Source organism: Chromobacterium sp. IRSSSOUMB001, assembly GCF_023507765.1.
Taxonomy (GTDB): domain Bacteria; phylum Pseudomonadota; class Gammaproteobacteria; order Burkholderiales; family Chromobacteriaceae; genus Chromobacterium; species Chromobacterium haemolyticum.
The window spans coordinates 1-57,671 of the sequence record NZ_JALCYU010000022.1 but is presented as its reverse complement, the minus strand read 5'-3'; the positions used below and the strand labels follow the sequence as shown (position 1 = coordinate 57,671).

Below are 57,671 nucleotides of genomic sequence, written 5' to 3'. Positions count from 1 at the left end.
CTAGCTCAGCGACAACAGGGACACAACCCGGTAGCGGCTGACGCCGATCAGGGCCGGCACCAACTCATAGAAGTTGCGATATCCATCCGGCTGATTCAGACGGGCGTTGAAGTCGGAAACGAACTGACTAGCCCAGCTCTGTTCATTCATATGCGACAACTGCTCGATGGAGTGTTGCGCCTCTGCGATCGCGCCATTGATGGCCGCTCGGGTTTGCTGCAGTTGACCGATGGAGCGCACCACGCTTTGCAAAGCCTGACGTACTTGGGCGTGATCGTTTACCTTCCAGCGCTCCGGCTGAAAAGCCTCGGCCTCGGGCTGCAGCTTAAGCCGCTGCGGAATGCCGCCGGGGAAACGGATGCCCCCGCCGCGCACGGACATGCGCTCACTGAGCGCTCCCCATTGCGATTCCGGCACGCTGAACGCCAATTGCCCGTCTTCATTCATCTCAGCGCGCACGCCGCTGGCGGCGAGACCGCGATTGAAGCGGCGCAGAATATCTTCTTCGCCGGACGCTCCGCCCACTTGCACCGAGGCCGGGGCTACGCCGGACTCTCCGGTGGAGAACACCAGGGTTTCCACTTGCCCGCCGGACAAGGCCGCCAGTTCCAAGCCTTTGACGGTGAAGCTCTGGCGCGCGTCGGCGGCTAGATGGAAACGCAACTGTCCATCCAGGCTGCCGCCGCTAACGGTCTGGCGCTTGCACCACTGTTCGTTGAGTTGCTCCAACTGGCGCTGCAGATCGCCTTGATTCAGCTGGCGCTGAGTCAGTTCGCGGCTTAGCCCGGACTTAACGCCTTCCAGCTGATCGATCAGACCATCGACAAAGGACAATGCCTGCTGCGCCGAGGTCAGTTGCTCGTTGAGCTGAGCGCTATAGCGCCACCCCGAGGCCGGCGCGCCGCGCACTTGCGCGGCCGGTTGCGCCTGCGACGCAGGCGCGCGTTCAATCACGCTGGCGGCGGCGACCGCGCCGGCGTCCTTGCCCCAGCGTTTGCCGCTTTGTTTGACGTTGACGGAGGAAATCGGGGTGTTCATGCCGCTCTCGATCAAATCACGTCAAACAGAGACAACTGGCTGACGCGGCCATAGGCTTTTTGGCTGGCTTGCAACGCCATGGTGTAGCCGTTCATTTGAATGAAGGCGTCGGCGTAGTCCAGGCTGCCCAATTTGGTCATGGTCTGCTTATTGGAAAGGCTGACGTTATCGTGATTGAGAGCCAGCGTTTTCATGATGTTCTGCGTGCCACCCAATTGAGCGATCTTACTGGAGATGCCTTCCAGCGCCTTGTCGCTGGCGTTCATCGCGCTGCGGATGTCGGCGGCGACGGTCGGATCCTTATTGTCCAGCGCGGGGTCTTCCAGCCGGCCTATGGTTTTGTCCAGCTGATTGAGGATGTCGGCCATGTTTTCCAGGGTGACGTTGGAAGCCTGGGTAATGCCGTCGCCCACCACCACTTGCTGCTTATCCGTGTTGCCGGTGAAGCTGTAGCGACTGCCCGCCGGCTGAGCCGCGTCATAAGCAAGGGCGGCCACCGCCGGCTTGGAGCCGGAGAACATGTAGCGGCCTTCGGCGTCCTTGGTGTTGGCGGAGTAGAACAGGCTTTCGCGCAGGCTGCGCAGCGGCGTCGCCATCGCCTTGAGGTCGTCCACCGGCGGGTTGTTGGCGGCCGCGGTCAGCAGGTCCTTGGCGTCGCGGATGTCCAGGCTGATGCTATCCAGGATGGATTCGTTCTTGGACAGCGCGGAACTGAGCGCGCCGATGTTTTGCTGGTACTGGTCCAGCGCGGCTTCTTCGCGCTGCAAACGCAACAGGCGCACGCTGGCGATGGGGTCGTCCGACGGCGCCAACAGCCGATCGCCGCTGGACATGCGCTGCAGCAACTCGGCCAGCGCGGAGTTGCTGGTCTGCATCGCCAATTGCATGGTGGACAGGTATTGATTGCTGGAAACGCGCATGCTGTCTTCCTTACAAGATGGACAAGGTGCTTTCGAACAGCTGGTTCGCCACGCTGATCACCTTCATATTGGCCTGGTACATTTTCTGGAACTCCAGCAGGTTCATCGCCTCTTCATCGCGATTGACGCCGCTAGTGTTGTGCCAACTCTTTTCCGCTTCGGCGCGAATCACCTTGGCGCTTTCCAGACCGGATTTGTTCTGTTTGCTGCTAACCGCCAACTTGCCCACCATTTGCGAGTAAGCGTCTCCGATGGTGACTGCGCCGACGCCGGGCATGGTGATCTTTTGCTGTTGCAGTCCAATGACCGCCAGCAAGTTGCTATTGTCGCCGGGCTTGGCCGGATCGCCGGAGAAGCCTAATTCGGCGGAGGTGATGCCGCTGGTTTTCAGAATGCCGTTGACGCCGGAAGCGTCGTAGACGAACAACGGCTTGCCCGGTTGGCCGTTGCTGTCGTAGCCCAGCGCCAACTGGTCGTTGATGCGCTGAGCCACTTCGCTGGCCAGGGTCTTCACCTGGGCGCGCATCGGACGCACCGTCTGAAGCTCGTATTGATTCAGCCCGCCCAACTGGCCGCCGAGACCGTCGCCGGCCAGCGTGTATTTGTCCTTGGAGAAGTTCAGCGTCAGCACTTGGCTGCCGTCCGGCTGACTGGTATTGCTCAACGTAGCCGCCTGGGTGTCCGCCACCAGCGGCAGACCGGTCTTAAGGCTGACGTTTTTGCCGCCGTCCGGCTGCGACACCACTCGCACTTCCACCAGGGTGGACAATGCGTCTATCTGCCGGTCGCGCTCATCCTCCAAACCGGAGGTATTGGTGCCGACGGCCTTGCCGGCCGCGATCTTGGCGTTGAGATCGGCGATATTGGACGTTGAACTGTTGATCTGGGTGACCGTGGCGGAGCGTTGCTCGGCGATGGCCGCCAGTTGCGAGCCGAACACTTTGTCCAGGTTGTTGAAACGCTGCGCCAGCGCTTCGGCGCTGCGGATCACCGGATCGCGCATCGCGTCGCCGGACAGACTGGCGGCGCTGAGCGCCTGGAAGAACTGATCAAAGCCGGCGGACAGGCTGCTGCCGTCGCGGCCCATCACTTGCTCCAACTGGCCGAAGTAGGGATTCTGCGCCACCAGCTCGCCCTGGCTGGACGCCGCCTGCCACAGCTGCAGGTTTTTGAAGTCGTCGTTGAAGCGGCGCACCGCGTTGACCACCACGCCGGAGCCGGCGCTGTATGGGTCGCCGCTGCCGGGCATCAGCGCGGTCAAGACCACGCCCTGACGCGAGTAGCCCGGGGTCATCTGGTTGGCGATGTTCTGGCTGACGGCGTTCAGCGCGGCCTGGGAGGCGACGGCGCCGGTCAGCGCGTTGTCTATCATGCGCATGGCGGTTCTTACCTTTTATTCAGCGGCAGCAGGGGCGGCGCGAAAGCGGCCAGGCCCTGCGCGTCCGGCAGCGGGCCGGGGGTCTGTTTATCGCTTGCGACCGGCGCGTCGACGTTCTTAAGGTGAATATTGCCATCCTGATCCGGCAACAACTGGCGCAGGATGGCGTTGGCCACGCCGAACACCCGCTGCTTGGCCAACTGGTCCGCCACCGCGCCGTCGGCGAAATCCATCATGTCGCCGTTGATGGAATTGGCGAAGATGCTGTCTTCGCCGGCGATTTCGCGCGTGGTCTTGCGGATCTGCTTGAACATCTCGCGGACAAATTGGGCCTCGAACTGCTCCGCCGCGGCGCCGGCCTTGCGGCGGTACTCCGGCGAAGCCGGCTGCACCGCCGGCTCGTCCTTGGCGTCGGCCGGCATCGCCAGCGTGGCGTGTATGTTTTGGCTTTCCATCAGATCACCACCAGTTCGCCGTCGATCGCGCCGGCCTGATCCAGCGCCTGCAGTATCGCCATGATGTCGTCCGGCGTAGCGCCGGTGCTGTTCACGGTGTCGATGATGGCACGCAGGCTGGCGCCGGCCGGCCACTGGAACATGCGGCCGGAGCCTTGGTCCACGTTGACGGTGGAATTGGGGACGGTCGTGGTCTGGCCGTTGCTGAATGGTCCGGGCTGGCTGACGCTGGGGTTTTCCGAGATCACCACGCGCAGGCTGCCGTGGGACACTGCCGCCGGACGCACGGTGACGCCCTGGCTGATCACCACGGTGCCGGTACGCGAGTTGAACACCACTCGCGGCACTTCGCTGCCCACGCCGACGTTCACTCGTTCCAGCCGCGCGACGAAGGCGACGCGCTCGGTGGGATCCAGCGGCGCGCGCACCTGGATGGTGGTGGCGTTGCGCGTGCTGGCCACCCGGCCAAAGCTGGCGTTGATAGCCTTGACGATATTGGTGGCGGTTTCGAAATTAGGCCGGCGCAGGCTGAGACGCACGCTGTCGCCTTCTTCGAAATCGCTGGGAATTTCGCGCTCGATCGACGCGCCGTTGGGGACGCGGCCGGAGGTGGGCGTGTTGACGGTGACGCTGGAACCGCTCTTGCCCTGGGCGGACACGCCGCCCACCACCACATTGCCCTGGGCCAAGGCGTAGATTTCACCGTTGGCCGCCTTCAGTTGGGTGAGCAGCAAGGTGCCGCCGCGCAGGCTCTTGGCGTCGCCTAGCGAGGATACGGTGACGTCTATGGTCTGGCCGCGCCCATAGCCCGGCGGCAGGCTGGCGCTAACCATCACCGCCGCCACGTTCTTGACCTTGGTATCGGTACGTTCCGGCATTTTCAGGCCGAACTGCTTGAGCATATTGGCCACGGATTGGCCGGAGAATTTGACCTGGGAGTTGTCGCCGGTGCCGTCCAGACCCACCACGATGCCGTAGCCGATCAACTGGTTTTCGCGGATACCCTCCACCGTCACCAGATTGCGCAAGGGCTGCGCCGTCGCCAGCGTCGCCGCCAGCAGCAGCGTCCATCCCGTTATTTGCTTGATAAAACCGTGCATGATCCGCCCTGAATGATTCTGTGATTGCGCATACTCGACCCGAGGGCCGCATACGCGAACGGCGGACGCCTGTCAGCGCCCGCCTGTTGTCCCGCCCGGACTCCTCGCCGCCCCGCCGCTCAGAACGGCATCAGCGGGCTGGCGAAGAACTTCATCAACCAGCCAGGCTCGTTGGCGTCCGACAAGGCTCCGCGCCCGGAATAGCTGATGCGGGCGTTGGCGATGCGCAGCGAGGACACGCGGTTGTCGGTGTCTATGTCTTCCACCCGCACATAGCCGGCCAGACGCAGGAATTCCTCGCCCTGGTTCAGCACCAGCTGCTTTTCGCCCTTCACCTCCAGCAGACCGTTGCCCAGCACCTTGTGCACGACTACGGTCAGTGCGCCGGACAACATGTTCTGCTGGGTGGAAGTGGACGAGCCGTTGAAGTCGCGGCCGGCGTCCACGCCCACTTGCGCGCGGAAGGTGGTATTGCCCAGCAGCGACGGCGCGATGTTGGCGCCGGATTTCTTGCCGAAGCTGGTGCCGGCCTTCTTGCTGGCTTGAGTGGTTTCTTCCAACACCACGGTCAGCACGTCGCCGGGACGGAAAGCCCGGCTGTCCGAAGTCAGCGATTGCGCGCCCGCCACGGTAAACACGCCGCCGCCCTTGCCGCGCTGCGGCTGCTGCAGCAGTTCCGGCAAAGCGAATTCCTGCGTGGTCTGCGGCGGAATCGGCTGCGCGCAGCCGGCCAGCAGCAACGCGGACAAACTCAGGGCCAGCAGCTTCATCGTGCCGACTGTGCCAGGTACTGCATCATATTGTCGGCGGCGCTCAACACCTTGGTGTTCATCTCGTAAGTGCGCTGCGCGGCGATCATGTCCACCATTTCCTCCACCACTTGGACGTTGGAGCCCTCCAGCGAACCCTGCTTGAGCTTGCCCAAGGAGCCGGAGCCCGGCGCGTCGGTGGTGGCTTCGCCGCTGGCGGCTGTTTTCTGGAACAGGTTGTCGCCCAGCGCCAACAAGCCGGCCGGATTGACGAAGCTGGCCAGTTCGATCTGGCCGGCCGTTTCCAATGTGCTGCCGCTGCCGCGGGTGTAGCTGACCGCTCCGGTTTCGCTGATGGTCACCGAGGAGGCATCGGCCGGGATGGTGATGGACGGCTCCAGCGGCAGGCCCTGCGGAGTGACGATGGCGCCCTGGTCGTTGCGCTGCAGTTGGCCGGCGCGGGTGTAGCCGGTTTCGCCGTTGCTCATTTTCACTTGCAAAAAGCCCTGACCGACGATGGCCAGATCCAAGGACTGATTGGTAGTAGTCAGCGTGCCCGAGGTAAACACTTTCTGAGTGCCCACCAAGCGGGTACCGTTACCCAACTGCACGCCCAGCGGCGCAGTGTTGTCTTGGTCGGTCTTGCCGCCCGGCTGACGGTCCACTTGGTAGAACAGGTCCTCGAACACCATGCGGTCGCGCTTGAAGCCGACGGTGTTGACGTTGGCGAGGTTGTTGGCGATGGCGGTCAGACGCGCGTCCTGCGCCTGGATGCCGGTCTTGCTCACCCACATTGCTGGATTCATGTTTCGATTCCCCGATGGTTTGCGCCGTCGGCCTTGGCCGCGACGCTGTTATTGGAATGCCGGATCAGGCGCGCACCAGACGGTTGCCCGCCTCCACCATGTCGCTGGCGGAGTTGAACAAGCGCATCTGCATTTCAAAATTGCGGTTCAGCGTCATGGTGGCCACCATCTCCTCCACCGCGGACACATTGCTGCGCTCCAGATGCTCGCCCTGCACCTTGACGGTATCGTCGGCGGCCAGCACGCCGCCCTGGCGGCTGACCACCAGGCCGTTGGCGTCCTTGGCGATGTCCTGCGGCAGCGGCTTGACCAGCTTGAGCTTGTCTATGGGCAGCATTTCGCTTTCGCCGGCTGCCAATACCGAGATCACGCCGTCGCTGCCCACATGCAACTTGACGTAGTCCGGCGGCAAAGTGATCTGCCCGCCGTCGCCCAGCACCGGATGGCCGTTGACGCTCAACTTGCCGTCCACGTCCGCCACCATGGCGCCGGCGCGGGTGTAGGCCTCGTTGCCGTCCGGCCCCTGCACGGCGAAAAAGCCCTCGCCCTTCACCGCCACGTCCAGATCGCGTCCGGTCTCCACCACCGCGCCGCTGCGCACATCCACCGCATTGGCGCCGTTCTGGCTCAGGTGACGGGCGTCGTAGCCGTAGCCGGGCACCGTCTGACTAGTGCTGACGCCGATGTCGGCGCGGAAACCGCCGGTTTCGGCGTTGGCGATGTTGTTGGCGTGAATCTGCTGCGCCTTGAGCATGCGGTCGGCGCCGCTCATCGCGGTGTAGATCAGTGCGTCCATTTATCCTTGCTCCGCCTTACACCGCCTGCATCAGCGCCTGGATGGTTTGGTTTTCGGTGGAAATCACCTTGGTGTTGGCCTGGTAATTGCGTTGCGCGGTCATCAGGTCCACCAGTTCGGAGGTCATGTCCACATTGGACTGCTCCAGGGTGAAGGCCAGCAAATTGCCGGACAGGCCTGCGCCCGGACGCGAGTACACCGCGGTGCCGGAGCCGGCGGTTTCCACCCAGCTGGTTTGCGAGGTGGCTTGCAGCGCGGATTCGTTAGGGAAGTTGGCGATGGCCAAGGTGCCCACTACCTGCTTCTGGCCATTGCTGTAAGCCGCCACCACGTCGCCGTTGTCGTTCAGGCTGGTGCCGGTCATCGAGCCGGACGCGTAGCCGTTGCTGGCGTTCAGGGTCTGGCTGCTTTCGCCGGCAAACTGGGTGGTGCCGGTGTAATCGAGGTTCACAGCCAGCGGGGATGCGCCGGGAGGCGTGCCCAGGTTCAGCGCCACCGGCGCGGTGGGGCTGGTCAGCTTGCCGTCGGTGTCGAATGTGAGCGTTGCGGTGGTGGGCTGATCCTTGCCGTCCAGCGTATAGTGCACGGTGATGGTGTTCGGCCCGGTCTTGCAAAAGTACTGGGTCAGGTTGAGCTTGTTGCCCAAGGAATCGTAAACCGTGGACACCGCCGAGCTGTTGAAGGTGTTCTGCGACTTGTCGAACGGCACGGTCTGCACACTCCAACCGGCCGACATATTACCGACGTATTGCAGCTTGTCGCTGGCCTTGGCCGGTATGTTGCCGTTGGGGATCTTGATGTCGCCAAAGGCGCCCAGCGCGTTGCCGTCAGCCTTGCCGTAGCCCTGCACGCGACGGTTGAATCCGTCCACCAGGTAACCATCCTTGTCCGCGGTGAAGATGCCGACTCGCGAATAAGCCATGCCGCCGTTCAGGTCGCGGCTGACGAAGAAGCCGCGGCCGTCGATGGCGGCGTCCAACGGGCGGCCGGTGCGCACGGTGTTGCCGTTGCGCGCCATGTTTTGACTGTGGCCGACCACTTCCACTCCCATCGGCTGCGCGCCGGCGTAGGCCGCGGAAAAACTGGTGCGGCTGGACTTGAAGCCGTAGGTGCCGGTGTTGGCGATGTTGTTACTGATATTGCCCAGTTGGTTGTTGACGGCGTTGATGCCGGACAAAGCAATGTCGAAACTCATGGTCGCTCCAAAGTTTTAGGTGTCTTGAATCAGCGCTTCAGGCCTGGGTCTTGCCCAGCAAACGAGTAATGGCGGAAGCGGGGAATTCGCCCAGGCCGGCCAGCGTCAGCGTAGGCTCGCCGCCGTTGATGGGCAGGCGCACGCCGGACACGGTAGCCTGCATTTCAAGCCCGGCCTTGGACTTGGACGCAGTGCGCACTTCCAGCTTGTAATCACCTTCCACCAGGCCGTGCTTGCTTGGGTCCACGTTGAAATCGAATTCGCCGGCCGGGCGTTTGCCCAGCTCGATCACGGTCTCCTTGCCGCCGGCGTCGGTCAGCACCAGCGACACCTGCTGCTCTTCGCCGGACAGGGTCACGCGGCCGGACAAGGCGTCCTTGCCGCTCAGGTGCGCCTGATCAGCCTGCACCAGCACCTGGCGCCCCACTTGCGAGCCCAGCGACACGCCCTGCAGCTCGCGCAACATCAGCGCGTTGCCCTGCAATTGCTTGAGCATGTCGGCGGAGCTCTTCATTTGGCTCATCTGCGCCAGTTGGCTGACGAATTGCGAAGCGTCGGTGGGGTCCAGCGGGTTCTGGTTCTGAATCTGAGCCAGCAGCAGCTTCATGAACATATCGTCCATGCCGGGGTTTTGCCCGGCGGCCGGCGCCACGCCCGGAGGATTGGCGCCATTGGAGGCGGCGGATTGGCTCTGCTGTCCGTTTTGCGCGGCGTTCACGCTCATGCGTTGTCTCCCAGTTTCAGCAGATCCTGCTGCATGCCCTTGACTCGGGCCAGCACTTCCACATTGGTCTGGAACGCGCGCGAGGCCGACAGCATGTCGGTCATCTCCTCCACCGCGTTCACATTGGAATAGAAAACATTGCCGTCGGCGTCGGCCAGCGGATTGCCCGGCTCGTGCGCCTTGCGCACCGGCTCCTGGTTCTGCACCACGTCCAACACCCCCACGCTGGCGCCTCGCCAGCCGTCGAAGCCGTCGCCGCCGCGGTACTGAGTGGCGAACACCGGCTTGCGGGAACGATATGCGGCCTGCTCGCTGCCGGCGGCGGTGTCTGCGTTGGCCAGGTTGCTGGCCACCGTGTTGAGACGCACCGTCTGCGCCGTCATGGCGGAGCCGGCGATGCGGGAAATATCGCGAAAGGACATGGCTTACTGACCTGCTATCACTTTGGCCAGCCCGCGGAACTTCATGTTCAGGAAGGCGAGGCTGGTCTGGAATTCGGAAACGTTCTGCGCGAACTCGGCCTGCTCCACGCCCAGCTCCACGGTATTGCCGTCGCGCGCGGGATGGTTGGGCAGCCGGTATTGCAATTCACCGGACGGCGAATCCAGCGGAAACGCCGCGTCGTCCGCCGAAGCGGCCAAGGCTGTTTTGAAGTCGATGTCTCGCGCCTGATAGCCGGGCGTGTTCTCGTTGGCGATGTTGGACGCCAGAATGCGGGTACGCTCCGCCCTTAACTGCAAGGCAGCAGGGTGGACGCTCAATGCCTTATCAAGGTGGAAACCCATTGCCTAGACCCATGCGGTTCTCTACCATGTTTAAACATCGGCTATCTAATTCACATTAAATGGCCGCTCGATTGAAAAGCGATACTAATAACCGCACCCTCTCGCGTATACGGGATAATTACCAAGTCATCTTTAATGGGAATTTTCACACCCTATCGGCATCAAGCCGCGCCGCTATTGGCTGCGCTGCTCATTCTGTCCAGCGTTCCGGCGCTGGCAACCCCCTATCCGGCCGCCGCCGCAGTGGAGCAGACCGCGCGCGCGCTGCTGCTGAAAAAACTGGAAAAAGCCGGCCTGGAAGCGGCCCGCGTCAACATCAAAGCGCTGCCGCCGCGCGGCTTCAACGCCCCGCCCTGCCCCGAACCGGTGCGCGTCGCCGCGCTGGATGAACGCGCGCCCAGCCGCATGCGGCTGCAGGCGCGCTGCGACGCCGCCGGCTGGGACGCGGAATTCATCGTCCGCGCAGACATCAGCGCCCGCGTGGCGGTGGCGGCGCGCGACATCCCGGCGCGCAGCCTGCTGGACGCAGGCGATTTAGAATGGCAGGAGCGCCCGGTGCTGGACCCTGCCGACATGGTAGGCGCCAAGACCAAGCTGGAGGGCTTAAGCAACCGCACCGCGCTGCGCCAGGGCCAGCCGCTGCGGCTCAAGGCGCTGGAAGCCAGCCTGCTGGTCAAGCGCGGCGAGGAAGTGCGCATCGTGGCGCGCCATAGCGGCATCGAGGTAGTCGCCGCCGGCGAGGCGCTGGGCAACGGCCGCCAGGGCGAAATCATCCGCGTGCGCAACAGCGCCACCGGCAAGGTGATCCGCGCCCGCGCCAGCCAGCCGGGCGAGGTCAACCCGGTGGACTAAATACGCAAAAAGCCCCAAACAGGGGCTTTTTCTTGCGAGGGCGAACACCCCTGGAAACGGCTTACGATCTTGCAGGAATCGTCAGCCCGCGCCGCACCGCCGGCCGCGCCAGAAAGGCTTCCAGTACGCGCGTTACCTGCGGGAAGTCCGCAATCGACACCAATGCTCCGGCCTCGTAAAAACCAATCAGATTGCGCACCCAGGGGAAGATGGCGATGTCGGCGATGCCGTACTCCTCGCCCATCACCCACTGGCGGCCGCTCAAGCGTTGATCCAGCACCGCCAGCAGGCGGCGTGCCTCGTTCACGTAACGGTCGCGCGGGCGTTTGTCTTCGTAATCCTTGCCGGCGAACTTATGGAAGAAGCCCACCTGACCGAACATCGGACCAATGCCGCCCATCTGGAACATCAGCCACTGTATGGCCTCGTAGCGCGCGGCGGGATCGGACGGCAACAGCCGGCCGCTTTTCTCCGCCAGATACAACAGGATGGCGCCGGATTCGAACAAGGCCAGCGGCTTGCCGCCTGGGCCGGACGGATCGAGAATGGCGGGAATCTTGTTATTGGGGTTCAGCGACAGGAATTCCGGCGACAACTGATCGTTGCTGTCGGAGCTGACCAGATGCGCCTCGTACGGCAGGCCGGTTTCTTCCAGCATGATGGACGCCTTGACCCCGTTGGGCGTGGTCAGCGAATACAGTTGGATGCGATCCGGATATTGCGCGGGCCATTTACGGGTAATGGGAAAGGCGGATAAATCACTCATAAGCGCTCCATGAGTTTGCGGGTGGGTTGCGCGACCATGATAAGCCCGGTTTTTGCATTTGTCTTAAATCAGCCGCCAATCAAAGGCGAGATGTTATTGACGTAATAGCTGGATACACTGTTAAGCCGTGCCCATGGCCAACGCCGCCCAGCAATAAGACATTCATTCAAAAATAAATTTCCCTTCTAAATGATGTGGAATGTATTAGTTTGAAATGAGGTTGGCGTGCTCCACTGGCACTCCTGGATGGCAATTACAATGGAGGCAGCCATGCCCTTTTTTTCCGGAAAACTCAAGGAACAGCTCAACGAGCTGACCGGCCAATTGGACGGCCTGCGCGGCATGCTGTCCGCCATCGACCGCTCGATGGCGATGATACAGTTCACTCCCGACGGCATCGTCACCAACGTCAATGAAAACTTTCTACGCACCATGGGCTACCGGCGCGAAGAAGTCATCGGCAAGCATCACCGCATCTTCTGCGATAAAAACCATGTTTCCAGCGCCGCCTACGCCGAGTTCTGGCAAAAACTGAAGCGCGGCGAGCCGGTCAACGGCCGCTTCAGCCGCTACGCCAAGAACGGCGATGAAATCTGGCTGGAAGCCAGTTACACCCCGGTACTGTCCAGCGACGGCCAGGTCTGCGGCGTGGTCAAGGTGGCGTCCGACATCTCCGAGCAAGTGCATCAGGAGCAGAGCGATCAGGCCATCCGCCTGGCGATCAGCCGCTCGATGGCGCAGATCGAATTCGATCTGGACGGCAATATCCAGGACGCCAACGAAAACTTCCTCAACACCTTCGGTTATACCCTGGCCGAAATCCGCGGCAAGCATCACCGCATGCTCTGCGACACCGACTACGCCGCCAGCCCAGACTACGCGGAGTTCTGGCGCCAGTTGCGCCAGGGCAAGTTTTTCCAGGGCCAGTTCAAGCGCCTGAGCAAGAACGGGCAAACCATCTGGCTGGAAGCCACCTACAACCCAGTGTACGACCTGAACGGCAAGCCGGTGCGGGTGGTCAAGTTCGCCCAGGACATCAGCCGCCGGGTGCAGCAATTGCAGACCCAGGCGGAAAACGCCCAGTCGGCGGTGGAAGTCTCGGTCAATACCGAGCAGCTGTCGGTCAAGGGCAGCGCGGTGCTGGAACAGGCCGCCAGCGAAATCACCAAGGTGGCGTCCAGCGTGGAAAGCTCCTCCATCATCATCACCAAGCTGGGCGACAGCTCCGGTCAGATCGGCACCATCATCAGCACCATCAGCGAGATCGCCGACCAGACCAATCTGCTTGCGCTCAACGCGGCGATCGAGGCGGCTCGCGCAGGCGAGATGGGCCGCGGCTTCGCGGTGGTGGCCGATGAGGTGCGCAAGCTGGCCGAACGCACCAGCCAGTCCACCGGCGAGATTTCCGGCATCGTGCGCAGCATCCAGGAAGACTCCAAGTCCGCCATCTCTTCGATGCAGCAGGTGCGCGGCCTGGCCGACACCAGTTTGCAACTGTCCGAGCAGGCGCGCGACTCCATCGCCGAGATCCGCGCCGGCGCCAAGGAAGTGGTGCAAGTGGTGCGCGACGTGTCGGAGCTATTGCAGCAACGCGCTTGAACCACGTCGGCGGGCTAGGAAAGCCTTGATCCAAATCATGTCCGCGCCGGCCCCGGCGCGGCGATACTGAGACGCCCACACCTTTCCCGAGTCCGTGATGAAACACCCCCACCCCGCGGCGATGCTGGCTCAGGCGCCGCATCGCGCCGCCTTCCTGCCCGGCATGCTGTTCGCCATTCTGCTGCTGGCCGCCTGGAGCGCCGAACTCGCCAGCCGCTTGCTCGGCGTCCACGCCGCGCTGGCGGTGCCCTCTTCGCTTGCCCACGGTTTCCTGATGCTGTTCGGTTTCTTCCCACTGTTCATGACCGGCTTTCTATTCACAGCCGGCCCGCGCTGGCTGGGCGTGGAACCGCCTAGCCGCCTCATCTTTGTCGGCGTGCCGGCGTTGATGGTGACCGGACTGCTGCTGTGGCTGGCCGGACTATGGCTGGGCATCGCCTGGACGCTGACCGGCCACGCGCTGTACACCCTGGGTTTCAGCGGGCTAACGCTGACTTTCGCCTGCCTGCTGCTGGCTAGCCCGCAGCCGGACCGCCGTCACGCCTGCGCGGTGCTGGCCGCCCTGCTCTGCGGCGTGCTGGCGCTGCTGGCCGGCACTTACTGGCTGATCTTTCAGGATGGCCAAGCCTGGCTGTGGATGCGCAACCTTGCCTTGTGGGGCTTTCTATTGCCCGTGTTCCTGACCGTCTGCCACCGCATGCTGCCGTTCTTCTCAGCCAACGCGCTGCCCCAGTATCAGCCCTGGCGGCCGGGCTGGCTGCTGGCCGCCATGCTAACCGGCTCGCTGGGCCATGGCCTGCTGGACGGTTTCAGCCTACCCAGTTGGCCGCTGGACGCGGCGCTGGCCATACTGTTCGCCTATGTCAGCTGGCGCTGGCGGCTGGCGGCCGCGCTGCGGGTGCGGCTGCTGGGCATGCTGCACCTGGCTTTCGCCTGGCTGCCAATCGGTTTCGGCCTGTACGCGCTCAACGGCTGGCTGGCTTCCCCGCGTCTGGCGCTGGCGGCGCTGCACGCCGTCACCGTAGGCTTCTTCCTGACCATGATGATCGCCTTTGTGTCGCGAGTGACGCTGGGTCACTCCGGCCAGCCTTTGCAAGCCGGCCCCGGCTTGTGGCGACTCTACCTGGCCGCACACTGGCTGGCGCTGACTCGGGTAGCCACGGAAATGCTGCCCGGCGTCTGGTCCGGCTGGCTGTATGGGGCGGCGGCCATGGGCTGGCTGCTGACGCTGGCGGCCTGGGGCCGCGCTTTCATGCCCAGCTACTGGCGACGGCGAGCCGACGGCAAACCGGGTTGATCCTCTGAACTAGCCTTGTCCGCGCCGACGCAAATACTCCGGCACTTCATCGGCCGGCATCGGCCAGCCCAGCAGATAGCCTTGTACATAATCCACGCCCAGGCGCAGCATCAACTGCAAATCCGTCTCTTCTCCGATGCCTTCCGCCACAACTTGGATATTGCGATCCTTGGCCAGCCGGATGGTGGACTCGAGGATCTCTCTCGCCACGCTATCGCCGGCGGCGCCGGCCACCAGCGCGCGGTCTATCTTGATCGCGCTTACCGGCAGCTCGCGCAGGTATTCCAAACCGTTGTAACCGCAGCCCACATCATCCAAGGAAACGCGAAAGCCGGCCATTCGCAGCCGTATCACGTTTTCCAGTGCCTGATAGATGTTTTTGAGCCGCTGGGTTTCAGTCAGCTCCAGCGTCAGCAAGGCCGGCGCCATGCCCAATTCTTCCGCCGCCTCAGCCAGGCTGGACGGTAGTTCAGGGTTACAGAACTGGCTGGCGGTGAGGTTGATCGAGACCCTCAAACCGGACAAGGCCACTTGTCCGCTCCAACGGCGATAATCCTCCGCCGCGGAGCGGAAGATGGCAAAGAACAAGTCCTCGTCCAGGCCGTAATGCTCAAGGCCGGGCAAGAACGCAGACGGCTCCAGCAGGCCCAACTCGGGATGATGCCAGCGCGCTAGCGCCTCCACTCCCATGACTCTCAACAAACCCGGATCCGCCTGCGGCTGATACCAGGGCAGGATTTCTCCACGCCGCAGCGCCCGCTCCAACTCCTGCCGGTCAAACCTCGACGTAGCGCCGTCCCACGCCGGCCGTCGCGCCACCGTCTGCCACAACTTGCATAGCTGTTCCATGGACAAAGGCGTGTTCAAACTGCCTATCACCGGCAGATTGTGAAACGCCGCCACGCGATAAGCACCCATCAGCATGTCCTTGGACAGCGAACTGTTGAACACGATGGGCGGCACCGCTTGCAAGCCGGCCAGATGGCGCAGCAGCAGGATGCCGTCCATCCCCGGCATGTTGAGATCGCTGATCATCAAATCATAGCGATGCCGCTTAAGCTGTTCGAGCGCGCCGGCGCCGTCGCACGCCTCATCGATGCGCTCGATTCCCACTTGACGTAAAGCCTGGCTCAGGGCGCAGCGCTGCACATCGTGATCATCCACGATCAAGACCCGCATCGGCGCCGGGCCAGGTTTGGTGCTTATAGATTCCATGGCATGTTCTCTGTCCCAGTTGGAGCGCTATTCTCCTCAGCCGGCTCAAACTAAAGAAATAGGAAGATGCTGAATTTGCCGTGAAATTTTCAGACATCGATTTTTTACTATTATCAAAAGCGCATCAAACTTTGCCGCATGGCGCTGCGCTTTTGTTCTATATCACCATTGGGGGCCACCGAGGCGAAACTTCATCCCAATCAATCAAATAGCGCGGCAAACAACAAATTTCGCCTGGATTGACCCGAATTGAATGATCGCCACCGACGCCGCCGGCGGACCGCTATGCCGATCCGCCTCCCGCGCCGTTTTCCGGCAAAGTCAAGCAGGAGATCCGGCAATGAGAAGCAACCTTCCCGTGGATGGCACCGAGGTGTTCTTGCTACCCCACCGCCCCATCGTCACCAAGACCGATCTAAAAGGCCAGATCACTTACGCCAATCGCGCCTTCATCGACATCAGCGGTTTCAGCGAAGAAGAACTGATTGGGCAGCCGCACAATATCGTGCGTCACCCGGACATGCCGCAAGCCGCCTTCGACGACCTTTGGAGCACCATCAAGTCGGGCCGCCCATGGAAGGGACTGGTCAAGAATCGCACCAAGCAAGGGCATTTCTACTGGGTGGAAGCCTACGTCACGCCGATCTGCGAAGGCGGCCGGCCGGTGGGTTATATGTCGGTGCGCAGCGCGCCGTCCAAACAGCAGACCGCCGACGCCGAACAACTTTACGCCCGTGTCCGCGAGCGCCGCCAAGCGTTTCCGGAAACCCGTCACGCCGCCCCGCCGGCAACGGCCTGGCTTTTACTGTGCGCGCAATTGCCCGCTACGGCGCTGATCCTGGGCGGCGCGGCTAGCGACGGCGCCTTGCGCCTGACGCTGCTGGCGCTGGCGGCGACATGGGCCTTGACCGCCTCTTATGTGGCCGGGCGCTGGTTGGCGCGGCCGATAGACGCGGCGCGGCGCGCGCTGATGCGGTTGGCCGAGGGCGACTTCAGCGCCCAGATACCGGCCTCCGGCCCGCGCGAACCCCGCGCAGTGCTGGAGGAGATGGAAACCCTGCGCATCCATTTGCGCGCCATTCTCGCCGACGTCGTCGCCGGCGCGGAGGATGTCAGCGAGGCCGCCACCGCCACCCACGCCGAAGCCGAATCGTTGAACATCCGCGGCGAAACCACCTTGGAGGGCATCACCCGTGTGGCGGCCGCCTTGCAGCAGCTGTCCGTTTCGGTCAACGAGATTTCGCAGTCCACCCGCACCGGCGCCGAGTTCGCAGACCAGGCGACCGAACTGGCCAGCCAGGGCGAAGCCCAGATGAGCGACACCCGTCAGGCGGCTCAGGCGGTGGTCAGCGAGGTGTCCTGCACCCGCGACATCATCATCAAGCTGGAGCAATCGGTGGAATCGATCAATACCGTCACCGGCGTGATCAAGGACATCGCCAACCAAACCAATCTATTGGCCTTGAACGCGGCGATAGAAGCGGCGCGCGCCGGCGAGCAAGGCCGCGGTTTCGCCGTGGTGGCCGACGAAGTTCGCAAACTGGCGGAACGCACCGCCGGCAACACGCTGGAGATCGAACAATCGGTGTCCTTCCTGCGCGAACGCTCGCAGGAGGCGCTGGAGGAGGTGAAGGCGGCGGTGAACAAAGTCCACACCGCGGAGGAAACCATACAAGCGGCCGCCCAAGGGCTGGAAGCAATCCGCAACGCCAACGAAAAAGTGGCGGAATCCTCCTCCAGCGTGGCCAATATGCTGCGGCAGCAGTCGTCCGCCTCCACCGAGGTGGCCCAAAGCATGGAAACCATGAGCACGCTGACCGAACAGAACAGCCACAGCATCGCCGCCACCCTGCAGGTGGCGCAGAAGCTGCACACCACCGCCAGCGATCTGCGTCGCCTGGTCAGCCAATTCGAAAAACATATGTGACCGGCATCAACCATGCGACCGAATGGCATGTTTACGGAAAATTTCCATGCAAACAAGTTTTATTACACAAACCGTGAAAAATTAAGGAACTACTTGATACCCATTCTTTCATAACCGTTATTCGTCGCGACTCTATTGCACTGCACCATGACACCCGTCGCGACGAAGACGGCGCAGGCAGGCGGCCCATGCCGCCCGCCCGCGCTCCCTAAAAGCCTGTTCAAAGTTTCGTGAGCAAGAGCGAGACAAGGCCTTGTAACTGAAAAAACGGAATGCACATTAGGGTATATGAACATTCTAAATCGACTTTCAACGCCGCATCGCCAAAGCGCAGCGGACGTTGAACAGGTCCTAAACCGTAGTCCAAACAAAACAAGGAGGTGATCGTCCAGTAAAACCGCGCCCAACGCGACGCACCGCCGCTAGAGCGGCGTCGAGTCCGGCGCAGGAACCGCCCGGCCGCAAGCCCGGCCTTCCATTCAGAGCCGCACACATGATCCAGCCAACGCCGCAACGCGGCCTCCGGGCAAAATCAACGGCTCTCAGATGCAGTGTCTCGTTCGGCGAGGCTCCTATGCAAACACAGGTCACTGATCTGACGACGTCGAGAGACGCCCAAGGTTAGGACAGGCTTTATCGGATTAAGGTATAGCCCAAAGTGACTTCCCGCATGCAGTCGGGATACGTTGCATAGTGCCAAAACTTAGACGCGGAGATAGCTTTTCTGCACTCTCTCTTCTGGTTTCCGCCCCCATTGTGACAACTGTTTGTGGTTATAAAACAGCTAACGGGGAATACCTCAAAATGTCTTTTGCAAGCATTACTCTGCCTACCGCTCAGGCAAACGAAGTCAATCTGAAAGAAACCGTCGCCTCCTACATGAGCGACTCGCTGATCACCCTCAGCCGCGACATGAAAGTCAGCGAAGCGCGCGAGCACATGCTCAAACAGCTACGCGACGAAGACATTCCCGCCCAGATTTTCGTCATCGACGGCAGCCGCTTCCTGCATGGTCAGCTATCGGTCAAGCGCCTGCTGACCGAAACGGACCTGACTCTGCCGGTTTCCGCGCTGATGGGCCCCACCTCCTTTGTCGTCGAGCCTAATCAACAGCGCCGCGACATCGTGCCAGAACTGATAGACAAGGGCGTGGATCTCGCACCGGTTGTCAGCGGCGGCAAACTGCTGGGCGCCCTGTACGAAAAGGAAATCGCCGCACTGATCCGCGACGAAGGCACCGACGACGCTCAACGCCAAGGCGCCAGCCTGCCGCTGGAAACCTCCTATCTGGAAAGCTCCCCGTGGAGCCTGTGGAAAAAGCGCCTGCCCTGGCTGCTGCTGCTGTTCTTCGCGGAAGCCTACACCAGCACTATCCTGAAAGTGTTTGAAGAGCAGCTGGAAGCCGCCATCGCGCTGGCCTTCTTCATTCCGCTGCTGATCGGCACCGGCGGCAACAGCGGCACTCAGATCACCTCCACCCTGGTGCGCGCGATGGCGATGGGCGAAGTCAGCCTGCGCAACATCGGCACGGTATTGCGCAAAGAGGTGACCACATCCTTCATGATTGCGCTGGCCATCGGCGTGGTGGCCTGGATACGGGCCTGGATGCTGGGCGTGGGCGACGAAGTGGCCTTGGTGGTGTGTCTGACGCTGATCGCCATCACCATCTGGAGCGCCATCGTGTCCTCCATCATCCCAATGCTGCTGAAGAAAATGCGCATCGACCCGGCCGTGGTGTCGGCCCCCTTCATCGCCACCTTCATCGACGGCACCGGTCTGGTGATTTACTTCAACATCGCCATGCTGGTGATTTCCGACCTGGCCTAAGCGCCCCCTTTCCGGCGCGCCATCGCGCGCCGCCGCAAGCCGCGCCCGCCAAGCCCATCCCTGGATGCGGACTTGCCGGGCGCGCGCCACATGTGCATGGGACTTTTGAACAGGCGCTTAGGCCAGTTTGTCCTCTTCTTGGTTTTTATCACGCCGCCGCCAAGTTGTTTTCAGCGACCCGCCATGCTAATGTCCTGATAAATTTAAATAATCAAGGCATACGCCGGCACCTCCTTTCATAGCAACGCCACTTAAACGGCCTCTTTCATGACCCATTCAAACCGTAAACGCTTCGCCGCCGCGCTGGCGCTGGCTGCCGCGCTGCCGCTGACGGCCCACGCCGAAACCTTCGACCTGGGCGCCATCCTCAAGGACGGCATCAAGAAAGCTCTGCAAAAAGACCCCGCCGGGGACGGAGCCGCCGCCCCAATGGCTCCCGGCATCTACGACGGCTCCGACAAACAGTTCGAGCGCACGCTGACCATCCGCCCCAACGGCAAGTTTGAACTGGAAGTCATGCAAAAAGGCAAACCCGGCCAACTGCGCTCCGGCTCCGGCAGCGGACAGTTACAGGCCAACGGCGGGCAGTGGCGCTATAGCGAAGGCATCTGCACGATGAACATCCTGCCCCAGACCTCCGCGGTGCAAGTGCAGATGGACCGGTGCGCCAGCGCCTTCGGCGACGTGCCCTTCGACGGCGTTTATCGTCTGGCCAAGGCGGCCGGCGGCGCCCAAGCCGGCGCCGGCAAGAACAAGGCCCTGGCGGCGCAGCTGAGCTGCCACAATCTCAATCTGAGTGACAACGGCGTCGCCAAACTGCTGGCCGCCGCCACCGGCTCAACGCCCAACCAGGTATGGGAACATGAGCTGGCCTTGCCCAGCGGCTATGACTACGGCGATTTGCCGATTCGCTCTGCGCAGTTGTCCGAGGCGGACGGCGGCTTCCTGGCCTTGTTCGTGGACGGCGACGCCGCCGCCATCAAGAGCGCGATCAAGAAAACCCAGCGCAAAAGCAGCAGCGCGGCGATGTTGAGCAAGGTGGGGGAAAGCTATCCCTTCCCGGGAAAACCCAACGGCCTGCCCTATGTGCTGTGCCGGAGCAAGGCGGTTCAACACGGGCTGTATTGACGCTTGCTCCAAACGACAATGGCCCCGGCAAACGCCGGGGCCATTGTCGTCAATCAACCCGTCTAAAGCTCAACCGCAAGCGCCTACGTGACCGCAGGCGGTGCAAAACTCGCAGCCATCCTTCTTGATCAAGGCGTGATTGCCGCACTCCGGGCAGGGCTTGCCCGGCACCTGTTTCAAGGCGGCGCTGGCTTCCGGACTGAACAAATCGCTCTGCTCCGGCACCATCACCCCCATCTCTTCCAGCGGCACGCCTTCCTCGGTCAACACTCCCAGCATCGCGTAGCGGTGGATGATCAACTGCGCCAGATAGGCAACGGTGGACGGCCAGCTCTGCGACTTCTCCGCCCCGGGAATGCGGGCGAAGAAATCGCCCTGCGGCTCAGCGTAGCTCAGCAGCTTGCGCAGCTTGAGACCGATCCAGGCCGGATCTATCACCCGCATGTCCAGGCTCAGCATCTTGCACAAGCCGTCCAGCTCTCGCGGATAAGCGCCGGCCAGCCACATCGAATACGGCCGGCGCTGGCCGTTGGGCAGCACCAGTTCTTTAATGAAGAGCACGAAGTCGTCGCCGGTTTGCGGGTTGCTGACGTCCACCGACCAGCTCATGGTGCCGTCGGTTCCGGATTTAGGCTCCTTGCGCGCGAACAGCGCGTCCATCACCGGCGTCGGCTCGTTTTGATCCGCCGGCAACGCCCCTAGTTGCTCAACGCGGTGGCGCACCACCTTGCCCAGGGCCGCCGAGGCCGAGGTGGCGTAAACGGTGCGCTCGCCCAGATCGAACACATAGCGTTTGTCGCCGTTGGTGTGCGACAGCGCGTCCAGCTTGGCGGCCAGCCAGCCGTGGTCGCGGCAGCGCATGTCCATGGACAGGGTCTTGGCCACCGCGCCCAGCCCGCGCTGTTCCTCTGTAGCGTTGACCCAGCATTCAAACGGCGACACTCGACCGTTCTCCACATGACCCACCACCACGGCGAAGTCTCCGGCGTCCCCTTCCACCATGAAGGTCCAGGACGGGTTGCCTTCCTTCAGCTTGGGCCGGTTAGGCCACTTCAAGCTGGACAAGGCCGGCGTCGGCGCGGTGTTGAGCACCACGCGGCGGTCCGGATCGCCGTCGCCGCTGCCGGACAAGTCCTGCGGCGTGGCGGCGCTGGGCTTGGCCGGCTCCACCGACAACACCGACCCCAGCACGCTGTTGGGCCGGTAGGTGGTAATCCCTTTCAGTCCAGCGCGCCAGGCTTCCAGATACAGGCTTTCGAAATCGTCGAACGGATAATCGCCCGGCACGTTCACCGTCTTGGAGATGGCGGTGTCGATATAGGGCGCCACCGCCGCCACCATGCGCATATGGTCCAGCGCGCTCATTTCCAGCGCGGAGACGAAGTAGTCCGGCAGGGCGTTGGTGTCCCCGCCCTGCATCCGGTAGACGCGGTAGGCGTGGTCTTCCACCAGATATTCCTGCTGGCTGCCGTCGGCCATGCGCTTCTTGCGGGTGTAGAACCAGGAGAACGGCGGCTCAATGCCGTTGGAGGCGTTGTCTGCGAAGGCCAGCGAAATGGTTCCGGTGGGCGCGATGGACAAGAGGTGCGAGTTGCGAATGCCGTGCTTGCGGATGCGCGCCTTGATCGCCTCCGGCAAACGGCTGGCGCAATGCGGCGCGGCCAGGTAGGCGTCGGCGTCGAACAGCGGGAAACCGCCCTTCTCGATGGCGAGATCCACGGAGGCGTCGTAGGCGGCGTCGCGCATCGCCTCGGAAATGCGGCTGGCGAAGCGGCGGCCCTCCTCGCTGTCATAGCGTATCTTCAGCATGATCAGCGCGTCGCCCAGGCCGGTGAAGCCCAGGCCGACGCGGCGCTTGGCCTGGGCCTCGCGCTGCTGCTCCTCCAGCGGCCACACGGTCAAGTCCAGTACATTGTCCAGCATGCGCACCGACATGCGCACCACTTTCTCGAAGCTCTTGAAATCAAAGCTGGGCTTATCGCCAAACGGCTGGCGCACATGGCGGCACAAATTGATGGAGCCCAGGTCGCAGCAGCCGTAATCCGGCAGCGGCTGCTCGCCGCAGGGGTTGGTGGATTCAATCACCTCGCAATAGGACAGATTGTTGTCCTGGTTGATGCGGGTCATGAACAGCACGCCCGGCTCGGCGTGGTCGTAGGTGGAGGCCATGATCTGCCGCCACAGTTCACGCGCCGGCACGGCGCGGTAGACCCACAGGCCGTCCTCGCGCTGGTAGCTGCCGGGGAAGGCGTCGGACGAGGGCTCCACCGCGTGGGTCAATTCCCAGGCGGCGTCCGCTTCCACGGCGCGCATGAAGTCGTCGGACACGCCCACCGAGATGTTGAAATTGCGCAAATCGCCCTGGTCCTTGGCGTGGATGAATTCCTCCACGTCCGGGTGAGAAATATCCAGCACCCCCATCTGCGCGCCGCGACGCGCGCCGGCGGACTCCACCGTCTCGCAGCTGCGGTCGAACACCCGCATATAGGACACCGGGCCGGACGCGCGGCTGTTGGTGCCCTTGACCCGCGCGCCCTTGGGGCGGATGCGCGAGAAGTTGTAGCCGACGCCGCCGCCGCGGCGCATGGTTTCCGCGGCCTGCAGCAGCGCCTCGTAAATGCCCACCTTGCCGTTTTCGGTTTCGGACACTGAATCGCCCACCGGCTGCACAAAGCAATTGATCAAGGTGGCGCGCAAATCGGTGCCGGCGGCGGAATTGATGCGACCGCCGGGAATAAAGCCGTTTTCCAGCGCTTGATAGAATAGCGGCTCGAAACGCGCCGGGTCGCTTTCCAGCGCCGCCAGCGCCTTGGCCACGCGCAGGCGCACTTCGCTCACGCTCTGTTCGCCGTTCTTGGCGTATTTTTCCAGCAATACCTCGCGGGAGATATCCTGCTCGGTCATGGCGGCGATGTTTTCCTGCTTCATGGTTCCCGGTTCCTCTTGAATTGCGGCCTGCGGCGGCCAGGGCGGCCCCCTTCCAGCATGCAATGGACCATGTGGGCCGCAAAAGGTTTCGACACGTCCAATACGCAATATCTGGAAAAGAAAAACGGCGTATTACACTATATGTAGTTACGCCGTTCGTTGACACATATCAAGCGCTATTCCACCTCGCCGCCGTTTTTCCCTATTGTCATGGGCAAAAACACGACGCGCGGCCGTCGCCTCACGGCGTCTTCAGTTTCACCTCCAGCGGCACGCCGTCGCGGCCGGCGGAGACCTTGACCGGCTCGCCCAACTGGATACGTTCCTGCAGCGCCGGATCGGTCTTGACCATCGCCGCGCGCGCATTGGCGGCGCGTTGCTTGGCCAATTGCTGCAGGCTGGCGTCGGTGATGTTCTGCGCGGCGATCAACTCGTCCCGCAGCAGCTTGCCCAAGGCCGCTCCGGACGGTCCGCCCGGCTTCAGCGTGTGGCCCAGCAGCTTGAAGCGGCCGATCTGCTTGCCGTACACCGATTTCACCGCGGACAGGATTTCGCCGTCCTGCATGTCCGGCTGCGGCAGCGGCTCGCCGGCGCCCAGCTGATGACCGGCGGCGGCGAAGATCGCCAGATCGGTTTGCGCGCGCGCCATCTCCTTGCGGTCCGCGTTGGCATTGTAGCCGCCGCTGATCGACAGCATCAGCTTGGGTCGCTTCACCATCAGCCCGGCCACTTTGACCAGCTTCTCGCGCTCCGGCGGCGTCACATTGGCCTCGCCGGCCACGAAGCGGATATCGTCGAAGCCCTCGCCGCCCAGCAAGGCGCCCAGCGCGCGGAACGGCGCGGTCACCACCTTGGTCACCACGTTGACGATGGCTTTCCAGATGATCTTGCCGTAGCTGAACTGCGGATCGTCCAGGCTACCGGCCACCGGCAAGTCCAGATCGATGCGTTTATCGCTGTCCTCCAAAATAGCCACCGCCAGCCGCAACGGCAGCCGCGGGCCCTTGTACTCGCTGTCCGGCAGCTCGTCGCCCAGTTGCAGGGAATCAATCACCACTCGGTTCTCGCCCTTGAGCTGGCGTTGCTCCAGCAGGTAGCGCAGATCCACCGACAAGCGGCCGTCCTTGACCTGCCAGCCGGCGAAGTTCATCGAATACGGGTTCAGCGTGCCCATGGATATATTGCGGAAGGCCAGCGTGATGTCGGTGTTGTCGGTGGGCGCCAGCGGCGACAGCGCGCCGCGCACCTTGACGTCGCCAAACTGGTCCACATCGCCGTCCAGCGTGATGTTGCCGCGCCGATTGGCGCGGGTGGACAGGTTCTGGATGGAGCCTCGCAGATTGTGCATATCGGTGGCGAAGTCCGGTTTCATGCCGTGGTCGGCGAACTGCACCCGGCCGCCCTGCACGTGAATGGACTTGACCTCCACCAACGGCAGCGGCCCCGGCTTAGCCTTGGGCGCGGCCGGCTTGGCGCCCCCTTGGCCGGCAAACAGCCGGGCCACGTTGAGCTCGCGTTTCTCGTCCAGCACTAGTCGCCCCGCCGGCGCTTGCAGCCGCACATCGTTAATCGCCACTTTCAGCGGCATGCCTTGGGCGCTGAGGCCGCGTACTTGCAGGTCGCGCCAGCCCAGCAAGGGCAATTTCTCGCCCGGCTCGTACACCGCCAGCCGCGCCACGCCGGCTGAGCCACCGACACGCCAGCCGCGCACGCCGACATCCAAGTTCAAATCCGCCGACAGCGCGCCGCCGCCGAAACGCAGCGGCGTGCCGCTCAAGGCGTACGGCGCCAGCGGCGCCAGTTGCACCCCGTCGGCGCGCAGCTTGCCCTTGAGTGCGCCGGCGGCGGCGTCGATATCGGCCTTGGCCGCCAGCTTGCCGCCATTGAGCTTGCCGGCCAGGTCCACCGCCAGCTTTTGGCCGTCGCCCACCTCCACGGTGCCGCCCAGGCCGGACAAGGCCGCATTCACCGGCTTGGCCAGGCTGCGGTCGGTCCAGCTCAGCTGGCTGTCCCGCAACTCCATTTCCGGGTAGGAGAATTTCCAGGCCGGCGCCGTCTCCCCCTGGGCGCGCGCCGCAGCGGGGGTCGGTTTGGAACGGCCGGCGGACTCGAACAAGCGGGCCAGATTGATCTGGCCGGCGCGGTCGCGCTCCACCTTGGCCTCAAGGCCGCTCAGCGTCAGCTTGCCCGGCTCGATGCGGCGGCCTTGTTGCAACAACTGGCTGGACGCCAGTTCCGCGCTGGCCAGGCTCAAAACCGGTTCCGCGCCTTGCGCGCCCAGCTTAAGCTCGTCCAGCCGCGCCAGCATGCCCGTCAGCGCGAAGCCATGGTCCGGCGACAAGGCGAAGCGGCCAGACAACAGCGGCAGCTTGGCCTCCAGCGCCAGCGGCTGGCGGAAACCCTGATCAGCGTAACTCACGCGCCAGTTGCGCAGCTTGATCGCCTCGATGTTCACCAACCACGGCAGCGGCGCTTCCGCCGGCTGAGGCTTGGCGACGGCCGGCGCGGCCGGAATCGCCTTCTGCCAATCCACCGTTCCGTCGCTGTCGCGCCCGGCCATCGCCAGCCCCTGGTCCAGCTCGATGGACTGCACTTTCAACATTGAACGCGCCAAGTCCAGCGCGCCGCCTTCGACGCGGACTTCCGGAATCGTCAGTTCGCTGCGGCCGCCCGGCGCTTTCAACGCGAAACGCAGCAGGCTGGCGCGGAACGGCGACACCGTCAGCTCCGGCGTTTTGCCGGACATCTCAAAATGGTAGCGCGCCGACACCGACAAGCGCCCTTCCGGCGCGGCGGTGTTGAAATGCGGCTGCACATAAGGCCAGATCGAGGCCAGCGGTAGCTCCGCCATCTGCGCCTCGCCGTCGGACTTCAGCGGCTGCAGATTGATGCTGCCCTTCCAGTTGAAGCGGGTGCCGTCGGTCAAAGCCGCCTGCATCGTGTAACTGCCGTTTTCCGGCAGCGTGGACAGGTCCACCAGCGATAGATTGAGCGGCACCATGGTAAAGCGCTCGTCGCCGCCCAGCCGGTCCGACAACTGCGCCTGGCCGTTGCGGATGTTCAAGGCCTTAATCAACAGCCGCGGCAGCTTGTCCGATCCGCCTTCGGGCTTGGCCGGCCCGGCGGCGTCGGCGACGAAACTGGCCCAGTTCCACTGACCGGCGCGGTTGCGCGCCAAGGCCAGTCGCGGTTCATCCAGAGAAAACTCCTGCGCCTGCCAGCGGCCGATCAACAGCATGGACGGGTCCAGGTTCAGATACGCCCGCTTCACCGCGAACAGAGGCCGGCCGTCGCCCTCGCTCAGCTTGAGATCCCTCACCTCCAGAGACATGTCCCAAGGCGTGATCTTCACCTCGCCCATGCTCAGCGTGCGGCCTATGCTCTGCGCCCATTTGGCGGCCGCGTCGCTGATCATGCCCGGCGCCAGCCAGCCCAGGAATCCCCAGAGCAAGCCCAGCAACACAATGGGGACCGCCGCCCAGCGCAGCCAGCGGCGGCGCGGTCTCGGCAATGGCGAGTTGGAATCTGAAGCGGGTTTTATCTGTTCGGTATCGTTTTCCATATCGTCTAATTCTAATACTCATAAAGAGGTCTTAACAGTCCCCGTGGCAGATTTCCCTGTTGCCGCAAACCAACAGCTGGCCGACATTCAGTCAATAATCATTGCGAATGTCCACGCGCCGGTACTAGCATGCATTCGTTCAAAATATTGAACATTTCGAACCAAGAACGATCAATCCCATTCAAAACGGCATTGGCCGTTTTATCAAATCAGAGAGGAGCACCCGGATTGCCGATCCATCAATGGGCCCGATTCCAGCCCCGTCCCGCCTGCCCGCGCAGCCCCGGCTGCCGCACACTGGACCGTAGATTATTTTTAGTACAAGCGCAGCGGCCGCATACCTTGCGGCACGACGCCCAGCGCGACAGCAGCTCGGGCGCGCACACATGACAACAGAGGGTTTATGAATAACGCAGAACAAATCAACAAATGGTTGGACGACAATCGCATCACCGAAGTGGAATGCCTGATCCCGGACATGACCGGGCTCGCCCGCGGCAAAATCGTGCCGCGCCATAAATACAATCCGGCCGAAGGCCTGCGCCTGCCGGAAGCAGTGCTCTCCATGACCGTGACCGGGGACTACCCGGACCAGGACTTCACCTCCATCGCAGATCCCGACATGCGGCTGATTCCGGACGCCAGCACCCTGCGCCCGGTGCCGTGGAACCTGGAACCCACCGCCCAGATCATCCACGACTGCGCCTTCTTCGACGGCCGCCCGGTGGACCTGGCGCCGCGCAACGTGCTCAAGCGCATCCTCAAACTGTACGAAGACGAAGGCCTCAAGGCCGTGGTGGCGCCGGAAATGGAGTTCTATCTGGTGGAAATCCAGCCGGACGAAGACATCCCGCTGCGCCCGCCGGTAGGCCGCACCAAACGCACCGAAGCGGGCATGCAGAGTTTCTCCATCGACGCCGTCAACGAATACGACGGCATCTTCGACGTAATGTACGACTGGTGCGAGGCCCAGGGCCTGGCGCTGGACACCCTGATCCACGAAATGGGCACCGCCCAGATGGAAATCAATCTGGACCACGGCGACCCGCTGGCGCTGGCGGACCAGGTCTTCCTGTTCAAGCGCACCGTGCGCGAAGTGGCGATCCGCAACAATATGTACGCCACCTTCATGGCCAAGCCTATGCAGGGCCAGCCCGGCAGCGCCATGCACCTGCACCAGAGCGTGGTGGACAAGGACAGCGGAAAAAACATCTTCAGCCTGAAGGACGGCCAGCCCTCGCAGAAATTCTTCCATTTCATCGGCGGTCTGCAAAACTATCTACCGCCGGCCATGCCCTTCTTCGCGCCCTATGTGAACTCCTACCGCCGGCTGAGCCGCTACACCTCGGCGCCGATCAACTTGTCCTGGGGCTACGACAACCGCACCTGCGGCCTGCGCGTGCCGCACTCGGACCCTCAGGCGCGGCGGGTGGAAAACCGTCTGGCCGGCGTCGACGTCAACCCCTATCTGGCCATCGCCGCCAGCCTGGCTTGCGGTTACCTGGGCATGAAACAGGGCTTGATGCCGTCCGAACCGCTGACCGGCAGCGCCTACGAGCAGCCTCACCAACTTCCGCGCCACCTGGACGACGCCATCGACATGCTGCTCAAGTGCGAACCGCTGACCAATCTGTTCGGCGAACACTTCATCCGCACCTACAGCGCCATCAAGGAAGCCGAGTACCGGGAGTACTTCGACGTGATCAGCCCGTGGGAGCGTCGCTTCCTGCTGCTGCACGTTTGATCGGCGCTTAGCACGCTTCTTAGAGCCTGTTCTAAAGTCTCGCGAGCAAAGGCGAGACAAGGCGAAAACCGCTGAGAAAGCGGAATGGTCAAATGGTACATGAGCATTTCGAAGCGGCACTCACCGTGTCACGCCTCACGAAGCGCAGCAGATTATGAACAGACTCTTAGGCGCAGAACGCTCGCCGCCGGCCTCTCTTCCAGGCTGGCGGCTTTTCCGCCCCGGCGTCATCAAACTGTGCATTGACAATCCCCAGCCCAGAATATTCAATATGGTTAACCTAGGCCGATAGAGCATTCCATGCACCCAAGCCACCAGCCAGACCCCGTCCGCCCAGCGCCTCGCGCCGGGCTGAGCCTGAGCGAAGCCCTGCGCCAGGTTCAGCGCGACGCCTCCCCCGACAACGACCGCGACTACTGTCGCGCCTTGCACGACTTCGTGCGCGGCCATGTGCGCTTCGGCTTCACCAGCCAGTTTGAAACCGTCACGCCGGAGCGCACGCTGGCCTTGGGACGCGGCCATTGCAACGCTCAGGGCGACTTGCTGCGCGCGCTGCTGACCACCGCCGGCATCCCGGCGCGGCTGCGCTTCGTGCGGCTGGACAAGCGCATCCTCCGCCACGCCGTGCCCGCCCCGGTCTACCTGTGCCTGCCGGAACACCTGTTCCACGGCCTGGTACAAGCGCGGCTGGACGGCCGATGGCTTCACAGCGACAGCTATCTGTTCGATCCCGACGGCTTCGAGCGTCAATACGCGCGCCTGCTCGCCTCCGGCCTGCCGCGCGGCTACGGCCTGCGCCTGGGCGCGGACTACCGTTGGAACGCGGACGCCGACAGTTTCTCCCAAGCCAGCGCCGACGATCTTCACGACGACGACCCGGTCTACGACAGCCTGGCCATCGCGCTGCAGGAAGAAGCCGGCAACAACACCCTGCTGGGTCTGCATTTCAACCAATGGCTGAAACTGGCGCCGCCGCCGCTGCGCCGCCGCGGCGAGCGCTATCTGAACAGCCGGCTGCATCCCGCCGGATAAACGCCGGTGGGCTGTACAAGCCGCCAACACCGCCTCTATGATGAGGCCCTTCCCTAACAATCAGAACCGCGCCATGATCCGTCGCCTGACTCCCCTGGTGCTCGCCGCCCTGCTCGCCCTGCCCGCCGCCAGCCAGGCGGACGGCCGCTACGACTACCGTCGGTCCCACCCGCCGCGCCAAAGCAGCGAGCACCTGAGCGACAGCGATTTCAACGCCTATAACATCGTTTGCCACCAAGCCGGCCAGGTCGTTGTCAACATCCCCGCCGCCAAGAACATTACCCTGCTGCGCGAGGACGACGATGTCCGAGAAATCCGCTACTTCCCCGGCAGCGACATCCTGAACGAGCAAAAACTGCTGGTACCGCGCAGCCTGGCCTGCCAGCTGCGCCGCAACTGAAGCCGGCCACAAGCGGCGTTCAAGCCCCCGGCTTGCTCGCCCATGTGGCGATGAAGGCCGGCAGATAGCCGTCGATGACGAAGCGCGGATTCGGCTGCATCTCCTCGTGGAAACCCGCCAACAAAAAGCCGGCCTCCAACTGGCCGCCTATCAGCTCGGCCAGGCTATGGCCGAACACCAACGCCTCGCCGCCGGCCCGCTTGGCCTCCAGCGTTTCCGGCTCCAGATCGCGCAGATCGGAATACGGCGCCGGATATCGCGGCCGGATCAGGCCCTGGCGCGCAAGCTCAGGATCGCGGTCGCCGATGAAGGCCGCCGGATTGAAAAAGCTGCTGAGCAAGCGTCCGCCCGGGCGCAACACCCGGAAGCACTCGCGCCACACCGGACGCACGTCCGGCACGTAGAGATTGGAAATCGGGTGGAACACGCAGTCGAAGCCGGCGTCGGCGAAGCGCGACAGGTCGCGCATATCGCCCCGTTCCGTCGCCAGCGTCAGCCCTTCGCGCCGCGCCACCAGCCGGTCGCGCTCCAATTGCTGCTCGGAGGCGTCGAACACCGTGACCACCGCCCCAGCCGCCGCCAATAACGGACCCTGCTGACCGCCGCCGCTGGCCAGGCACAGAATACGCCAGCCAGCCGCCTGATCCAGCCAGCCGGCCGGCAGCGGGCCAGGCGTCAGCCGCGCCTGATGATCGCCCGCGCGCGCGGCGGCGATGGCGGCGGCGTCCACCGGCTGCGACCACGGGCCGGCCTGCTCGGCCAGGCGGTCCCAGGCGGCCTGGTTATGTGAAAAAACATTGAGGGATGCATGTACCGGCATGGGGAGTCCTGTTCTGTTCAGAGAGAAGGAGACACCCAGCCAAAGCCGCGTCCATAGCGAAACGGACGGCCCCGCGAAGGGGCAAAGACGAAGCGGACGACAAAACGAAACGGCAATGCGGCAAACGGCCCAGGCTGGGCAAACGAGTGACGGGCATTACAGCTTCATTCCGGCGCGCTCCTATCGGGAAAGGGGAAGACTCGCGTCCGCAAACGGACGGGCGCCGGCATGGCCGGCGCAGCCGCCATTCTACGCCAGATCAAATTTAAATGACATAGCAATTCCGTAAACCAGGCCATTCAAGCTTTTCGCTCCCCCACTCCTCGGAGACATGATGAAAGCTTGCCTGGCACTCTGCGCCGCGCTGCTGGCCGCCCCCGCGCTCGCCGCCTATCCCGACGACCTCAAGCTGACTACCTGGAACGCCATGCTGCTGCCGCAGTCGCTCTATCCCAACTACGGCCAGGAACAACGCGCGCGTCTGATCGCCGCCGCGCCCATCCTGCAGCAGCAGGATGTGGCGGTGTTTCAGGAGCTTCAGGACAACAGCAGTTCCGAAGCGCTGCTGCAAGGCCTGAAAACGCGCTTCCCGCACCAAACCCCGGTGATAGGCCGCAGCCAAAGCGGCTGGGACGGCACCGAAGGCTGGGACGGCGCCAGGCCGGAAGACGGCGGCGTCGCCATCGTCAGCCGCTGGCCCATCGTGGAAAAGCGGCAGTATTTGTTCCGCAACGCCGGCTGCAGCTGGGATCAATACGCGCTCAAGGGCTTCGCCTACGCCAAGCTGCAAGTGGGCGGCCAGTACTATCACGTGCTGGGCACTCATCTTCAATCGGAGGACAGCGGCTGCAAAGACCACGCCGCCGTGCGCCAGGCCCAGCTGCGCGAAATTGCCGACTGGCTGCGCGCGCGGCGGCTGCCCAAGGACGAAATGGTATTGATTGCCGGCGATATGAACGTGGACCGCCGCAAGCCGGCGGAATACCGCGCGATGCTGGACATCCTGCAAGCCAATGAGCCCCGCTACGCCGGCGTCAGCGACAGCTTCGACACCGCGCGCAACGGTCTGGCGCTGGAACGCTACGGCGCGCGCGGCGGCGACGTACCGGAGTACCTGGACTACGTCCTGACGCTGAAGGCCCACCGCCAGCCGGCGGCCTGGCACAATCTGGCGCTGGACGCGCCGTCGCCGCAGTGGACGGTGCAATCCGTCGGCAAGCACACCTACGCCTATACCGACTACAGCGACCACTACCCGGTGCAGGCCTTCGCCTGGGCCGACGCCGCCACGCCCACCCAGTCATTTACCGACCAGGCCGGCAGCTACCGCCAAGTGGGCTTGCAAAACCTGGGCAACGGCCAATGGCTGCAAAGCGCCGCCGCCAACGACGGCTGGCTGAAGACCGGCCCCGGCAACGCCTCCGCCGCCCGCTTCAATCTATCCAACAACTTCGCCATGCGCGACAACGGCTGCCTGCGCTCCGGCGACTATCTGCGGGTGGAGCGGGCGGACCGGCCCGGCTGGTTCTGGACCTGGTGGGGCGGCCTGGACGCCAATCAATACGCCTATTACACCAAGCAAGGCCCGCTCAATGCCTCCTCGGAGCTGCGCTTGCAGATCCAGGATCGGCCGGACGGCTGCCTGCGGGACGGCGATATTATCAGCTTCAAGGACTGGGCGAGGCAGAACGACTACTACTTGACCGCCTGGAACGGCGGCGCCCACGATGGACAACTGTATTTATGGCAGCCCAATATCGGCCCGCGAGAACGCTTCCGCGTCAGCATCACGCGCCAGCCGCAGCGGCAGGATTGGAAGGCGCAGTTGCTTTATAAAAACAGCAAGCGCTGATTGAGAACCACGGATAGCGGGCGGCTCGCGCCGCCCGCTTTTCACTGCTTACCAGGCCAGGAACAGCAAGGACGCACCCAGCAGCAGGCACAAGGGGGAATAGAAACGAGTGTCGTTGCGGGCGAAGCGGCTATCACGCACGCTCTTGAACAAGCCCACGTAGCGGAATTCGCCGATGCCGCGCAACAGCAATGCGGCCGCCAGCGCCAGCAAGCCCCAGCGCACGGTCTCCATTTGCCAGAAGCGGGTCAGATGACCATGCAGCGCAACCGCCACTGCCGACAAGGCCAGCATGCCGGCCACCGCGAAAGTGCCGCCGCGGGAAGGCTGGAACAAGGGCTTGCCGTCCACCTCGGGCACCGCCGCGCCCATTCCAACGGTGCCGCCCAGGGCCCAGTAGCAATGGATCAGACTGATAATCAGAAAAACAGTAATCAAAAACAGGCTCAGCATAAGCAGGTTCCCTTTCTAATTAAATGTTTATCGGAAGTTCAACCTCCCTTTGATTATAACACAATCCCATCTGCATTGATTTTCAGCCAAAAAACGGCAACGCCCGGCAAACTCGCGCCCATCTCACTGATGGCGCGCTGAGTGAATTCTGCAAGCCGCGATCCGGCTTTTTGACGACAGTAGCGGGGTCAAATCACTCCATGCCTTCCACTTGAAAGCCGACCCCATGCCAAACATCGCCGCCCACAGCGCCACTCGCCCTCTCGCCGCTCCCGCAGCCTTGCCGACTGCCCGCGCCGCCGCCGCTCAGCCACAATTAGGCCTGGGCCGATGCTTGACCAGCGCCTCGAATCGCTGCGCCGCCGCGCCGGACCGCCCGCAAACCACGCAAGGACCCGTGCCGCAGCAAGCCCGTTTCCAGTCGCTGCTGTTCCGGGTGGCCAACGGCGTGGTCAACGCCTCCCCGGCGCGCCAGGACCAAGCGGTGGCGCTCTACGGCCTGAGTCACGCTCAAATGCAACTAGGCGATTTCGTGTGTGGCGAACTGGACATGCAAAACGTCGCCACCATCGCCACTTACAATAAGCAGCTGGACATCGTGCATTACAGCCGCGACTACACCATGTCTTACTTCTCGCCTCGCGAGCTGATCCAGGAATTCAGCCGCCACATCAGCGACGCCGCGGCCGGCAAGCTGGTCAAGCGCGCGCGGCAGCCGGCCGCCCCCATCCTCCAAGCCTGGGCCGACTATCTGGGCGCCCATCACACACGGCTAGACCCGTTTATCCGGCTCAACGCGCTACTGGCCAACGTGCCGCCGGAGGAGCGCTCCGCCGTGGCCACCCGCTTTGTGTTGAAAAACACCAGCGGCGACTGCCGCACGGAAACCACGGTCAACAACCTGCTCCATCTGGTGCATGCCTGCGGCTGCAAAAACGCCGACGACGTCGTCGCCGCGCTCGGCAAGCTCACGCTGGATCGGCACGACCTGCTGGACCTGTCCGAACTGTTCATCAAGCACTTCTTCCGCAACTCCAGCAAACTAGGCCTGGAATTCTTCGCCAAACAAGGCGCGGAAATCGCCTTTGCCTGGAACGACGCCGGCCGCGGCAAGATGGACCTCGAAGCGATACGGCAAAAACCCTGGCAAGAACAGCAGCGCCGCTTCCAGCACAGCTACGAGCCGATCACCTACTCCGAAGTCCGTTCCGTGCTGCGCCAGCCCGAACTATTCGACGGCAAAGTCTCTAAAGTGTATTTCGCCGACGACGGCGTGGAACTGGCCGGCTCCCCCGCCTCCGAGCAATGGGTGGCGCTGACGCGCCCCATCGCCGCGCAGCGCCACTAAACAAGGCCGCATAAGACAACAGCCCCCGGAGCGCAAGCGCCGGGGGCTGTTTTCAGATCAAGCGTTCTCGCCGCTTACTGCGCGTCCGCCTGGATCGCGGTCAGGGCGATGGTGTAGACGATGTCGTCCACCAGCGCGCCGCGCGACAGATCGTTGACCGGCTTGCGCAGGCCTTGCAGCATCGGGCCCACCGACACCACGCCGGCGGAGCGCTGCACCGCCTTGTAAGTGGTGTTGCCGGTGTTCAGGTCCGGGAACACGAAGACATTGGCGCGGCCGGCCACTTCGCTGTCCGGCGCCTTTTGGCGGCCCACGGATTCCACGCTGGCGGCGTCGTACTGCATCGGGCCGTCAATCATCAGATCCGGGCGCTTTTCCTTGGCGATGCGGGTGGCTTCGCGCACTTTCTCCACGTCCGAACCGCTGCCGGAAGTGCCGGTGGAGTAAGAGATCATCGCCACGCGCGGGCTCAGGCCGAAGGCGCGAGCGGAATCGGCGGACTGGATGGCGATGTCCGCCAGCTGTTCCGCGTTCGGGTCCGGGTTCACCGCGCAGTCGCCGTACACCAGCACTTGATCCGGCATCAACATGAAGAAGATGCTGGACACGATGCTCGCGCCCGGCGCGGTCTTGATCAGTTGCAGCGCCGGACGGATGGTGTTGGCGGTGGTGTGCACCGCGCCGGACACCAGGCCGTCCACCTCGTTCAGGGCCAGCATCATGGTGCCGATCACCACGCTGTCTTCCAACTGTTCCGCCGCCTGCGGCGCGGTCAGGCCCTTGCTCTTGCGCATTTCCATCATCGGCGCCACATAGCGGCCGGCGGCCTCTTTCGGGGCCAGGATTTCAATGTCGGCCGGCAGGGTTACGCCCTGGGCTTCCGCCACTTGGCGGATGCGTTCCGGTTCGCCGATCAGCACGCAGCGGGCGATGCCCTTTTCATGGCAGATGGCGGCGGCCTGGATGGTGCGCGGCTCGTCGCCTTCCGGCAGTACGATGCGCTTTTGCGAGCGGCGCGCGCTCTCGATCAGGCGATGACGGAAGGCCGGCGGCGGCAGGCGCACTTCGCGCGGCTCGCCGATCTTCTGCACCAGCACCGCGGTGTCGATGCGCTCGGCCACGAAGTCTATCATCGCCTGCATGCGCTCGGCGTCTTCCATCGCCACGTGACGGTCCAGATTGGCCAGCATGGTGCTGGTCTCATAGGTGTCGCGCTCGGTGGACAGAATGGTCAGGCCGGCTTGGCGCGCGGACTGGATCAGCGGCAGGATGCTGCCGGACACCGGTTCGCCGCAGGTCAGCAGCAGGCCGGCCAGCGGCACGCCGCGCAGCATGGCCAGCGAGGTGGCCAACACCACGTCGCTGCGGTCGCCCGGCGTCACCACCAGGGTGCCCGGCAGCAGGCGTTCGGCCATCTTCTCCACAGTGCGGGCCGCCACCACGGTTTCGCGCATGCGCGCTTGCTCGATCTGGCCGGCGTGTTCAATCTTCAAGCCCAGCGCGCTGACCACGTCCAACACGCGCGGCGCGTCCAGTTTGGCGTCGTAAGGCACGCAACCCAGCAGCGGCGTGGCGCAGCCCTGCGCCGCCAGCTCGGCGCGCAGGCCGGCCAGATTGCCGCACTCCGCGCCGCGGTTCAGCAGCAGGCCGGCCAGTTTGCCGTTGCCGTCTGCGCCAAACTGACGCTGCACCAGTTGCACGCATTCGGCGATGTCGCGCGCGCCGCGGCCGGCGCCGGACAGCACCAGCAACAGTTCCGCGGACAGGCTGCCGGCCATTTCCGCGTTCAGGCGGATGGCGGTTTGCGCGTCGCTGTCCGGCACCAGGCCTTCAACGATCAGCACATCGTGATTGTCCCGCGCCTGTTCCGCCAGGCGCACCACGTCTTCCATCAAGGTGGCCAGCTCGCCTTCGCGCAGCATGGCTTGAGCGCGGGCAAACGGGATGGACGCCGGCGCGTCGATATTGCACAGCTGACGGGCAAAGTGGCTGGACAGCTCGGCGCCCACGCTGGCGGGCTGCGCGATGGGCTTGACGAAGCCCACCTTGATGCCGTCGCGCTCCAGCGCGTGCACCAGGCCCAGGGTCATGGAGGTCAGCCCGGCGTCCGAACCATAGGAAGCCAGGAAAAACACTCGTTTCGGTTGTTGCGATGTCATGAGTTTTGCTTTCGACGCGCGCGCCGCCGCAAGGCGGCCCGGCGTTCAGAATCAGGCGGCGGCCGACGGAGCGCCGGCCGCGCGATACAGACGCGGCTTGCGCCGCGAGGTCCTATCAGATACCGGCCAGGTCGGCGGTATCCTTGGCGATCATCCACTCTTCGTTGGTGGCCATCACCAGCGCGGTGGTGCTGCCCGGCTGGCTGATCACGCCGGTGTTGCCGCGCACGGCGCGCTCGTTGGCGGCCGCGTCCACGGCGAAGCCCAGCACCTTCATGTGGTTCAGGGTCTTCTCGCGCAGCAGGCTGGAGTTTTCGCCGATGCCGCCGGTGAACACCAGGGCGTCGATGCGGTCCAGCGAGGTGGCCAGGCCGCCCAACAGGCGGGCCAGACGGTGAGCGAACATGTCCAGCGCCAGTTGCGCGTCCACATTGCCTTCCGCCGCAGCCTCTTCCAGAGCGCGACAGTCGCTGGACACGCCGGAAATGCCCAGCAGGCCGCTCTGCTTGTTCAGCAGATTGTCGATGCCGTCCAGATCCAGGCCTTCCTTGCGGGCGATGAAAGTCACCGCGGCCGGGTCGATATCGCCGGAACGGGTGCCCATGATCAAGCCTTCCAGCGGGGTCATGCCCATGGTGGTGTCCATGCACTTGCCGTTCTTCACCGCGGAAGCGGAAGCGCCGTTGCCCAGGTGGGCGATCAGGATGCCGTGGTTGGCCGGGTCCAGCTTCAGCTCGGCCACGGTTTCACCGGCGATGAAGCGATGGCTGGTGCCGTGCATGCCGTAGCGGCGCACGCCGTATTCTTTGTAGAAGCGCTGCGGCACGGCGTACATATAGGCCGGCTTGGGCATGGTCTGATGGAAGGCGGTGTCGAACACCACAACCTGCGGCAGCTTGGGGAAGGCTTTCTGCGCGGCGCGGATGCCCACCAAGTGGCCCGGGTTGTGCAGCGGCGCCAGCGCGCAGCATTCTTCAATGCCGGCCAGCACTTCGTCGGTGATCAGCGCGGACGCCTGGAAGCGCTCGCCGCCGTGAACGATGCGGTGGCCAATGGCGACCACGCTGTCCAGCCACTCATGCTCGCCCATGAAACGGGTCAGCGCTTCCATCGCCTCGGCATGGCTGCCGCCGTTCAGCGACTCCGTCTTCTTGCCTTCCGCGGTTTTGAAAATGATGCGCGAATCCGCCAGGCCCAGGCACTCGGCCAGGCCGGACAGCAGCGGCTCGCTGGAGCCCTTGGGCAGCAGCGCGAACTTCAGCGAGGAACTGCCGCAGTTGATCACCAGAATTTCAGAAGATGTCGTCATAATATATCAGCGATTCATGATAAATAATTCGATAAACAAGCAGCGCCGCTCCGGGCGACGCTGCCAGCCAAAAACCACAGGCCGGAAGGCGCTCAAGTCACCTTCAAACCTTTACAGGAAAACAACTCGCGGGCACGTTTGACCTGCTCCGGCGTGGGAATCGGCGTATCCGCCAACTGGTATTCCATGCCCAGCTTCTGCCACTTATCCATGCCCAACTGATGGAAGGGCAACACCTCAACCCGCTCCACCACACTGCCCAGGCCGGCGACGAAATCCGCCAGCCTGCTAATGTCCTCGTCGCCGTCGGTCAAACCCGGCACCAGCACGTAACGCACCCACATTTTCTTGCCCAGGCGTTGCAGGCGACGGGCAAAGTCCAGCGTCGGCTGCAAGGGCTGGCCTGTCAGCGCGTGATAGCGCTCCGGGTCCGAATGCTTGATGTCCAGCATCACTAGGTCCACCGCGTCGAACCACTCGTCGCTCACCCGCTCGTGCAAAAAGCCCTGAGTGTCCAAAGCCGTGTGCAGGCCGAAGCGGCGCTTGGCCTCGCGGAACAGCTCGCCCACGAAACCGTCCTGCATCAGCGGCTCGCCGCCGGACACCGTCACGCCGCCGGCGAACTTCAAAAAGCGCGCGTACGGCTCCAGCTCCGCCATCGCCTGCTCCACCGTGACCTGGCGGCCGTTGTGCAGCTTCCAGGTATCCGGGTTATGGCAGTATAGGCAGCGGAACTGGCAGCCCGAGGTGAAGAAGACAAAGCGCATGCCAGGCCCGTCCACCCCGGCCCCGCTCTCCGTGGAATGCAGGTAACCCACCACGGATTCGGGAGACATGGCGTGTTCTTGCGGGACCGTGTCCACGGCGGTTTGGGTATCTGGCATGCGTTTGTGCTCCTAATGGCCAACAGAGGCCGGCCCTTAAACAGGCCGCCTTTTAAAGCATAGTGCGCGGTTCCGAACGGGGGATATCCCCAAACGCCAGAGCCGAACACAAATGTTATTTTACGAACACATTTTATATTCTAAAACGAAAATATGTGTTTGATACAGGTCAAAAGCGTACATTGTGATGTGCGCACGCCACATTGCCCCGCACATCCTACCCGGCAAACCCTTGATTTACGTGGAGTTCTAGTTAAAACAGTCGTTAGTTTTACCTTGCACTGCAATATTTCCGCTCGTTCGCGAACATCGTCATAACACGTCAACAGCATAAACCGGAACCGGCACAGGCCCATCCGCGGCTGAGCTGGATCAAGGCTGGCCGGGCATCGCCGGCAAACATGGCCCAATTTTGCAAATGTCATTTCCGGCAACTATCATGCCAAAGGGATTCCACACCCTCGGTAAACCGCCATGACCGCACTGCGCCTCGCCCTCAAAAGCGTCATCGAATATCCGCTGCCCGCCTCCAGCCAAACCCATGAAGTGGCCGCCATCGGGCCGGACTTGCTGCTGATTTCCCAGCAGCCCTCCGGCGCGCTGGTCAAAATGCGCGTGGCCCCTCACAGCGGCCAGCCGCGCGCCTCCGTCTCCCACGTCATCGACAACCCGTTTTCCGGCCTGCACGGGCTAACCGTCTCCAAAACCCACCCCGGCTGCCTGTGGGTGACGCTGCAATTCCAGTCCGAGCTGTTGCTGATAGACCCGATAGCGTCTGACCTCACCGCGCCGCCAAAAATCCTCAAGCGGGTGCCGCTGCCTCAACCGGCGCGCGGCCCGCATGTGGTGGCGGAAGACGGCGATATCCTGTGGACCTCCTGCAAAGACAGCCGCCACGTTGTGCGCGTAGACAGCCTCAAGCCCGCGGACGCCACCCTCTACCCCTGCCCGCCGCGGCCCATCTTCGTCCAGCTCCACCCGGACAGCGGCGACGTTTACGCCACGCTGGACCAATCCAGCCAGCTCTACCGCATCCCGGCCAACGGCGACGCGCCGGCCGCCATTGAAATCCCCGCCGAACACGGCAACACCCCGGTGGGCATGGTGCCGGGGCCGGACGGCAACCTGTGGTTCGCGCTGCTGGGCAACGCCTCCGGCGGCAACGGCGGCTTCGGCCGCGTGCTGGCCGGCGGCGAGATCGAATGGTTCCAGCTGACCACCGCCCCGGCCGCAGGCGCCGGCTTCATCCACCTGGGTTTCCCGCCTGCCGCCGGCCCGGAACCGCGGCTCTACCTGCTGGCCTCGTCCATGGCCAGCGCCGACGCCCTCAACGGCGTGGTGCAAGTGAAGATGAACGCGGACTACAGCCGCGTGGAAGCGCAACAAACCATCGCCTTCCCCACCCAGCACAGCATGAGCCACCGCGTGCTCAGCACCGCGCACGGCTTGTACGCCACCGAACTGGGCGCCTGCTGCCTGGCCCATCTGCGCCCGGCGGACAACCGCTATGGCGAAGGCGTCAATGAAATGGCCGACCCCTATTCGCTGTGGGGCTGCGGCATACCAGAGGGAGAAGTGCGTTATCCGGGAGCGCACCGGGAGGAATAGGGTTTGGCGGGGGCGCTTGGGTGTTGAATCCGCAGCGCGGAAGATAGGCGGGGTGAAGCGCAGTGATACCCGCCTCTGCCCGGTTTGAACGCGCGGCGCAGAGCCCGCGTGGGATCGCCTACGGCCCCCCCCACCCTACGCCGCCGGCCATCCTGGATCAGGACTCGCTCACCAGCAGGTCTTCATAGAAAGCGCCAAACTCGCCGGACGGATCGGCAATCTGGATTTCCAGAATCCACAAACCGGTGTCCGGACATTGGGCGAAATCGCCCAGGCTGCCGGCCTTGTAGATGGAGTGCGGAAAGTCCGACACCCGGTGGCCCTTGATGTCCAGGTTCAGCCGCCAGCCCATTGCCTCGGCGCGCTCCGCCGCGTACTGGTACAAGCCTGGGCCGGCCAGCCGCTCGCGCCGCCACTTGTCCGCCACCTCCTGCCACAGCTGGCGCGCCGCCTCGGCACAGGCCTGCTGGCGCGCATTGTCGCCGGTGGTGAAGGTATCTCCGGCGTCGCCCTCGTGGCCGTCCCAGACTATGCCCAGATCAATGAAGAAGATGTCGTCGTCCAGCAGCACATTGTCCGGGTCGATCTGCTGCTTGAATATCTTCAGCGTGCTGCGGCCAAAGCGGACGATGATGCCGTGCCAGATGCGGTCCATGCCCATGCTTTCCAGCTCCGCCTTGGCCAAATCCTTGGCCTGCTGTTCGGTCATGCCGGGGCGGATCTGCGCGGCGATGCGCCGCACCGCCGCCATGGTTTTGTCACGGGCGGCGATCATTTTATCCAGGGAGAAAGCGCTGCCCACCGCTTCCGGAGGGAGAGAGACTGAGGTCATAAGGAATGCCCTATCTTGAGGTAAAGATAAAGAGACGAAATGGGCAGCGGATTATACCGCAACGCGGTGGAATCATGACATTCAAATCACAAACCAAATCAGCCCGCTCACCTCCTGCTCCCGCGTCCCCGCTGGCTTGACCCTGCCGGCCCACTCGGTAACAATCGCCGGGTGCTGTCACTAACGGCACCGGGATTGGCATCTCGCAATTAACAACCAACGGACATATGCGTTACCGCATAGGCCCGTATTTCTCCATGGCTGCGCCAAAATCGGCAGGCTCGTGGTGGGGGAGCGCCCCGCGCTCGCCGGTTGGTTGTTACCGGAAATGCCAATCCTGCCTCGCGCCTGCCAACTCCCGTCTGTATCTGGCAGGTGGTTTATCTTGTGTCACCGCAGGAGAAACACCATGTCGAAAACCTTTCCCGCTCGCCGCCGCTACCGCCAAGCCTCGATGGAAGCGCGCGAAGCCCTGCTCCCCTTCGTGTCCCGACGCCCGGGACGGCCGCAAGCCGATTACTGGCAAATGCCGGCCGCCCACCCGGACTACGCCGCCGACTGCGCCTACGGCCGCGAATGCGGCGCTCACTTCGTCCAATGGCTGAAAGACAACCCCGGCTACCGTAGCCAAAGCCTGCTGGCGCGCATCACCCGCGACATCGACTTCCGCAAACCGGAACAGCGCGGCTTCCGGGTGGGCTTCTTCAACTACCTGGAAGCCATGCTGACGCTGGCCGCGCGCAAGGTGGACGTGTTCGAGCATGTTGACGAACTGCACCGCCAGCAGCAGGCGCAGGTCAAACGCAAAACCATGGAAAACCGCTCGGTGCGGAAGATAGAGAAGAAGTAAGGAAGAACGAACCCCGGCTTTGGCCGGGGTTTGGTTTTGGGGTGGGGTTTTGAGGTTTTGAAGTTATGAGTTCATATGTCTTGAAAGTGATTCGAATAACGCCTTTAACTGTATTACGTACTCGTCCTTCAGTTTCAGATCCTCGTCCAACAAACCTTGAACCTCATCAGTAGCCTTACGTGCCGGTTTAGTACGAATGTCCTTAGCAGGAATGCATACAAAGAGGAACTCAGTAAATTCGGCCTCCAACCTTTCTTTTTCGTCAATCTTGTCTCCATCTAGCAGACCAGCCACCTTTTTGTATCCTAAGTCTTTTAAAATTCGACAAAGATGCCAAATATTACTTGCACCACCAGCTCCCCAACCAAAAAAAGTTCCAGCAATATCAGCCTCAATCTGTTGTGCTACATACGGAAATAGTAGGACATCCTCCTGTCCCTCTGTCAGAATTATTTTATCTTCCTGGAAAAACAATTCACGTGCATCAAGCCCAAACACGTGAGGATTGTATAAATTTCCCCTCGAAAGTTTGCGGATTGATTCTTTTGCAGCGTCAGAAATTTCGTGAATTAATGTGCCTTCGCCCCCTGTTGTTACACGAGCCAATTGACCACCACTGGAAAGTGCCTCGAGATTGACGAAATATGGAGAATGGGTAGAAATAACAATCTGTCTATCGCTTGCAAATCTACACAACACATTGGCGACTCGCTTTTGCAAGGCGGGATGAAGCGAAAGCTCTGGCTCATCAATTACAACCACATCGCCTGGCTTTGAATCATAAAGAGAATCAACAATGGCAAAGATACTTACCACCCCTTCACCCATGCCATCACTCGAGTGCGAGTCGTTACCGTTAAAAAATTTCAGAAAGTATTGCCCTTGATCAGACTGATCGATCGACCACTCAGGCTTGAACGTCAAAATCTCATGAAGAATTTCATTAAATGCGGCTTGATTCTTTAGTATTGTAAAAAGCCGAGACTCGAACCCGCTTAGGGTTGTGGAGCGCTGATGGGTAAGCCCCCAATTAGCTAGATACTGCCCTCGGCTACTCTCCGATCGACTGAAGTAAGGACTAAACGCCCGACGCGATGGAAGAACAAAAACATGGAAATCGGGATTAACTCCTACCTTTTTTGTTTCGCTTGATCCCTTTCTTATTGATTTAATGAATTCTTCCTCACCATTTATAACGTATTTAATACTAACTTCTTCAACACTGATATTTCGTGAACCAACCGTAAAACTAGGTGCTTCACGGCCTGCACGGGCCTTTAAGCATTCCAGAACCGAAGATTTACCAGCATTATTCGGACCAGTGATAGTTGTTAAGCCGCTTCCATATCTACCATTTGGAACGGCAAAATTTATCGCACCAAGTGTCTTGAATCCACGAAAACCTAACACTTCCATCCTTGTTAGACACATAACGGCTGGTAACTCCTAACATTTATTAAATTGACCCAATAGGTACGCACATAAGAAATAGACATGCAACCATTAAGTTTTTCGGATGCCGCCCTGACGTGAAAGTTGATTAATATTCCGCCATTGACACAAGCAATCTATCGTCGATTGTAGCTGGCGACAGCCTCTACCCTCCCCAACATCCACCCCCAAACCACTTCCTCCTCGTCACCACCCCTCCATTGTTTATCCCCCTAGAAAATTAGAAATACACAACTACGAAACATTATGCGAAACCTTAAAAAAGTGCACCCAGGCCAACCCACTAAAACCAAGTATGCCAGCCACCAGACTGCCATTCTCTTTTAGGGAATAAAACAATCCAACCAACCAGCCAGGAGCACCTTTACTAAAGCCACATGAAGAATGAGGCACTTCAATATAAAAGCCAGCCAAAACCACAATACTCAAGAAAAAAATAGCCATGAGAACAGTAACCGCCCCCCAAACCCATACACCAAAATCAATTATTTTCATATAAACACTCTCAAAAATATTTTTGAAAACCTCCACTATCTAACAAGATTTACCATATACCCTCTCAATGACAAACTGAATTCAACCCCTTGCAACATTCAACAAAGATCCATCCTCAACCAACGTCCCCACAGGGTTGAATAGCACGTGACTTTAGAGTCCAATCCACGGCTACCCGTCGCAGCGACTAGTCAACGAAAGTATTGTTCTTCTGGTAGCGCTTTATAGTTCATCTTTGCATAGGGCCTTCAGAAGGTTTGGCGTGATGGAGCCTCGGAGGCTTTTGTTTGCAGAGAGATATCCAAGAACTTTCTTGCTCTTTATGATTATTGGTGGTGTTAACGTGTAGGGGTTTGTCGCGGAAAGGCTGTTGTACTCACTACCAAAAGTGCCATATTGGTTCCAAATTGATAGCGAATTGTATTGGCTCCCATATGTTCCGTATTCGTTGAAGATCGACTCGGAGTCATAGGAGCTTGCAATCTTCCCAAGGTATGTATTTTTGTCGTCCTGTGCGATCAGAACGGCTCCCTTAACGACATCACACACATCTTCAGCTTGAGCGACGGACGCAGTGAGCAGTATCAGAAGGGCAACAGCTTTGAAGTCCATGGATCACCTCCAGGTCAAGATTTGAAACCTAATATGAAATATGCCCCTGTGCCGATGCGTCTTAATTTATTCAATTGATATAACTCGACCCAGTGGTTGTCGGGACACAAGGAAATTCCGCTTATCGCCGTCAATAGTTCCTTCAAAAGCCCCTCCAAGACTACCCTCTCCTCGCCCTCTCAATCCCCGCAATATCAATCTTCACCATCCCCATCATCGCGTCGAATACCCGCTTGGCGGCGGCTCGGTCCGGATCGGCCAGTGCTTCGGTCAACACGCGCGGGGTGATTTGCCAGCTTAGGCCCCATTTATCCTTGCACCAGCCGCAGGCGCTGGCCTGGCCGCCGTTGCCGACGATGGCCTGCCACAGGCGGTCGGTTTCCGCCTGGTCTTCGGTGGCTACTTGAAAGGAAAAGGCTTCGCTGTGTTTGAAGGTGGAGCCGCCGTTGAGACCCAGACAAAGGATGCCCAGCACGGTGAATTCCACGGTGAGCACATCGCCCTCCTTGCCGGCCGGGTAATCGCCGGGCGCACACAGCACCGCGCCAACGCGGCTGTCCGGAAAGGTGGCGGCGTAGAAGCGCGCGGCATCTTCGGCGTCGCCGTCGTACCACAGGCAGATGGTGTTTTTGTGCATGGTCCCTCCTCCGGCGCGCTTGGGTTTTGCAGGCGCTCAGAAAGAATGACGTATAAATGAAACCATTTTATAGCACATAGGCATTTTTTGCGGCATTGATCCAAAACAGCCTCGCATAAAAAAGCCTCCCTATAGAACCTATTCAGAGCCTCGCGAGCTAGGGCAAGGCAAGGCGAAAACGGCTGAGAAAGCGGAATGTACAAGCGGTACATGAGCATTTCGAAGACGTTTTCAACGCCATATCGCTGAAGCGCAGCAGACTATGAACAGGTTCGAAGGGAGACTTGGCGCTGTGCCGGCCAACCGTCGCGGTGGCCAGCGGCGCGAGGCTTACATGCTGCCGTGGAAGGTGTGGTTGATGTTGACAAGCGCCCCCAGCAGCAGGCACAGGTCAAACTCAAGAACATTGAAAACTATGAGGCGCAGCGGATAGAGGACAGAACAAACCCCGGCTTTAGCCGGGGTTTGGTTTGGGCATGGGAGTTTTTGAGGCCATTAGCAGTGAGCCGCAAGCTTACGATTCATCACTGCAACAGCCTTCCGTGGACAACAGATACTCAGGCACCTCGAACTCCAAACAGGCCAACGAAATAGTCAAACACCGCATATCGCCTTCCCTTCCACGACAGTAAGCCAACGCTTTTCCATAGCGATTGCGCGGTGAAGCAGACGGTGACAATTGGCACAGAGCAAGGCTAAATCCGATAAGCGTGTTGTTCGAAGGCCTATGCTCGATAGCGGAACAACATGGTGAACTTCGAAGTGGGCCTCTCGAAGCTCAGGATTGGCGGAGAGAGGAGGAGTACCACACATTTCGCAGAACAATTTTCCGCTTGCACACCGAGATGAAAGCAATCTCTTGCGAAGCTTTGGCTCTCGCTCCCGGCGTGTGTGCAACTCAGTAACTACTCGCCCCTCAATAAATTCGATATCTTCTTGAACTGGTTCGCTAGCCTCAGACTCAACAATGCCTGCTCGGATAATATTTGCCAGTGATTTCGTTGCTTCGGGCGATGTCCCAAATTCAGACCAAACTACACGATCTGTTTCTGAAACATTTCCTAGCCCTTTGCCAGTAGCTACCTGTCGCAAATTCTGGAGTTTGAATGCAACACCATCAGGGTTTCGAAATGACTCCTTCCTCGATGCCTCTGCATGATAGGGAAAACGGCGAAGCACTTCAGATAGTGCTTTCACACGCTCATCAGAGCCAGGTGGAATTTTTCCATTCAAATCGAAGTAGAGATCAAGCGCAAGAATCGTTTCGTCGCGCGTCCATTTCGGATTTCCGTGTCCGTGTGTACGGGCCATAGCAAAAGTTACCCAATCGCAATTATATGAACCAGCTAGGCCCATATAGGAATTGATGTATATCTCTCAATTATGTACGCAGAGTCACTTACTCAGCAAGAGCCATCCCGTTATCGAACCCATGCAAGACTCTAACAACATAAAGATAAATAGGGGTTTAGAGATCCATACGAAGAAAAATATCGATGTCTGCTGTTTCGATAAACCACCACCTCTCACCGAAAGCCCACACCCCCTCCGCGCCACCTCAGTCTCCGCAATATCAATCTTCACCATCCCCACCATCCCGTCGAACACCTGCTTGGCAGCAGCGCTCCAGACCGGCCTGCGCCTCGAAAGGCACCTTCTGCGGCATTGATCCCAAACAACCGCACATAAAAAAGCCTCCCCTAGGGGAGGCTTTGCGCTGTGCCGGCTGGCCGTCGCGGTGGCCAGCGGCGTGAGGCTTACATGCTGCCGTGGAAGGTGCGGTTGATCACGTCCAGCTGTTGCTCGCGCGTCAGCTTGACGAAGTTCACCGCATAGCCGGACACGCGGATGGTCAGTTGCGGGTACAGCTCCGGGTGTTCCATCGCGTCCATCAGGGTTTCGCGCTTGAACACGTTGACGTTGACGTGGAAACCGCCGGCGTCGGAGAAGCCGTCCAGGCAGTTAGCCAGGTTGGCAACGCGTTCTTCTTCGCTGTGGCCCAAGGCGTCCGGGGTGGCGGAGGCGGTCCAGCTGATGCCGTCCAGCGCGGCTTCATACGGCAGCTTGGCTACCGATGCGCCTGCGGCGACAAAGCCTTTCACGTCGCGGCCGTTCATCGGGTTGGCGCCCGGGGCGAACGGTTCGCCGGCGCGGCGGCCGCACGGGGTGTTGCCGGTTTTCTTGCCGTACACCACGTTGGAGGTGATGGTGAGCACGGATTGAGTCGGCATGGCGTTGCGGTAGAAGTGCGGCTGGGCCTTGATCTTCTCCATGAAGGTTTCGGTCAGCCATACCGCGATGCTGTCGGCGCGGTCGTCGTTGTTGCCGTAAGCCGGGTAGTCGCCTTCGATCTTGTAGTCCACCGCCAGGCCCGCTTCATTGCGGATGATGTGCACTTTGGCGTATTTGATGGCGGACAGGGAGTCGGCGGCCACGGACAGGCCGGCGATGCCGCAAGCCATGGTGCGCAGGATGTCGCGATCGTGCAGCGCCATTTCGATGCGTTCGTAGGCGTATTTGTCGTGCATGTAGTGGATGCAGTTCAGCGCCTTGACGTAAGTCGCGGCCAGCCAGTCCATCAGCAGGTCGAACTTGGGCATCAGTTCTTCGTAGGTCAGCACGTCGCTCTTGATCGGCTCGAAGCCCTTGGCCACTTGCACGCCGGATTTTTCATCCACGCCGCCGTTGATGGCGTAGAGCATGGCTTTGGCCAGGTTGGCGCGGGCGCCGAAGAACTGCATTTGCTTGCCGATGCGCATAGCGGACACGCAGCAGGCGATGCCGTAGTCGTCGCCCCAGTGCGGACGCATCAGGTCGTCGTTTTCGTACTGGATGGAGCTGGTGTCGATGGACACTTTGGCGCAGAAGTCTTTGAAGCCGCGCGGCAGCTGGGTGGACCACAGCACGGTCAGGTTGGGTTCCGGCGCCGGGCCCAGGTTGTACAAGGTGTTGAGGAAGCGGAAGCTGTTCTTGCTTACCAGGGTGCGGCCGTCTTCGCCCATGCCGCCGATGGATTCGGTGACCCAGGTCGGGTCGCCGGAGAACAGTTGGTCGTATTCCGGGGTGCGCAGGAAGCGCACGATGCGCAGCTTGATCACCAGGTCGTCGATCATTTCCTGGGCTTGTTCTTCAGTCAGCGCGCCGGAGGCCAGATCGCGTTCGATGTAGACGTCCAGGAAGGTGGCGACGCGGCCGAAGGACATGGCGGCGCCGTTTTGTTCTTTCACGGCGGCCAGGTAGGCAAAGTAAGTCCACTGCACCGCTTCGCGGGCGTTGACGGCCGGGCGGCTGATGTCGAAGCCGTACTTGGCGGCCATTTGCTTCAGTTCGTCCAGCGCGCGGAATTGTTCGGACAGTTCTTCGCGCAGGCGCAGCACGTCTTCGTTGAAAACGGCGTCGTCCAGCTCATGGAATACTTTTTGGCGTTCGGCGCGCAGGAAGTCGGTGCCGTACAGGGCCACGCGGCGGTAGTCGCCGATGATGCGGCCGCGGCCGTAGGCGTCAGGCAGGCCGGTGATCACGCCGGATTTGCGCGCGGCCATGATGTCCGGGGTGTAGGTGTCGAACACGCCCTGGTTGTGGCTCTTGCGATAGTGGGTCCACACGTCCTTGATGACCGGGTCCAGCTTGAAGCCGAAGGCTTCCAGGCCGTTCTCAACCATGCGCAGGCCGCCGTTGGGCATGATGGCGCGCTTGAGCGGCGCATCGGTTTGCAGGCCGACGATGACTTCGCTGGCTTGGTCGATGTAGCCGGCGTCATGCGCAGTGATGGAGCTGCCGCGGTCCGCGGATACATCCAGCACGCCACGGGCGCGTTCTTCTTTCAGCAACTCGCTCAGGGTGTCCCACAGCTTTTGGGTGCGCGCGGTAGCGGGCGCCAGGAAGCTGGCGTCGCCTTCATACGGCTTGTAGTTCAGCTGGATGAAGTTGCGGACATCCACCTTGCTTTGCCATTCACCACCGGTGAAATCGCGCCAGGGGTTGGCTTGAGTCGCGTCACGATTCAGAGCATCCATGTGTGCCTCCTAGTAACTATCAGTAAATGTTGAGTACTGAACATATTGTACATTCGGTTTCGAAAAAAATCGTTTGATCAAGATCAACTGCCGCAGACTAAAACGCGGTGGCCGCCACCGCCGCCCTGCTGGCAAAACCTCACAAAAAACACTTTATTTTCAATGCCATGCAAAACCACATCAATACGCTGGCATTGTAGCCGGCGCATTACATTCGAAAACGAACATCAAACACTGGTTCCGAGCGCCGTCGCGGCCGGTTTTGCGGCTTCGCGCCGCGCCGGCAGGGTGTGGCGCTCCAGCAGGTAAACCACCAGGCCCACGCCCAGCGCGCCGCCGGCGATATTGCCCAGGGTGGCCGGAATCATATTGTGCAGGATGGCGGCGGCGTCCAGGCCTTGCATGCCGTGCAGCAGGGCCAGCGAGAAGAAGGCCATATTGGCGATGCTGTGCTCAAAGCCGGAGAAGAAGAACACGAAGACCAGCAGCAGGATCATCAGCATCTTGGCGGCGTCCCCGGCCATGCGCAGCGGCACCCACACCGCCAGACAGATCACCCAGTTGCACAGCGCGCCCTTCCAGAAGATTTCCCAACCGCCGGCGTGCACTTTGTGCGCGGCCACGTTGAACAGCAGGTGGTCGGCCGGCAGGCTGCCCATGCCGCCTGCTCCGGCGAACACCGCGGTGAACAACAGCACACCCAGCAGATTGCCCAGGTAGACCATGGCCCAGCTGCGCAGCAGATTGCACACGCGGCAATCGCCGCTGAGCACGCCCACGCTGAAATACATCACATTGCTGGTGAACAGTTCCAGCTTGCAGACGATGATGCTGACCAGGGCCACGCCGAAGAAGCCGGCCACGGCGATGTAGTAGCCGGGGGAGCCGACGGCGAAGAAGACCTGGCCCAGCTTGAGGCTGACGCTGAGCACGACAGCGATCAGCGCGCCGGCCATGCCGGCGCTCAATAGATAGCGTCCGGGGTGCTGGCGCAGCACGGTCTGTTTGGAGGCGGCTTCAGCCGCGACGTAGGCGAGTGTGGAGGCGTGGTTCATGTTTTTCATTTCGCGAGCTTGGGCAGAGCCGCCTGCGTGCGGGTCAACCTTATTAGGAAGCCTATCAACTGACTATGCCGTCTCTAAGGCTGGCTGGCGGTGACGCCGGCTCAAGCCCAGTTGCTGCAATGCGTTTGTTGGCTGCCTGGGTGGTTGGTTCCCACGCGAACGGGTGCACGGATTGTTGGTTCACGAAAATTTTATGTTCGGAATGCTTCATTCTTGTTTGATAACCATCAAACCTAGGTCTTTCCGTCGCGCGCTCGGATTCACAACTTTCACACCTCATATCCGCCGCATCCGTTTTGACTACTCAGGACTCAGGTGCGCTGCCGCTTTTTCCAGAATGAGGCCGTCGCCCGCATAACAGGCGCGATAACAAACACAAAAAATACATTGAAAATCATTAGCATAGATACAAAACGAATGTTTGAAAGCCGTAGTCATGTTAGAAAACAACCAAATATTGTTCGTTTTGAAATATTTTTGTTCGTTTTCGAACATATTTTATGCCTTAAATTTCATATTTTCATACTTCCCAGAGCGCCGCCAGCTTTGCTGATATAGTGGCTCCCCTATGGAGGCACAGGCCATTCCGCTGCTTGCAAGCCCCCGCCCCCAAACCCTCCCCTCTAAGCAAAACCCCAACATACCCGTTAATAGTCAATGACTTAAACAAGAAAACACAAACACACCCCCAGTTTGAACAGACAACGGCGAGGCAGCCTACGCGCAAGAGCGGATATGCCATTCCGGTGTTCGAAAACGACAAAGCTAGCTCGAACAAGCTGTTGCAACGGCAATTTTTCGACACAGCCCGCTCGAATCCATTCAGACATGAAAAGCAAAACAACACGAAAGCAAGACAAATCGAAAATTGGCACACTTTTGAATATATCCGTTTTTCTTGAAACAATCATTCATCAAACACGATTTTGAGCAATTTAATGCCAATATAACCAAATTATCATGTTATTTGTAAGTCATGGGTTCTAAATAGTATTTGTTCGGATGTTCGTTTTGCTTCAAAATAAAGTTGATTAGAATCAACTGATGTTCTGAAATGTGTAACCACCGCAGTACAACTGCCTATACCATGCACATCAATGAAAGCCGGCAATCACTAATCAGCGGTTCCAGCTACTGACCAAAAGTCTAGCAAGAGATGAAAACGACGCGCCGCCGAACGACGCGCCAAAACGATTACCCCATTTGTCTTTAATGAAGGCCAATATCATGTCTCAAGCCGTTTCCACCCCCCTGCCCAAATCAGGCGCTTCGTCCTCCTGGACCAAGCAAGATACCGTCTGGATGTTGGGCCTGTACGGCACCGCCATTGGCGCCGGCACCCTGTTCCTGCCCATCAACGCCGGCATCGGCGGCCTGTGGCCGTTGATCGTCATGGCGCTGCTGGCCCTGCCGCTGACCTTTTTCGCTCACCGCGGCCTCACCCGTTTTGTGCTGTCCAGCTCCAAGCCGGGCGCGGACATCACTGAAGTAGTGGAAGAGCACTTCGGCGTGGGCGCCGGCAAGCTGATTACCCTGCTGTACTTCTTCGCCATCTACCCCATCTTGTTGGTGTACAGCGTGGCCATCACCAACACCGTGCAGTCCTTCATGGTCAACCAGTTGGGCGTATCCGCTCCGCCGCGCGCCATTCTGTCGCTGATCCTGATTCTGGGTCTGATGGCCATCGTGCGCCTGGGCGAGAAGATGATCGTCAAGGCCATGAGCGTGCTGGTTTACCCCTTTGTCGCCTGCCTGATGCTGCTGGCCCTGTACCTGGTTCCGGAATGGAACGGCGCGGCCATCCAGCAAGCCGGCAGCCTGGGAGACGCCCTGTCCCACGGCGCGTTCTACAAAACGCTGTGGCTGGCCATCCCGGTAATGGTGTTCTCCTTCAACCACTCGCCCATCATTTCTTCCTTCTCCGTTGACCAGCAGAAGCTGCATGGCGACGCCGCGGAACCGGCCGCCGGCCGCGTGCTGATCCGCGCTCACGTCATGATGGTGCTGTCCGTGATGTTCTTCGTGTTCAGCTGTGTATTCAGTCTGTCCCCGGCCGACCTGGCCGCCGCCAAAGCGCAGAACATTTCCATCCTGTCTTACCTGGCCAATCACTTCCGCAACCCGGTGATTGAATGGGTGGCTCCGCTGATCGCCATCGTCGCCATCAGCAAGTCCTTCCTGGGTCACTACCTGGGCGCGAAAGAAGGCTTCAACGGCCTGGTGATCAAGCAGCTGCGCCAGAACGGCAAGTCCATCGAGACCGCCAAGCTGGACCGCTTCACCGCCGTGTTCATGATCATCACCACCTGGGCCGTGGCCACGTTCAACCCCAGCATCCTGGGCATGATCGAAACCCTGGGCGGCCCGGTCATCGCGATGCTGCTGTTCCTGATGCCGATGTACGCCATCGCCAAAGTGCCGTCCATGAAGAAATACTCCGGCGCCGCCAGCAACATCTTCGTGGTTCTGATTGGCCTGATCGCCATCTCCGCCATCTTCTACGATCTGTTCGCCTGATCGCACTCCTCTGACAGCCCGGCCGGTCACGGCCGGCCGGGTTCCTCAGCATCAAGCCAAGAGGTAACCAATCATGTTCAGCATGACTGATATCTACAAAATCGGCGTCGGCCCCTCCAGCTCTCACACCGTCGGCCCGATGAAGGCCGGCCACCAGTTCCTGGGCTCGCTCAAGGAAACCGGCCGCTTCAACCAAGTCACCCATGTCCACGTTGATTGCTACGGCTCGCTGGCCCTGACCGGCAAGGGCCATTGCACCGACCACGCCATCATCCTGGGCCTGGCCGGCAACCTGCCGGACACCGTGGACCCGGAACAAACCCCGGCCTTGATAGCCGATGTGGAAAAAACCCACCAACTGACGCTGGGCCGCACCCATCAGCGCGTGGGCTTCGATATGGACTTCCACACCGCCAACCTGCCGATGCACGAAAACGGCATGCAGATCCACGCCTTTGTTGGCGACGAATGCGTGCTGACCAAGACTTACTATTCGATCGGCGGCGGCTTCATCGTGGACGAGGAGCATTTCAACCAAAGCTCTTGCAGCGACACGCCGGTGCCGTATCACTTCCTCAGCGCGCAGCAGATGATGGATATGTGCGAGGAGACCGGCTTGTCCATTTCCGCGCTGGTGATGGAGAACGAAAAAGCCTTCCACGAAGCCAAGGATGTCGAGCAGCACTTCGCCAAGGTATGGGATGTGATGAAGACCAGCATAGACCGCGGCATGCGCACCGAGGGCAACCTACCCGGCCCGATGCGGATTCCGCGCCGCGCGCCGGCGCTGCACCGGATGCTGACCAGCTCCTTGCAAGTGGCCAATGACCCGATGAGCGTGATGGACTGGGTCAATATGTACGCGATGGCGATGTCGGAAGAAAACGCGGCCGGCGGCCGCGTGGTCACCGCGCCCACCAACGGCGCCTGCGGCATCGTGCCGGCGGTGCTGGCCTACTACAACCACTTCATCCAGCCGCTGGACGAGGACAGCTGCCTGCGCTTCTTCCTGTCTTCCGGCGCCATCGGCTGCCTGTTCAAGCTCAACGCGTCGATCTCCGGCGCGGAAGTGGGCTGTCAGGGCGAGGTGGGCGTGGCTTGTTCCATGGCCGCGGCCGGCCTGACCGAGCTGATGGGCGGCAGCCCGTCCCAGGTGTGCATGGCGGCGGAAATCGCCATGGAACACAACCTGGGCCTGACTTGCGACCCGGTGGGCGGCCAGGTGCAGATCCCTTGCATCGAGCGCAACGCCATCGCCGCGGTCAAGGCCATCAACGCCGCGCGCATGGCCATGCACCGCGTCAGCAGCCCCAAGGTGTCGCTGGACAAGGTGATCGCCGCCATGTACGAAACCGGCAAGGACATGGACGCCAAGTACCGTGAAACCTCCTGCGGCGGCCTGGCCCTGCAGATCGTGACCGAAAACAAGGTTGTGCCAACCCAGGCCATCCGCTGGGTGGACGACGCGGCCTGAGCTTAGGCCAGCCGTCAAAAGACAACGCCGCCGGGGCAAACCCGGCGGCGTTTTTTTTGCCCGCGGCTCAGAACCTGTTTACGATCTGCTGCGCGTCGGCGGGATGGATAGAAATGGGCGTTGAAACCAAGCTCAGTGCTCATGTACCACGTGTACATTCCGCTTTTTCGCTCGTTTTCGCCTTGTCTCGTCTTAGCTCGCGAGATCGTAAACACGTTCTCAAGAAGCCCGCAACTGACGGTGCGCCGCCTCCGCCAACCGCCCCAGTTCATCCCGCGCCAAGCCGGCCGACAAGGCATAGGCGAAGCGGCCGTCCCACCAATAAAACACATTCACCGGCCCCTGGCTGGCGAAGCGGAAGCCGGCGTCGCGGCGCGGCGCGGCGGTGGTGGCCACGTACAAGGTCATGCGCTGCCCCGCGGCGTTGTGGTACATGAATTGGGCCACCGGCCCTTGTTCGCCCGGCAGTAGCCGGCCGCCAATCAGCTCATAGCCCTGCGCGCTCAGCAGCGGCGGCTTGACCCGGCTTTGCAGCCGTTTGGACAGCCAGGCCACCAACTGGTCCTGATGCTCGGCGTCGATTTCCACCGGCCGTTTCACGTCCGGGCTGTACACCACATGCGCCATCGCCGCCAAACGCGGCAAAGGCTCCTGGCTATCCGCCGCCGCAACCCACTGCGCAGCCGGCGCTTGCCGCTGGCCGCGCAGCAACCAGCCGCTGCCGCCGCCCAGCGCCAGCATCAAAAGGGACGCGGCCGCGCCCTGCCACCATTGCACCCGCCACCCTCGCCGCGGCGGCGGCAGCGCGGCGGCCAGCAGACGCGGCGGGACGGGCTCTCGCAAGGCCGGCTCGAACAAGGCGCCGATGTCGTCTTGCAAGCGACGGTAAGCCCGCAGCCGCTCCCGCGCCGCCGGATTGTGTTCCAAATAGGCCTCCACCGCGGCGCGCCGCTCAAGCGGCAAGGCGTCGTCCAGATAAGCCTGCAATTCCTGTTCCGTGACCGTTTCCATCATGCCCCTCCTCCTGCGGCCGGCGCGGCGCCCGTCTCCATCAAACCGCGCAAGCGTTCGCGCCCTCGGCTCAGCCTCGACATCACCGTGCCCAGCGGAATATCCAGCGCCGCGGCGATCTGCTGATAACTCATGTCTTCCAGCGCCAGCAGCAACAGCACGGCGCGTTGCTCCTCCGGCAGCCGGGCCAGATTGGCCGCCAGTTCGCGCAGCGCCAGGCCGCGCTCCTGCGGTGCGTCCACCGTCAGCTCGGCCATGTCCTCCGCCAGCGGCTGCCGCCTGGCGCCGTAACGGCGGAAGTCGTCGATGTGCAGCCGGTGCATGATGCCGAACAGCCAGGGGCGTAAATCGCGGTCGTCCCGCCATTGCCGCCACTTGCGCCAGGCTTGCTCCAGCGTGTCCTGCACCAGATCGTCCGCCGCGCCCTGGTCAAACACCAGGGCGCGGGCATAGCGCCGCAAGCGCGGAATGCTGTCCACCAGCAAGCGGTGGAAGCGCTGTTGGGCAGCCTCGCTCATCCAGCAGCCGGGGCCAGTACCCGGACAATGGCCTTGCGCGCCAAATCCACCTCCGCAATGCCCAGGTCTTCGTTCAACACCCAGGCCTTGGCGCTGTCGCGGCTGAAGCTGATGGCCTGGCGCGGCCCGCTGAAGCCCGTGATTTCGCCCACCGCCTTGAACGCCGGCAAGGACACCACAGTGAGCGAGTTGCTCTTGAGATTGCCGGAATACAGGAAGCGCCCATCCGGCCGCAAGGCGGCGCCGTAAGGCTCCTGCCCCACTTTCACCGTCTTGATCACGGTGCGGCTGGGCACATCCACCCAGGACAGCGTATCCGCGCCGCTATTGGCGGCGAACAGGCTGCGACCATCGCCGCTGACGGAGATGGCGCGCAGCTTGTCGAAGCCGCCCACCTCGGCGCGGGCCTCCAGCTTGGCCGCGTCCACCAGGGTGATTTTGTCGCCCAGGAAGTTGGTGACGAACACGGTGCCGCCATCCGGCGATACCTTGATGCCCTGGCGCGGCTGAGCGAAACCGGTCAGCACTTTTTCCACCCTCCATTGCGGCAGATTGACCACGGTCAGACTGCCGGCGGCCTGATTATTGACGTAGAGCCGGCTGCCGTCCCGGTTCAGCGCGGTGCCGAACGCCCCCGGCCCTATCGCCAGGCTGGCTTCCCGCGTCCAACTGCCCGCATGCCAGCGCTCCACCACGCCCTTGCTGCTGTCCGAGACGTAGAAGCGCTCCCCGTCCGGGGAAAACACGATATTGCGCGGCGTGACGAAGCCCGGCAGCTCGCGCAACAGCTTGCCGGCGCGCAAGTCATAGGCCAGCAGCGTGCCGCGAGAACTATTGCCGGCCAGCGCCAGCGTTTCCGCAGGGTTGACCGCCAGGGTGTTGTTGCGGATCTGCGGATCAAAAGCCGCCGGCTCCTGCGCCCAGGCCAAGGGCGTCGACAGCGCCGCCAACAGCAGCGCGGCCCGCGAGTTAACGCGCCACATGCCACACCTCCTTAAAGCCGTCGCCCGCGCGCTCACCCGGCTTGCCGTCCTTGGCGAAGCGGTACAAGGGTTTGCCCTGATACGCCCACTGCGCCTGGCCGTCGTCGCGGCGGATCCGGCTGAAGCCCGCCGGCGCGCTGTCGTCGGCCGCCGCCAGCAAAGGCGGCCACAGCGCCGCGCAAGCCTGATTGCACACGCTGCGGCCGCTGCCGGCCGCGTCCTTGTCGAAGACGTACAGCGTCATGCCTTGCGCGTCCACCAACGCGCCGTCGCGCATCGACGCCGCCTCGCCCGCCAACGCTCCGGCACTAAGCGCCATCAGCGCCACCGCCATCCATGCTTTCATCGCAGACTCCTCCCGTTGTAGAACACGCGGCCACTACCGGCCCCATCTCAAGGCCTGCGCGCCGCGGCGCTCCATCTTGACGAAACCGCCGACCATTCGACGTCCAGTACGAGGTATACGGATGAGCTGCGCGGTTTATTCCCGCCGCGCTGTATTTTTTTGACAGAGCATAAAAAACCGCCGGGAGACCGGCGGTTATTAGCTGAAG

Annotated in this window: 48 protein-coding genes and 1 riboswitch; of the genes, 15 read left to right on the top strand and 33 right to left on the bottom strand. The window is 61.8% G+C overall.

Features of this window, described 5'->3' with window-relative positions:
* The 12 genes from MOV80_RS21790 to flgB all read right to left on the bottom strand — a co-directional run bounded on the left by MOV80_RS21790 (window position 1) and on the right by flgB (window position 9,922).
* Window positions 1-1,038, bottom strand: coding sequence for a hypothetical protein (locus MOV80_RS21790; protein WP_162897087.1), 1,038 nt, complete (start codon window positions 1,036-1,038; stop codon window positions 1-3).
* Window positions 1,039-1,049: 11 nt separating this feature from the next.
* Entirely contained in the window at window positions 1,050-1,958 is a 909-nt protein-coding gene (flgL, locus tag MOV80_RS21785; RefSeq protein WP_107732399.1) for a flagellar hook-associated protein FlgL, read from the bottom strand.
* 10 nt (window positions 1,959-1,968) lie between these two features.
* Entirely contained in the window at window positions 1,969-3,336 is a 1,368-nt protein-coding gene (gene flgK / locus MOV80_RS21780) for a flagellar hook-associated protein FlgK (RefSeq protein WP_107732400.1), read from the bottom strand.
* Window positions 3,337-3,344: 8 nt separating this feature from the next.
* A complete protein-coding gene (locus MOV80_RS21775; protein WP_019102957.1) occupies window positions 3,345-3,791 on the bottom strand; it encodes a hypothetical protein in 447 nt (148 codons plus the stop codon).
* Window positions 3,791-4,891, bottom strand: coding sequence for a flagellar basal body P-ring protein FlgI (locus tag MOV80_RS21770; protein WP_019102956.1), 1,101 nt, complete (start codon window positions 4,889-4,891; stop codon window positions 3,791-3,793). Before MOV80_RS21770 ends, MOV80_RS21775 begins: the two co-directional genes overlap by 1 nt.
* 119 nt (window positions 4,892-5,010) lie before the next feature.
* Window positions 5,011-5,661, bottom strand: a complete 651-nt coding sequence (flgH, locus tag MOV80_RS21765) for a flagellar basal body L-ring protein FlgH (RefSeq protein WP_249605484.1) — start codon at window positions 5,659-5,661, stop codon at window positions 5,011-5,013.
* Complete coding sequence (gene flgG, locus MOV80_RS21760) at window positions 5,658-6,446, bottom strand: flagellar basal-body rod protein FlgG (RefSeq protein WP_081575546.1); 789 nt, start codon at window positions 6,444-6,446, stop codon at window positions 5,658-5,660. The genes flgH and flgG overlap by 4 nt, the downstream gene beginning before the upstream one ends.
* A gap of 64 nt (window positions 6,447-6,510) precedes the next feature.
* Window positions 6,511-7,242, bottom strand: a complete 732-nt coding sequence (gene flgF, locus MOV80_RS21755; RefSeq protein WP_249605483.1) for a flagellar basal body rod protein FlgF — start codon at window positions 7,240-7,242, stop codon at window positions 6,511-6,513.
* 16 nt (window positions 7,243-7,258) lie between these two features.
* Window positions 7,259-8,437, bottom strand: coding sequence for a flagellar hook-basal body complex protein (locus MOV80_RS21750; protein ID WP_249605482.1), 1,179 nt, complete (start codon window positions 8,435-8,437; stop codon window positions 7,259-7,261).
* Window positions 8,438-8,474: 37 nt separating this feature from the next.
* Entirely contained in the window at window positions 8,475-9,161 is a 687-nt protein-coding gene (locus tag MOV80_RS21745) for a flagellar hook capping FlgD N-terminal domain-containing protein (RefSeq protein ID WP_107732401.1), read from the bottom strand.
* On the bottom strand, window positions 9,158-9,583 hold the full coding sequence (gene flgC / locus MOV80_RS21740) for a flagellar basal body rod protein FlgC (RefSeq protein ID WP_019102950.1): 426 nt from the start codon (window positions 9,581-9,583) through the stop codon (window positions 9,158-9,160). Before flgC ends, MOV80_RS21745 begins: the two co-directional genes overlap by 4 nt.
* Window positions 9,584-9,586: 3 nt before the next feature.
* Window positions 9,587-9,922 (bottom strand): flagellar basal body rod protein FlgB, encoded by a 336-nt coding sequence (gene flgB, locus MOV80_RS21735; protein WP_275897726.1) that lies wholly within the window; start codon window positions 9,920-9,922, stop codon window positions 9,587-9,589.
* Between the two features lie 159 nt (window positions 9,923-10,081).
* On the opposite strand from flgB, the gene flgA reads away from it, so the two are divergent.
* Window positions 10,082-10,798 (top strand): flagellar basal body P-ring formation chaperone FlgA, encoded by a 717-nt coding sequence (gene flgA, locus MOV80_RS21730; protein WP_052052303.1) that lies wholly within the window; start codon window positions 10,082-10,084, stop codon window positions 10,796-10,798.
* A 61-nt stretch (window positions 10,799-10,859) separates the two neighbouring features.
* On the opposite strand, the gene MOV80_RS21725 is transcribed toward flgA, so the two are convergent.
* A complete protein-coding gene (locus tag MOV80_RS21725) occupies window positions 10,860-11,564 on the bottom strand; it encodes a glutathione S-transferase N-terminal domain-containing protein (RefSeq protein ID WP_249605481.1) in 705 nt (234 codons plus the stop codon).
* A 270-nt stretch (window positions 11,565-11,834) separates the two neighbouring features.
* On the opposite strand from MOV80_RS21725, the gene MOV80_RS21720 reads away from it, so the two are divergent.
* Both MOV80_RS21720 and MOV80_RS21715 read left to right on the top strand, forming a co-directional pair.
* Window positions 11,835-13,163, top strand: a complete 1,329-nt coding sequence (locus MOV80_RS21720; RefSeq protein ID WP_107733098.1) for a PAS domain-containing methyl-accepting chemotaxis protein — start codon at window positions 11,835-11,837, stop codon at window positions 13,161-13,163.
* Between the two features lie 97 nt (window positions 13,164-13,260).
* On the top strand, window positions 13,261-14,460 hold the full coding sequence (locus tag MOV80_RS21715) for an NnrS family protein (RefSeq protein ID WP_083860708.1): 1,200 nt from the start codon (window positions 13,261-13,263) through the stop codon (window positions 14,458-14,460).
* A 9-nt stretch (window positions 14,461-14,469) separates the two neighbouring features.
* On the opposite strand, the gene MOV80_RS21710 is transcribed toward MOV80_RS21715, so the two are convergent.
* Window positions 14,470-15,675, bottom strand: coding sequence for an EAL domain-containing protein (locus tag MOV80_RS21710; RefSeq protein ID WP_019102944.1), 1,206 nt, complete (start codon window positions 15,673-15,675; stop codon window positions 14,470-14,472).
* Between the two features lie 340 nt (window positions 15,676-16,015).
* Between MOV80_RS21710 and MOV80_RS21705 the strand changes: the two genes are divergently transcribed.
* The 3 genes from MOV80_RS21705 (at window position 16,016) to MOV80_RS21695 (ending at window position 20,557) form a co-directional block, all read left to right on the top strand.
* Window positions 16,016-17,602 (top strand): PAS domain-containing methyl-accepting chemotaxis protein, encoded by a 1,587-nt coding sequence (locus MOV80_RS21705; protein ID WP_019102943.1) that lies wholly within the window; start codon window positions 16,016-16,018, stop codon window positions 17,600-17,602.
* Between the two features lie 548 nt (window positions 17,603-18,150).
* Window positions 18,151-18,324: riboswitch (M-box (ykoK) riboswitch) on the top strand.
* 82 nt (window positions 18,325-18,406) lie between these two features.
* Window positions 18,407-19,429, top strand: a complete 1,023-nt coding sequence (locus tag MOV80_RS21700) for a magnesium transporter (RefSeq protein ID WP_081575549.1) — start codon at window positions 18,407-18,409, stop codon at window positions 19,427-19,429.
* A 267-nt stretch (window positions 19,430-19,696) separates the two neighbouring features.
* Window positions 19,697-20,557, top strand: a complete 861-nt coding sequence (locus MOV80_RS21695; RefSeq protein ID WP_081575550.1) for a hypothetical protein — start codon at window positions 19,697-19,699, stop codon at window positions 20,555-20,557.
* A gap of 69 nt (window positions 20,558-20,626) precedes the next feature.
* Here MOV80_RS21695 and MOV80_RS21690 read toward each other — a convergent pair whose 3' ends face one another.
* Window positions 20,627-23,485 (bottom strand): adenosylcobalamin-dependent ribonucleoside-diphosphate reductase, encoded by a 2,859-nt coding sequence (locus MOV80_RS21690; protein ID WP_019103798.1) that lies wholly within the window; start codon window positions 23,483-23,485, stop codon window positions 20,627-20,629.
* A gap of 241 nt (window positions 23,486-23,726) precedes the next feature.
* The gene (locus MOV80_RS21685; protein WP_249605480.1) at window positions 23,727-26,996 is read right to left on the bottom strand and encodes a DUF748 domain-containing protein; all 3,270 of its coding nucleotides are present in this window, start codon (window positions 26,994-26,996) and stop codon (window positions 23,727-23,729) included.
* A gap of 454 nt (window positions 26,997-27,450) precedes the next feature.
* Between MOV80_RS21685 and MOV80_RS21680 the strand changes: the two genes are divergently transcribed.
* The 3 genes from MOV80_RS21680 (at window position 27,451) to MOV80_RS21670 (ending at window position 30,223) form a co-directional block, all read left to right on the top strand.
* A complete protein-coding gene (locus tag MOV80_RS21680; protein WP_019103796.1) occupies window positions 27,451-28,791 on the top strand; it encodes a glutamine synthetase family protein in 1,341 nt (446 codons plus the stop codon).
* A gap of 300 nt (window positions 28,792-29,091) precedes the next feature.
* The gene (locus MOV80_RS21675; protein WP_161523995.1) at window positions 29,092-29,823 is read left to right on the top strand and encodes a transglutaminase-like domain-containing protein; all 732 of its coding nucleotides are present in this window, start codon (window positions 29,092-29,094) and stop codon (window positions 29,821-29,823) included.
* A 73-nt stretch (window positions 29,824-29,896) separates the two neighbouring features.
* A complete protein-coding gene (locus MOV80_RS21670) occupies window positions 29,897-30,223 on the top strand; it encodes a hypothetical protein (protein WP_019103794.1) in 327 nt (108 codons plus the stop codon).
* Window positions 30,224-30,242: 19 nt separating this feature from the next.
* Here MOV80_RS21670 and MOV80_RS21665 read toward each other — a convergent pair whose 3' ends face one another.
* Window positions 30,243-31,043: a class I SAM-dependent methyltransferase gene (locus MOV80_RS21665; protein WP_249605479.1), complete on the bottom strand. Its 801-nt coding sequence runs from the start codon at window positions 31,041-31,043 to the stop codon at window positions 30,243-30,245.
* 334 nt (window positions 31,044-31,377) lie between these two features.
* Between MOV80_RS21665 and sph the strand changes: the two genes are divergently transcribed.
* Entirely contained in the window at window positions 31,378-32,895 is a 1,518-nt protein-coding gene (gene sph / locus MOV80_RS21660; protein WP_200123197.1) for a sphingomyelin phosphodiesterase, read from the top strand.
* A gap of 48 nt (window positions 32,896-32,943) precedes the next feature.
* Here the strand turns inward: sph and MOV80_RS21655 are convergent, their stop codons facing one another.
* Window positions 32,944-33,348, bottom strand: coding sequence for a DUF3995 domain-containing protein (locus MOV80_RS21655; protein ID WP_019100685.1), 405 nt, complete (start codon window positions 33,346-33,348; stop codon window positions 32,944-32,946).
* Window positions 33,349-33,574: 226 nt separating this feature from the next.
* Here MOV80_RS21655 and MOV80_RS21650 point away from each other — a divergent pair, with 226 nt between their 5' ends.
* The gene (locus MOV80_RS21650) at window positions 33,575-34,696 is read left to right on the top strand and encodes a hypothetical protein (RefSeq protein ID WP_249605478.1); all 1,122 of its coding nucleotides are present in this window, start codon (window positions 33,575-33,577) and stop codon (window positions 34,694-34,696) included.
* 74 nt (window positions 34,697-34,770) lie between these two features.
* On the opposite strand, the gene pta is transcribed toward MOV80_RS21650, so the two are convergent.
* The 3 genes from pta to pflA all read right to left on the bottom strand — a co-directional run bounded on the left by pta (window position 34,771) and on the right by pflA (window position 39,048).
* Entirely contained in the window at window positions 34,771-36,855 is a 2,085-nt protein-coding gene (gene pta / locus MOV80_RS21645) for a phosphate acetyltransferase (protein ID WP_019100687.1), read from the bottom strand.
* A 115-nt stretch (window positions 36,856-36,970) separates the two neighbouring features.
* Complete coding sequence (locus MOV80_RS21640) at window positions 36,971-38,164, bottom strand: acetate kinase (RefSeq protein ID WP_043594375.1); 1,194 nt, start codon at window positions 38,162-38,164, stop codon at window positions 36,971-36,973.
* A 92-nt stretch (window positions 38,165-38,256) separates the two neighbouring features.
* Entirely contained in the window at window positions 38,257-39,048 is a 792-nt protein-coding gene (pflA, locus tag MOV80_RS21635) for a pyruvate formate-lyase-activating protein (protein WP_019100689.1), read from the bottom strand.
* Between the two features lie 474 nt (window positions 39,049-39,522).
* Here pflA and MOV80_RS21630 point away from each other — a divergent pair, with 474 nt between their 5' ends.
* Window positions 39,523-40,656 (top strand): hypothetical protein, encoded by a 1,134-nt coding sequence (locus MOV80_RS21630; protein ID WP_249605477.1) that lies wholly within the window; start codon window positions 39,523-39,525, stop codon window positions 40,654-40,656.
* A gap of 157 nt (window positions 40,657-40,813) precedes the next feature.
* On the opposite strand, the gene MOV80_RS21625 is transcribed toward MOV80_RS21630, so the two are convergent.
* Window positions 40,814-41,488, bottom strand: coding sequence for a M24 family metallopeptidase (locus MOV80_RS21625; RefSeq protein ID WP_249605476.1), 675 nt, complete (start codon window positions 41,486-41,488; stop codon window positions 40,814-40,816).
* A 409-nt stretch (window positions 41,489-41,897) separates the two neighbouring features.
* Between MOV80_RS21625 and MOV80_RS21620 the strand changes: the two genes are divergently transcribed.
* Window positions 41,898-42,338 (top strand): hypothetical protein, encoded by a 441-nt coding sequence (locus MOV80_RS21620; protein WP_249605475.1) that lies wholly within the window; start codon window positions 41,898-41,900, stop codon window positions 42,336-42,338.
* Between the two features lie 63 nt (window positions 42,339-42,401).
* On the opposite strand, the gene MOV80_RS21615 is transcribed toward MOV80_RS21620, so the two are convergent.
* The 7 genes from MOV80_RS21615 to MOV80_RS21585 form a co-directional block, all read right to left on the bottom strand.
* On the bottom strand, window positions 42,402-43,754 hold the full coding sequence (locus tag MOV80_RS21615) for an ATP-binding protein (protein WP_249605474.1): 1,353 nt from the start codon (window positions 43,752-43,754) through the stop codon (window positions 42,402-42,404).
* Between the two features lie 270 nt (window positions 43,755-44,024).
* The gene (locus tag MOV80_RS21610; RefSeq protein ID WP_249605473.1) at window positions 44,025-44,285 is read right to left on the bottom strand and encodes a hypothetical protein; all 261 of its coding nucleotides are present in this window, start codon (window positions 44,283-44,285) and stop codon (window positions 44,025-44,027) included.
* 222 nt (window positions 44,286-44,507) lie between these two features.
* Window positions 44,508-44,897, bottom strand: coding sequence for a hypothetical protein (locus MOV80_RS21605; protein ID WP_249605472.1), 390 nt, complete (start codon window positions 44,895-44,897; stop codon window positions 44,508-44,510).
* A gap of 160 nt (window positions 44,898-45,057) precedes the next feature.
* The gene (locus tag MOV80_RS21600; RefSeq protein ID WP_249605471.1) at window positions 45,058-45,534 is read right to left on the bottom strand and encodes a VOC family protein; all 477 of its coding nucleotides are present in this window, start codon (window positions 45,532-45,534) and stop codon (window positions 45,058-45,060) included.
* A gap of 594 nt (window positions 45,535-46,128) precedes the next feature.
* A complete protein-coding gene (locus tag MOV80_RS23515) occupies window positions 46,129-46,845 on the bottom strand; it encodes an HNH endonuclease (RefSeq protein ID WP_275975390.1) in 717 nt (238 codons plus the stop codon).
* Window positions 46,846-47,291: 446 nt separating this feature from the next.
* Entirely contained in the window at window positions 47,292-49,550 is a 2,259-nt protein-coding gene (gene pflB / locus MOV80_RS21590) for a formate C-acetyltransferase (RefSeq protein ID WP_019102858.1), read from the bottom strand.
* Window positions 49,551-49,777: 227 nt separating this feature from the next.
* Entirely contained in the window at window positions 49,778-50,605 is an 828-nt protein-coding gene (locus MOV80_RS21585; protein WP_019102857.1) for a formate/nitrite transporter family protein, read from the bottom strand.
* Between the two features lie 1,236 nt (window positions 50,606-51,841).
* Between MOV80_RS21585 and MOV80_RS21580 the strand changes: the two genes are divergently transcribed.
* Together MOV80_RS21580 and MOV80_RS21575 are read left to right on the top strand one after the other, a co-directional pair.
* On the top strand, window positions 51,842-53,131 hold the full coding sequence (locus MOV80_RS21580) for an HAAAP family serine/threonine permease (RefSeq protein ID WP_039755723.1): 1,290 nt from the start codon (window positions 51,842-51,844) through the stop codon (window positions 53,129-53,131).
* Window positions 53,132-53,204: 73 nt separating this feature from the next.
* A complete protein-coding gene (locus tag MOV80_RS21575; protein WP_019102854.1) occupies window positions 53,205-54,605 on the top strand; it encodes an L-serine ammonia-lyase in 1,401 nt (466 codons plus the stop codon).
* A gap of 219 nt (window positions 54,606-54,824) precedes the next feature.
* Here the strand turns inward: MOV80_RS21575 and MOV80_RS21570 are convergent, their stop codons facing one another.
* From MOV80_RS21570 to MOV80_RS21555, 4 genes are read right to left on the bottom strand one after another with little or no spacing between them, the layout of a single operon-like run.
* Window positions 54,825-55,619 carry an anti-sigma factor gene (locus tag MOV80_RS21570; RefSeq protein WP_191185630.1) on the bottom strand — a complete coding sequence of 265 codons (795 nt, stop codon included), beginning with the start codon at window positions 55,617-55,619 and terminating at the stop codon, window positions 54,825-54,827.
* On the bottom strand, window positions 55,616-56,134 hold the full coding sequence (locus tag MOV80_RS21565) for a sigma-70 family RNA polymerase sigma factor (protein ID WP_191185631.1): 519 nt from the start codon (window positions 56,132-56,134) through the stop codon (window positions 55,616-55,618). Before MOV80_RS21565 ends, MOV80_RS21570 begins: the two co-directional genes overlap by 4 nt.
* Window positions 56,131-57,117: a beta-propeller fold lactonase family protein gene (locus tag MOV80_RS21560; protein ID WP_191185632.1), complete on the bottom strand. Its 987-nt coding sequence runs from the start codon at window positions 57,115-57,117 to the stop codon at window positions 56,131-56,133. The genes MOV80_RS21565 and MOV80_RS21560 overlap by 4 nt, the downstream gene beginning before the upstream one ends.
* Window positions 57,104-57,463 (bottom strand): lipoprotein, encoded by a 360-nt coding sequence (locus MOV80_RS21555; RefSeq protein ID WP_043594357.1) that lies wholly within the window; start codon window positions 57,461-57,463, stop codon window positions 57,104-57,106. The genes MOV80_RS21560 and MOV80_RS21555 overlap by 14 nt, the downstream gene beginning before the upstream one ends.
* Window positions 57,464-57,671: the final 208 nt, after the last annotated feature.

Bases quoted from the DNA above. Each gene is read 5' to 3' on its own strand.
- MOV80_RS21750 (WP_249605482.1), bottom strand. From the start codon at position 8,437: ATGAGTTTCGACATTGCTTTGTCCGGCATCAACGCCGTCAACAACCAA.
- MOV80_RS21585 (WP_019102857.1), bottom strand. From the start codon at position 50,605: ATGAACCACGCCTCCACACTCGCCTACGTCGCGGCTGAAGCCGCCTCC.
- flgG (WP_081575546.1), bottom strand. From the start codon at position 6,446: ATGAATCCAGCAATGTGGGTGAGCAAGACCGGCATCCAGGCGCAGGAC.
- MOV80_RS21700 (WP_081575549.1), top strand. From the start codon at position 18,407: ATGTCTTTTGCAAGCATTACTCTGCCTACCGCTCAGGCAAACGAAGTC.
- MOV80_RS21690 (WP_019103798.1), bottom strand. From the start codon at position 23,485: ATGAAGCAGGAAAACATCGCCGCCATGACCGAGCAGGATATCTCCCGC.
- MOV80_RS21630 (WP_249605477.1), top strand. From the start codon at position 39,523: ATGACCGCACTGCGCCTCGCCCTCAAAAGCGTCATCGAATATCCGCTG.
- MOV80_RS21675 (WP_161523995.1), top strand. From the start codon at position 29,092: ATGCACCCAAGCCACCAGCCAGACCCCGTCCGCCCAGCGCCTCGCGCC.
- MOV80_RS21650 (WP_249605478.1), top strand. From the start codon at position 33,575: ATGCCAAACATCGCCGCCCACAGCGCCACTCGCCCTCTCGCCGCTCCC.
- MOV80_RS21775 (WP_019102957.1), bottom strand. From the start codon at position 3,791: ATGGAAAGCCAAAACATACACGCCACGCTGGCGATGCCGGCCGACGCC.
- flgH (WP_249605484.1), bottom strand. From the start codon at position 5,661: ATGAAGCTGCTGGCCCTGAGTTTGTCCGCGTTGCTGCTGGCCGGCTGC.
- MOV80_RS21615 (WP_249605474.1), bottom strand. From the start codon at position 43,754: ATGGAAGTGTTAGGTTTTCGTGGATTCAAGACACTTGGTGCGATAAAT.
- MOV80_RS21680 (WP_019103796.1), top strand. From the start codon at position 27,451: ATGAATAACGCAGAACAAATCAACAAATGGTTGGACGACAATCGCATC.
- MOV80_RS21580 (WP_039755723.1), top strand. From the start codon at position 51,842: ATGTCTCAAGCCGTTTCCACCCCCCTGCCCAAATCAGGCGCTTCGTCC.
- MOV80_RS23515 (WP_275975390.1), bottom strand. From the start codon at position 46,845: ATGGCCCGTACACACGGACACGGAAATCCGAAATGGACGCGCGACGAA.
- MOV80_RS21655 (WP_019100685.1), bottom strand. From the start codon at position 33,348: ATGCTGAGCCTGTTTTTGATTACTGTTTTTCTGATTATCAGTCTGATC.
- MOV80_RS21770 (WP_019102956.1), bottom strand. From the start codon at position 4,891: ATGCACGGTTTTATCAAGCAAATAACGGGATGGACGCTGCTGCTGGCG.
- MOV80_RS21705 (WP_019102943.1), top strand. From the start codon at position 16,016: ATGAGAAGCAACCTTCCCGTGGATGGCACCGAGGTGTTCTTGCTACCC.
- MOV80_RS21555 (WP_043594357.1), bottom strand. From the start codon at position 57,463: ATGAAAGCATGGATGGCGGTGGCGCTGATGGCGCTTAGTGCCGGAGCG.
- flgC (WP_019102950.1), bottom strand. From the start codon at position 9,583: ATGTCCTTTCGCGATATTTCCCGCATCGCCGGCTCCGCCATGACGGCG.
- MOV80_RS21605 (WP_249605472.1), bottom strand. From the start codon at position 44,897: ATGGACTTCAAAGCTGTTGCCCTTCTGATACTGCTCACTGCGTCCGTC.
- pflB (WP_019102858.1), bottom strand. From the start codon at position 49,550: ATGGATGCTCTGAATCGTGACGCGACTCAAGCCAACCCCTGGCGCGAT.
- MOV80_RS21640 (WP_043594375.1), bottom strand. From the start codon at position 38,164: ATGACGACATCTTCTGAAATTCTGGTGATCAACTGCGGCAGTTCCTCG.
- flgF (WP_249605483.1), bottom strand. From the start codon at position 7,242: ATGGACGCACTGATCTACACCGCGATGAGCGGCGCCGACCGCATGCTC.
- MOV80_RS21720 (WP_107733098.1), top strand. From the start codon at position 11,835: ATGCCCTTTTTTTCCGGAAAACTCAAGGAACAGCTCAACGAGCTGACC.
- pta (WP_019100687.1), bottom strand. From the start codon at position 36,855: ATGACATCGCAACAACCGAAACGAGTGTTTTTCCTGGCTTCCTATGGT.
- MOV80_RS21725 (WP_249605481.1), bottom strand. From the start codon at position 11,564: ATGAGTGATTTATCCGCCTTTCCCATTACCCGTAAATGGCCCGCGCAA.
- sph (WP_200123197.1), top strand. From the start codon at position 31,378: ATGAAAGCTTGCCTGGCACTCTGCGCCGCGCTGCTGGCCGCCCCCGCG.
- MOV80_RS21570 (WP_191185630.1), bottom strand. From the start codon at position 55,619: ATGATGGAAACGGTCACGGAACAGGAATTGCAGGCTTATCTGGACGAC.
- MOV80_RS21600 (WP_249605471.1), bottom strand. From the start codon at position 45,534: ATGCACAAAAACACCATCTGCCTGTGGTACGACGGCGACGCCGAAGAT.
- MOV80_RS21695 (WP_081575550.1), top strand. From the start codon at position 19,697: ATGACCCATTCAAACCGTAAACGCTTCGCCGCCGCGCTGGCGCTGGCT.
- MOV80_RS21610 (WP_249605473.1), bottom strand. From the start codon at position 44,285: ATGAAAATAATTGATTTTGGTGTATGGGTTTGGGGGGCGGTTACTGTT.
- MOV80_RS21575 (WP_019102854.1), top strand. From the start codon at position 53,205: ATGTTCAGCATGACTGATATCTACAAAATCGGCGTCGGCCCCTCCAGC.
- MOV80_RS21625 (WP_249605476.1), bottom strand. From the start codon at position 41,488: ATGACCTCAGTCTCTCTCCCTCCGGAAGCGGTGGGCAGCGCTTTCTCC.
- MOV80_RS21710 (WP_019102944.1), bottom strand. From the start codon at position 15,675: ATGGAATCTATAAGCACCAAACCTGGCCCGGCGCCGATGCGGGTCTTG.
- flgL (WP_107732399.1), bottom strand. From the start codon at position 1,958: ATGCGCGTTTCCAGCAATCAATACCTGTCCACCATGCAATTGGCGATG.
- pflA (WP_019100689.1), bottom strand. From the start codon at position 39,048: ATGCCAGATACCCAAACCGCCGTGGACACGGTCCCGCAAGAACACGCC.
- MOV80_RS21670 (WP_019103794.1), top strand. From the start codon at position 29,897: ATGATCCGTCGCCTGACTCCCCTGGTGCTCGCCGCCCTGCTCGCCCTG.
- MOV80_RS21715 (WP_083860708.1), top strand. From the start codon at position 13,261: ATGAAACACCCCCACCCCGCGGCGATGCTGGCTCAGGCGCCGCATCGC.
- flgA (WP_052052303.1), top strand. From the start codon at position 10,082: ATGGGAATTTTCACACCCTATCGGCATCAAGCCGCGCCGCTATTGGCT.
- MOV80_RS21565 (WP_191185631.1), bottom strand. From the start codon at position 56,134: ATGAGCGAGGCTGCCCAACAGCGCTTCCACCGCTTGCTGGTGGACAGC.
- flgK (WP_107732400.1), bottom strand. From the start codon at position 3,336: ATGCGCATGATAGACAACGCGCTGACCGGCGCCGTCGCCTCCCAGGCC.
- MOV80_RS21745 (WP_107732401.1), bottom strand. From the start codon at position 9,161: ATGAGCGTGAACGCCGCGCAAAACGGACAGCAGAGCCAATCCGCCGCC.
- MOV80_RS21665 (WP_249605479.1), bottom strand. From the start codon at position 31,043: ATGCCGGTACATGCATCCCTCAATGTTTTTTCACATAACCAGGCCGCC.
- MOV80_RS21790 (WP_162897087.1), bottom strand. From the start codon at position 1,038: ATGAACACCCCGATTTCCTCCGTCAACGTCAAACAAAGCGGCAAACGC.
- MOV80_RS21560 (WP_191185632.1), bottom strand. From the start codon at position 57,117: ATGTGGCGCGTTAACTCGCGGGCCGCGCTGCTGTTGGCGGCGCTGTCG.
- MOV80_RS21620 (WP_249605475.1), top strand. From the start codon at position 41,898: ATGTCGAAAACCTTTCCCGCTCGCCGCCGCTACCGCCAAGCCTCGATG.